Source organism: Hydrogenophaga sp., assembly GCF_018780385.1.
In the GTDB taxonomy this organism is placed as follows: Bacteria; Pseudomonadota; Gammaproteobacteria; order Burkholderiales; family Burkholderiaceae_C; genus Hydrogenophaga.
In genome coordinates, this window is the sequence record NZ_JADMJO010000007.1 from 1 (window position 1) to 57,671 (window position 57,671).

Here is a 57,671-nt window from a genome sequence, read left to right on the forward strand (position 1 = left end):
CGCAGGTTAGGTTCGTCCTTGTGGACTCGCCCTCCTGCTTCCCGTTGAACTGCGGAATGTGAACCACACCGCGAGCACCAACGGTCGCGAGTATAACGGGGAGGCCCAGTACTCACCATGCAGCGCCCGGTTCGTGCCCCCTCCCGTAGGTCTCGACCACACACAGCCTGGAAAGCCCACGGACAACGGGCTTATCGAGTCGTTCAACGGTCGCTTGACCGCTATCACGTCGGCCAAGTTGCACTTGGAGCAGCGCCGGAGGCAAGCCGATACCGCTCGCGGACACAGCTAGGAAAATCATCACAAATCCCGCGACAAGGACGCCAGACCCAAGGGGGGCGCTACTCCAAGGGTGTCCGAGGTTCACTTCATTGTGGGTTCCGCCTTGCTGCTCTGCTGGGCGTGGGTCAAGCAGCCGTTGGACTTGCTGCCGGTCTGCTGATCCAGAGGCTGTTCTTCGCCCCCGCCGACCTGCCGCAGTACGGCATGAACGTCACAACACTGCAGGTGCCGCTGTTCGCCACCGCCGCACTGGCCCACAAGGTGATCCCCGCTGACGTAGGCTACGCCGACATCCGCTCTGCGCATACACTGGAGCTGTATCTGGCCCACTAGGGCGGCATCGTTTTGTGGGTGGGCTTCTGGGCTCTCTACAGCCAGGGCTTTGACGCCGATAACCTTTCCAGCATCGGAAGCTTCGCCGCGGCCTACATGACAGTCGTGTTGCTTGACCCCTGATCGACCTCGCCATCCTGGCCATTGCCAAGACGCTGCGCCTTCTCGAAGGCACCTCGCTGGTGGAGCGCAGTCTTAACAACGTAGCCTGACCCACTATGAACATTGAAGCTCTACCAGTCCAACCGTATGTGGACGCGCAACAAGAGGAACGGCGCGGTTTGATAACAGTGCACACTGGTTCCGGCAAGGGTAAGAGCACGGCCGCATTAGGCTTGGCCCTGCTTGAGCACGGCCATGGCAAGGAGGTGAAGGTTTACCAGTTCATGAATATGCCGACGACGCGGTTCGGAGAACATCGCCTTCTCGAGCAGCTCGGCATACCTATTGAGGGTCTTGGCGACGGCTTTAGTTGGAAGAGCTGCGATATGCACCACTCGGCCGGACTCGTGTTGCAAGGCTGGGCCAAAGCCGAGGCTACGATCCGCGCTGGCAAACACTCCCTAGTGGTGCTGGACAAAATCATGTTTCCGCTGTGCCACGGTTGGATACCCCTGGATGCCGTTCTCGCCTGCCTGCTGGAGCTCCAGCAGCACGTGCACGTGGTGCTCACCGGGCGCGGTGCTCCTGCAAAGCTGATCGAGCTGGCCGATACGGTGACAGAAATGACGTTGATAAAGCATCATTTCAAAGCGGGCGTGCCAGCCCAGCGAGGCATCGATGACTGATGAAGGCTGGTGCGGGCTGTAGGCCATCGGGTTTGTCCAAAGAGACGGTGCTCATAGCGGGGGATCACCCGCCAAAGTTCCCGCCACGAAGGAATGGTGGGGGGGCTCAAACTCCAGATCGCGGTGTCACCATGCGCTCCATCGGCGACGGCGGAGAACAGGAACGCCAGCGTGCTCAGCAGTACCGGCTATGGCAGAACGCACTGTCGATACGCTGGCTGGTCACTTCAGGACTATTGGGCCGCATTGCCGCTGACTTCGATCGCGATGCAGTGCGGATGGACGTCGACGATCGGCAACGTCATTGAGCGGGCTGTAGGACGCAACACTTATGGTCGCTATTTGCTTTCTACATCAGCGCTTTGACAAAACTATTGCCGCTCAGGGTCGGGAGCACCAACTCGCCTTAAGCACATGCGGTAGTTCGCTTACGGACCGCTATCAATGATGGCCAAATACCCGGTCCTGAGCGTGAAGCGGCCATACTCATGGTCGACCGTCTAATGACCGTTGACGGCCGACGCTGCCAGCCATGAGCTCAATCCCTAATGACTCAGTTCAGTCTTGAACGATCTTCCGGGCATCGGCCGGCGGTGCGCAGCGTTTGCGGACGATAGGCTGGAGCTATGAGATTGCGTTCTTCCCCACGTCGCAGTCATCCCGTCTTTTGAAATGCAATCCAGCCCGACAGATTTTCAGTAACGCTACAGCTCGAGCCGGCCATGCGTAAATCGGGTAGGTGCGTTACGACAAATTTGAAGCTGGCATCTAGAAAATTTGACGCCTCCTTTCAAGGCCGCATGGCGCTGTCATTTGCGTTCACGTCGCCCACCGACTCCCACCGTTGCCAGTGCTTCACAACGTTCGGCGTCAAGCGGTTGCCCTGCCTCCCAAAACCGCAAAGCTGCTGCGCTAAAGCGCGAAGCCGTTTCATCACGATGGCGTCCTTCGGCGACACCGACATGTCCGCACACTTCCTGGTGGGCTGCGTACCAGGCGGGCTGGCGCATGACCACGTTGGCCAGGTAGGCGCATTGCTCTTCGTGTTGGTGCGCCAGGTCGATCTCGCCAGCGCGCGCGGCCGCAATGGCCGCCGGTACCGCGAAGGTGATTCGGCAACCTGGGCACGTCTCCAAAGGTCCACGAACCGATTCGCTGGCATCCTCCATCACGTGCAGCGCTGCAGCCGGATCATCGGCATGCAAGCTGATTCGGGTGCCGTAGATGCGGTCCAGCAGGTGGAATCCGATGTCGGTCTGCCTTGCAACGTCCAACGCTTCGTCAATCAAGGCACGGGCTTCATCGCGGTGCCCTTCGTGTAAAGACACTTCGGCCAGCCGCTGCAGCGACAGTGCCTCCCCCACCGGCCCGCTGATGGCACGGTGCAGGCGGGCCCCTTCACGCAGGTGGATCCGGGCAGCGCTCAGATCCCCGGCCAGCCACTCCGCTTCGCCTCGCAACGTCGTTCCAAACGCCAGGCCGCGCGCTGCACCGATCCGCCGCGCTTCGGTGCAGAGGGCTTCTGCAAACGCGATCACATCGGAATACGGGCGAGCGCCGTAGAGAAACCGTTGGGTGATGCACAGATGGCCGTCGAACACCCGCACCGCCAGGTGCGGAACATGGCTGGTCTCCTGCAAGTCGGCCCACACGCTGCGGTGCAGATCACCGCGTGCGTGCGCCGCAGCCGCCTGCGCCCAGGATGCGATCACCAGCGAACTGGTGTCCCCTGTTTGCAGCGCGAGCTTGCGTGCAATGGCCGCCTTCTCGGTGCCCATCGCCGGATCGGCCGCACCCAGCGCAGCCGCGCCACTCCAGGCCAGTGCTTCGCACAGGCGCCCCTCGACCGACGTGGGGTGAACGCCTTCCAGTGCGAGCAGTGCACCTTTGGGATCGCCCTGCTTGACCTGTGCAAGCGCGGCCTTGGCTCGCAGGTCGTGGCTGCCCGGCTCCCCCGCAGCGTTGGCTGCGAGGCGGTACGCGAACAAGGCGGCGGGGTCGCCTTGGGCATCCAGCGCCTCGGCGCGCAGCCGCAACGCCTCCGCATGCCCTCCGTCCACGGCCAGCAGCGGTTCGAGCTGACGCAACGCGTCACCGAAAGCGGCCAGGCGCATGGATTCACGCGCTGCTGCCAACCACCAGACCACGGCTTCACGGGGCAGACCACCGGCTTGCCAATGTGCGGCAATGCGCCCCGGCGAACCCTCGCACTCGACGAGTGCCTGCGCAATCAACCGGTGCATCTTGACGCGTCGATGCGGAGCAATCTGCGCCAACAAGGCCTCACGCACCAGCGCGTGCCGAAACAGATAGCGCCCGTTGGACACCACCAGAACACCCGCCTCAAGTGCGCCGTCCAGTGCCGGGAAGGCCTGAACCTGAGCCTGCGTGGCCAACGCGGTGACGGTGTCGACATCGAATTCATCGCCTGCCAGCGCCAGCCAGTTGAGCAGCGCCAGGGAAGCCGGCGGTGCATCGCACAAGCGCTCCGTGATCGCATCCGACGTGCTGGCGGGCAGCCGTTGCAGACCGCCCGACGCGACGCAGCGCGCAAGCTCGATGGCGACAAAGGGGTTGCCCTGCGCTTTGCCAGCAATGTGTTCAACCAGCTTCTGATCCGCAGGTGGCGCCATCACGCGCTGCACGAGTCGACACACCTCGTCATTGCCCAATGGGTGCAAGTCCAGCATCTGCAACACCCCGACGCGCTCCAGCCGAGCCAGCCCGCGTGCCAGTGCGGCATCTTGAGCCATGGGCCGGACCGTCATCAGCACACACAGCGGGGCACCGGCCATCGTCAGCTGGATGAGCACTTCGGCGTCGGAATCTTCAGCAAGGTGGGCGTCATCCACCTGCACCAGCAAATCGCTTCCAGCGTACCCACACATGAGCAGACGTCGCACGGCGCCCACCACCTGGTGCCGGCTCAGAGGACCCGGGAGTTTTTGAGCGGGAGCGGCCAAGGAGGTGAGCTGTGCGAGCACCGCATGTGCCGGTGCGCCAATCCGGTCGAGCACACTTCGGTCTTGCAGGATCAGGCGCTCGGCCATGGAGATGACCACACAGTAAGGACGACCGCTTTCGGTGGCGTCCACACGCAGCACCTGCCAGCCTCGCTGGCGCGCTTCTGTCTCGACCTCCCTGCTCAACGCACTCTTTCCGATGCCGGCAGGTCCCCTCAGTACGATGCCTCCGGGTCGCTGATTGGCCGGCACTTGTATCCACGCAACGATCCGGGCCAGTTCGGCAGTGCGGCCCACAAAGGCAGGCCCGTCAGCCTGCAGGCCCGCAATGCATCGGTCATACAGGACGCGCGTCCGGGCATCGGGCGTCACGCCCAGTTCATGCTGGAGCACCTCGCGCAGGTGGGCATACCAATGCAGGGCCGAGGCGCGGTTGCCTTTGTCCAGCGCCTGTTGCATCAGTTCACGGTGCGCAGCCTCGTCTGTGGGCTCCAGCGTGGCAAGCCGTTCCCACTGGGCGCTGGCGCGCAGCAGCGCGAGCAGCCGGGCACGAAGCCGCTCCCGGGTGGCTTCGGTCCACGGTTCGTAGCGCGACCCTGGCAGCACATCGCCCGTGTAGAGCTGCGCGGCGCTTGCGCACGCGGCTGGATCGGCCTGGCGAAGCGCTGCATCTGCCAGTGCTTCGAAGGCATCAACATCAACCTCGGCAACACCATGAGGCCACAACACCAGCTCGCCTCCCGCGATGGTGATGGCGTCATGCCGACCCAGCGCCTGGCGCGCGTGAAACACCGATTTGCGCAAGTTGGCCGCGCCCGCTTCAGGCTCCAGCTGAGGCCACAACGCGTCGATGATCAGATCCTTCGTGGCGCGCCGTCCAGGCTGCAGACTGAGCAGCTGGACAAGGTGCGAGGCGCGCAGGCTTGGCCAGCGCTCGGCCGGTAGATCGACGCCCTCTGCAACGACCGTGAAGCGGCCCAACAGACAGATCGAAAGTCGTCCGGCGGCGTGGGCTGGGTGCGGGTTGGCGGTGTTCATGACAGGCAGTGTGGGCCGTCTCGACGGGCTCGACAAGTGCCCCACGCGCCAGGAACGTTTCAGGAACGGGCGATGGAAATGATGGGCTCAAGTCGTGCAATCCCGCGCGGCTTGCCAACCCAGGAGCACCCCATGAACACCGAACGCATTCAGGTTCCCCTGTCCACCCATGGACAAGCCCGCCTCGACATCCCGGCCCCCTTGACACAAGAACTGCTGACCGTGCTTGAGCAGTCGTTTGCACAAACCCTCGCCCGTCTGCGTCGCGGACTGTCGGTGGATGCCCTCGATCCCGCGCTTGTCGAGTACGCCTCGTGGATGCCGGCCGGTCGGCAGTGAAAAGTGCGCCAGCACCCTCTCAGACAACCCCACCACCAGGAGAACCACCATGCAAACCGTTTCTGCCTCCACCCTGTACGAACGCCTGGGCAGCCACGACGGCATCGCCCGCATCACGCGCGAGCTGATCAAGAACCACCTGAGCAACCCGCTGGTGAAGACCCGCTACGAAAACATCAAGGATCTCGAACGCGTCGAGCAGCGCGTGGTGGAGTTCTTTTGTGCCGGCGCGGGCGGACCCGAGTCCTACAGCGGCCAGGACATGCTGGCCACACACCGGGGCATGAACGTGAGTGAACAGGAGTTCATCACGGTGATCGATGACGCGATGGACGCTTTGGAGAAGTGCGGTGTCGAGCCGTCCACGGCTGTCAAAAGCAGCCGCTCGACGCCGCTCTCGACCCTGAAGCGACGTTGGTCCGCTCGAAATCGTCGTCCGCAATGGGCGGGTAACCCAAATTCGACACCCCGGTGGCACGCGCACGCGCCAGCCGGAGCCAGGGGTGTCGACTCCTTGGCAACCTCTCGGGTTGCCACCAGCCACGATGGCCGGCACACCGGGCCCCGAGTCGGGGCGGCGCGGGCACGGCAATCAGAAGCTTGCCCACTCGTCGTTGGTACTGGTCTTCTGAGCTGTTGGCTCGGCCGTTCGGGCCGCTCTGGGTGCATGGGCTTGGTGTGCCGAATGGGCTGCGGACTTGGTGCCTGTGCCCTCTTGCCAAAGGCCGGGCGCGTCACGTTCTTCGCACGCGCCGGGCTGCAGCGCTCGGCAGCGCTCTAGTCCTGGGCTGTAGCCAGCGCCAGGGCCCCAGGCGCCAACTTGAACCTGCTGACTACCTGCACCAGCGTCTGGGCCTGGGTCTTCAGGCTTTCGGCGGCGGCAGCGCTTTCTTCCACCAGCGCGGCGTTCTGCTGGGTGGCTTGGTCCATCTGGGTCACTGCCTGGCCGACCTGACCAACGCCGTTGCTCTGCTCGACCGAGGCCGAGCTGATTTCGCCGACGATGTCGGTCACGCGGCGGATCGAGGTCACCACCTCGTCCATGGTCTGTCCAGCCTGACCCACCAACGCTGTTCCCTGCTCGACACGTTCCACGCTGGCACTAATCAGACTCTTGATTTCCTTGGCCGCGTCAGCGCTGCGCCAGGCTGCGCACCTCGCTGGCCACCACCGCGAATCCTCGACCCTGCTCGCCGGCACGCGCAGCCTCCACTGCGGCATTCAGCGCCAGGATATTGGTCTGGAGGGCAATGCCATCGACAGTGCCGATGATGTCGGCAATGCGGCGCGAGCTGTCGCTGATGAGCGCGGGTTCCAGTAGGGGTTGCTGACCCCAATGTCGGCCGCGCGGTCCACGTCCGCCGCCTGCATGCCGATGTCTTTCAGCGCCACCGGCGCTCCGTTGTCGCGAGCGAGGTCAAACAGTGCCGCTGCGGCGCTGACCTGGTCGGTGGTGCCGAGGGCGCGGGCCATGCGGGACATCGCATCGGGCACGGCCTCAGCCTTGAATGCCATGGCCTGCGGGAGCACCACGGTATGCACCTCGGCGTGTGGCAGGTTGAAGCTGCCGCCCAGGGTGTGGCAGCGCTTGTGGTGCAGTGCCATGCCCACGTTACCCAACACCGTGCCACACAGCCAAGCACCGTACAGCGCGTCGCCGCGCGCTTTCACGTCGTCTGCACTTTGGCGAATGGCAGGCAAGGCCTGCGCAAGGGCGCGGATGCCTTCTTCGGCCATCAGGTTCATCACTGGGTTGCTGTCTTGTGCGTACAGCCCCTCAGCTGCGTGGGCGATCGCATTCATGCCGCTGGTCACGCTCATTGCAACCGGCAGGCTCAGGGTCAGCTCAGGGTCTTAGATGACGGTGCGTGGCAAAACGCGCGCGTCTTTGCCTGTCTTTTCAGGCCGGCTTCGGTGATGCCATAGATGGGGGTCATTTCGCTGCCGGCGTAGGTCGTGGGGATCGCCAGAATGGGTAATCCTGAACCCAGCGCGATGGCTTTTCCCAGACCCGTGGTGGACCCACCGCCGATGGCGATGGCGCAATCGGCGCCCAGGCGGTGAGCGACTTCGCGCGCCTCCTTGGCGGTCTCGATGGTACATGCATCACTGCCCGGGAGAAGATGCCTGCGGCACGGCTGCCCAGGCGGTCCGCCACCATCTGTGCCTGCGGCGCCTGCTCGGGCGTTGACAGAACCAGTGCACGCCTCGCTCCAAGCAGGTCGATCTCGTGCTCCAGATGCACCAGAGAGCCCGCACCGAACACCACGCGCGACGGCTGTCCGTTGTAGACAAAGTCTTTCATCTCACCGACCGTGTTGAGCGTTGCTTTCGTCTGCGCGATCTTGCGCTCGATTGAGCACGAAGTCGTACGTCAGCTGGTAGCTACCATCGGGTTGCGGCGCCCAATCGCACACCAGGGACTGGCGCACACCGAACACGGCATCCGAGTCCAAGTAGTCGCTGTTCTTCCTGAATACGTGGGTGATCAGGGTCTCAAACCCGGGTGCCGTAATCATGAAGTGCAGGTGGGCCGGGCGCCAGGGGTGGCGACCGGTGGCTTCCAGCATCTGGCCGAATGGACCGTCGTGCGGAATCGCGTAGGGCACCGCAACAATGGATCGGAAGTGGTATTACCCATGAGCGTCTGCGGTCACGATGCCGCGTGACTGGGCGTGGTCGAGGTCTGGGTGCTGCACGTCGTAAAGACCATCGTCATCGGACTGCCACACGTCGATCACCGCTCCGGGCACAGGCTCACCGTCAAGCCCTTTCACCTTGCCGCGCACCAGGCAGGGCGTGCCATTGGCACCGTTGGCGATGTCTTCGCCCAGTTCGTAGCGTGGAGCGCCCTCCACATGAAAGGGGCCAAAAACGGTGGACTCGGTGCAACCCTCGGGCTTGTCATTGTTCATCGCCACGGTCAGCATTGACAGGCCCAACACATCGGACAACAGGATGAACTCCTGGCGCTTGTCATCGGTGATGTGTCCGCAACGGGTCAAAAAATCGATGCCCTGAAACCAATCTTGCTCGGTCAGTTTGACCTCGTGCGCGAAGGCATGCAGGTGCTGAACCAGGCTCGTCATGATCTCCTTCAAACGGGCGTCCGGCGTGTTGGAAAAGCTGGCGACGACGGCCTGGGTGATGTTGTTTTGGTTGAGGTTGCGCATAGTGGCTCTTGGTGGGGCGTGATGACGGGTTTCTCTGTCAATCGGTTGTGCGGCCGATCACTTGATCAAGCTCGTCGGGAAACCAGCCATGACACTGCTCTTGTCCGTACTGTGCGCCCGCACCGGTATCAATGATTCAACTCGGCGCCAGAACTCATCACTCACCGCCCACGATTCGACCCGCTTGCGTGACACCATGCATTCGCCCCTCGCCGCTTGAAGTATGGCTCAGGGCGATGGTTTACTCTTTACGTATAAGTTCTTAGTCGCCTGGCCTCAGCGCGCGAGCGAGGCCGCTTCGGTGGCGGCGAACTCGGCACGCAGCGCGCTGCCGTGGGCATCGAGCACCGGTGCCTCACGGTAGCTGTCGTCGTCCCACTCAGTGATCCAGGGAAGGGCGGGCACGTCGGCGGCGTGGCCGTTCACGTTCATGCGGCGCGTGCGCAGCTGCGGGTGCGAGATCAGGTCCTGCACAGAGTTGACGCTGCCGAAGGCGGTCTTCGCGGTAGTAAGACGATCGATCGCCTCAGCCGAGGTGAGGGTGGCGAACACTTCGGACACGGTGCCGTCCACCAACGGGCGGTTGGCCACGCGCGCCGCATTGTTGTGGAAGCGCGGATCGGCCGGCAGGTTGGGCCGGCGCAGCACCTCGCGGCAGAAGTCCACCCACTCGCGCTCGTTCTGGATAGACACCAAGATGTCGCGGCCATCGGCGCAGGTGAAGGCGCCGTAGGGTGCAATGGACGGGTGCTTGAGGCCCACGCGTTCTGGCGCCTTGCCGCCATGGCGTGTCTGCAGGAACGGCACACCCATGAGTTCAGTGGCCGAGTCGAACAGCGACACCTTGATGCCCGAGCCCTGGCCGGTGCGCTCGCGCAGAAACAGCGCCTGCTGAATACCGATAAGTGCATTCATGCCGGCGGTGATGTCGCACAGCGACACACCGATGCGGCCCCACTCCCCCGGCGCGCCGCTGATGGACACCAGCCCGCTTTCGGCCTGGATCAGCAGGTCGTAGGCCTTCATGAGCTGCAGGCTGCCGTGGTCGCCGTAGCCGGAGATGTCGCAGGTGATTAGGCGCGGGTGGCGCCGGCGCAGGGCCTCAGATCCGATGCCCAGCCGTGCCGTGGCGCCAGGCGCCAGGTTCTGGATGAACACATCGGCCCGGGTCAGCATGCGCTCCAGCAGCGCCATGTCGTCGGGCTGCTTGAGGTCTAGCGCGATCGATTCCTTGCCGCGGTTAATCCACACGAAGTAAGACGACTCCCCGTGCACCGCATGGTCGTAGCCGCGTGCAAAGTCGCCCTCGGGGCGCTCGATCTTGATGACCCGCGCGCCGGCATCGCCCAGGCGGCTGGTGCACCAGGGCGCGGCCACGGCCTGCTCCAGCGCCACCACGAGGATGCCGTCAAGCGGCTTGGCTTTTTGGTGTCCGCTCATGTGCGCTCCCCGGTGCACTTTAGCCGTGGTGGTGCACCACCGTCTTGACGGTGCTCATTTCTTCCAGGGCAATGAACCCCTTCTCGCGCCCGTGGCCACTGCGCTTGGTGCCCCCGAACGGAAGCTCGATGCCGCCACCGGCACCATAGCAGTTGATGAACATCTGCCCGGTCTTAATGCGCTTGGCGATACGCGCCTGGCGGTCACCGTCGCGCGTCCACACGCTGGCCACCAGCCCGTATTCGGTGCCATTGGCAATGCGCACCGCGTCTTCCTCGTCGTCAAACGGGATGGCTGCCAGCACCGGACCGAACACCTCTTCCTGCGCCAGGCGTGAGGCCGGGTCGACCGGGCCGAACACCGTCGGCGGCACGAAGTGGCCGCCTGCAGGCAGCGTGGCTGGCATCGGGGTCTGCACCATCACCGGCACGCCGGTGCCGGCGTTCTCCTCGATGTAGCGCAGCACACGCTCAGCCTGTCGCGCATTGATGACAGGGCCGAGGTCGGGGTCCTGCTCGGGGGTGCCGATGCGCAGGGCGCGGAACTTGTCGTTCACGCGCTGCATGAAGCTGTCGAAGATGCTGCGCTCGACCAGCACGCGACTGCCGGCCGAGCAGGTCTGGCCGGTGTTCTGGGTGATGGCCTTGACCACGGTCGTGGCGGCTTTCTCGAGGTCGGCATCCGCAAACACCACCTGTGGGGACTTGCCACCGAGCTCGAGTACTACCGGCACGTAGTTCTTTGCCGCAGCGGCCTGCACGAGTTCGCCGGCCTGGGGCGAACCGGTGAAGGTGATGAAATCGATACCGCGGTGGCCCGACAGTGCAGCACCCGCCTCGGGGCCTATGCCGGTGACGATATTGATGCTGCCAGGTGGGAAGCCCACCTCGTGCGCCAGTTGCGCCATCTCGAGGCAGCTGAGGCAGGCCTCCTCGGAGGGCTTGAGCACGGTGGCGTTGCCCATTGCCAGGGCCGGCGCGATGGTACGACCGAACATCTGGGCCGGGTAGTTCCACGGAATGATGTGGCCGGTAACGCCGTGCGGCTCGCGCACGAGCTTTACGTCATAGCCCGCCAAGAATGGGATGGTGTGACCGTGGATCTTGTCAGCAGCGCCACCGTAGAACTCGAAGTAGCGCACGAGGGCCTGCAGGTCGTTGCGCGCCACTGTGATGGGCTTGCCCGTGTCGTTCGCCTCGATCCAGGACAGACGCTCGGCCTCGTCAGACACACGCTGCGCCAGTTTCATGAGCAGCCGGCCGCGCTCGGTGGGTGTCATGCGGCCCCATGGGCCGTCGAGCGCGGCGCGGGCGGCGGTCACGGCACGGTCGATCTCGGCGCTGCCGCCGCGCGCCAGGTGGCCCAGCAGCTCACCGGTGGCCGGCGCCTGCGTGGGCACGGTGCGACCGTCTGCCGAGGCGACCCACTGGCCGTCAATGAAGTGGCGGTGCGTCTGCGCCACGATGGGGCTGCCGGTAGGCATGCTGAGGCGGCCGGGCACGGCGGGGATGGCGGCGATGGTGGTCATAGGTCTGTCTCCGGTGGTGCGTGGAATGGGTGGATTGTGGAAAGCCGAGCCCCCGGCTGGAATTGCTTTTGTGCGAAGCGTGCATTGCCGAGGCCGCAACACGTCCGTTGCGTCGGGCTTAACTCTGCTTTGCCCACTTCGAAATAGTCCAACCCGGCCATCGGCCCGACACTGCGTCGGCGCCGGCCCCTGACCTTCACGGTCATCACAACCAGGAGACAAACCATGCAACGTCCCACCGCCATCCTCTCGGCACTTGCCTGCGCTGCGGCGCTGGCTTCGTTCGCGCCGCCCGCACACGCACAAGAGCGCACCATCAAGATCTATGGCATGGGCGCCAAGAGCGGCGTCGTGCGCATCTTCGGCATCCAGAGCGAGGCCGCCATGCAGGCCGCGGCCGACCAGATCAACGCCGCCGGTGGCGTGACGCTGGGCGATGGAGCGAAGGCGAAGATCGTCATCGACTACCTCGACGACCGCTGCAGCGCTGAAGAAGGCATCAACGTGTTGCGCCGCATCGCTTCGCAGCCCGATGCCATCGTGGCCGTGGGCCCGACCTGCAGCAACGTGGCCGAGCCGGTATTCGGCATCCTGCAGAAGAAGGCCGGCGACGCGAGCGACTCGGGTATTCAGTTCCCGCTGTACACCGACGTGGCAGCCAAAGGTGGTCTGGCCTCGATTTCCGAATGGTCGTTCCGCAACGTGCCCAGCGAAGCCGCCATGTACAAGTCGGTGTTCGAGTGGGTGGGTGCAACCCGCAAGGAGCTCAAGACCTTCTGGGGCGGTGTCGAGAAGGACTTCGCACACAGCAATGCAACCTACAACGTGATGAAGGACAACGCTGGCAAGGTGGGCTTGGAGGTGCTGGGCCAGAGCGAGTGGTTGTTGGCCGACACCACCTTCAGCACCCAGGTGCGCGAGATGAAGCGCGCCAACCCCGACGTGGTGGCTATCTCGGCCCACCCGTTCACCACCTGCGGCGTGCTCAAGGAGATGCAGCGCCAGGGTGTCAAGCCCAAGCTCGTCATCGGCCTGACCAGCTCGTCGAGCATGGAGACGCTGCAGGGCTGTGCGCAGCAGGCCGAAGGCATCATCATCCCGACCAGCTTCGCCCCCGTGACAGCCGAGGCCAAGGCCGCAGCAGAAGCGGTAGCGGCGAAGAAATCCAACATGGACCTGCACAACGCGGCTGCCTGGGAGAACATCTTCACGCTCAAGAAGATCATCGAAGAGCAGAAGATCATGGGCAAACCCGATACTGTGGCGGCCGACCGCCAGAAGATGCGCCAGGGCCTGGCTGCGCTCAAGCAGACGCAGGGCCTGCTCGGTCCGATTGAGCGCGCGGCCGACCGGGAGGCGATCAAGCCCTTCCTGTTCGTGCAGGCCAAGGGCGGCGCCTGGACCGTGGCCCACAAGCCTTGACCGGCTTGTCCGGTTCTAAGCCGGAGGCGCCCCGCGCGGGGCGCCTTCTTTGCACACCCAACGCTCCCGCTCCATGACCTACCTCGACCTGCTGGACCTGACGCAGTCGGTGATCGATGGCGTGCTGTTCGGCACCATCTACGCACTGATCGGCATTGGCTTCACGCTCATATTCGGCGTGATGCACAAGATCAACCTGTCGTACGCGGCCGCGTCGGTGGGGGCTGCCTACCTCAGTCTGCTCATCGCGCAGACCGCACCGCCGGCGCTGGTGTTTTTGGCCGCGGCGCTGGTTGGCGGTGTGCTGGGCGCGTTGGTGTACGTGGTGTGCTTCCGCTTCCTGCCCCTCAACAAGCCGCTGGCTACGCTGATGTCTACCGTGGGCATGCTGCTGCTCATTGAGGAAGCCATCGTGCATGCCACCGCCGGTATGCCGCAGAACTACCCTGCTATGTGGGTGGGCTCCAACATCGACATCGGGCCGCTCTCGCTGCGCGGCGACCTGCTGTTCGTGTTCGTGCTGGGCTGCGCCGCCATGGTCGGCCTGACGCTGCTGCTCAAACGCACCCGCCTGGGGCTGGCCACTCGCGCCGTGTCGCAGCAGGCCACGGCCGCCCGCCTGTGCGGCATGAACATCACCACCACCAACCTCAGCACCTTCGTCATCGCGGGGCTGCTGGGCGGCATCGCCGGGGCCATGGCCGGAGCCGCCATCGGCGTGCTGTCCCCGCTGCTCACGCTGCCGCTTACCGTCAAGGGTTTGGTGGTCACCGTGATTGGCGGGCTGGGCAGCATCCCGGGCGCCATCGTGGCCGGCCTGCTGGTGGGAGGGTTCGAGAACCTGTTCCAGTACTGGCGCGGCGTCACCGAGCGCGACATCTACGTGATGCTGCTGCTGTTCGCCTTTCTGGTGTTCCGTCCGGGCGGGCTGTTCAAACCGCCGGCTGGCCGCGACTGAAAGAGACACTCCATGGACTTCTATCTCGGACTAGCACAGGTCATCGGCGTGCACACCTTGCTGGGCCTGTCGGCCTGGTGCGTGCTGCAAACCGGTCAGGTGTCGCTGGCGCAGGGCGGCTTCTTCGCGGTGGGCGCTTATGCCGCCGGCATGCTCACGTCGATGGCCGGCTGGCCGCTGTGGCTGGCGCTGCCGGCGGCCGCCTTCATAGCGGCCGTAGTTGCCATCGCGGTGGGTTTTCCCGCGCTGCGGGTCAAGGGCCTGATGCTGGTCGTGGCCACCACCGCGTTCGCCGAAATCGTTCGCCTGTTCTTCTTCAACCTCACCTGGCGCGTGCCGGGCCCCGAAGGAACGCCGATTGGCCCCGACGGCAGTCTGGGCTTCGGCGGCATTCGCTACTTCCCAAGCAACGGCTGGACCTCGACCGAGATCGTGCTGCTGATCTGGGGTCTGGTGCTGATGGTGATGGCGGTGCTCGCGTGGCTGGACCGCTCGCGTGTCGGCACCCTCTGGCGTGCCGTGGGCGAGGACGAGGTGGCCGCCCAGAGCGTGGGCGTCAACCTGACTGCCGCCAAGGTGTCTGCCTTCGGCATCGGCGGCGCCATCGCGGGCGTGGCCGGCAGCGTGTTCGCGCACTACACCACGCATATCGAGCACTCCAACTTCACCATCCTGCTGGCCACCTTCGCCATTGCCTACCCCATTCTGGGCGGGCTCTCCAGCCTGTTCGGCACCGTGCTGGCCGTGGTTTTCATCCAGGGCATCCTGATTGAGGGCCTGCGTTTCCTAGGTGACTGGCGCAGCCTGCTGTTCGGGGCGCTCATCCTGTTGATGATGCTGGTGCGTCCCAGCGGCATGATCACCTCGCCACTGGGTCGGTTGCTGCGCGGTGGCCGTGCGCCGGACGGCCAGAGCGATGCGGGCAACAAGGAGAAAGCCCATGCTTGAGTTGCAGCAGCTCAGCCGCCATTTCGGTGGCGTCAAGGCCCTGGACCAGCTCGACCTGACGGTGCGCAAGGGAGAGATCCTGGGTCTGATCGGACCGAACGGCTCGGGCAAGAGCACCACCGTCAACTTGATTGCAGGCCTGTATGCGCCTACCACCGGGGCGCTGCGCTTCAAGGGGCAGGACATCGGCCAGTTGCCGGTGCACACACGCGCGGAGCTCGGGATCGCGCGCACCTTCCAGAACATCCGACTGTTCGGCAATCTGACGGTTTGGCAGAACGTCTGGGCAGCGCGCGTGGTGCGCGAGGGCGGCTGGTCGGGCCTGAAGGCGCGCTGGCTGGCCTCCGGCCATCAGGCGCGCGAGGAGGTGCAGCGCCTGTTGGCCTTCAGCAACCTGGCCGACAAGGCCGATGTGCTTGCGGGCAATCTCGCTTTCGGCGAACAGCGCCGCCTCGAACTGGCGCGCGCCGCGGCATCGGGCGCCGAGCTGCTGCTGCTGGACGAGCCTGCCGCCGGCATGAACGCCGAAGAGATCGAAGAACTCGACCAGCGCATCCGGGAGCTGCGAGATCGCGGCCACACGATCCTGCTAATCGAGCACCACATGGAGCTGGTGATGGAGGTCTGCGACCGCGTGGCGGTGCTCAACTTCGGTCGCAAGATCGCCGAAGGCACACCCGCCCAGGTGCAGCAGGACCCGGCCGTGCGTGCGGCCTACCTGGGCGCCGACGACTCCGTGGCCCAGGCCGCCTGACCGAGGAAACAACCATGCTGATCATTGAAGGACTGGCCACGGCCTACGGCAAGATCGAAGCGCTCAAGGGGGTGGACCTGACGGCGCAGAGCGGGCAGGTGACCTGTCTGCTGGGCCCTAACGGCGCGGGAAAGACCACGCTCATGATGACCGTGGCGGGCATCCTCAGGCCAAAGACGGGCTCGATCCGTTTCGAGGGTGAAGAGCTGGTGGGCAAGTCCAGCGCCGACATCGTGGCGCGCGGTCTGGCCCTGGTGCCCGAGAACCGGCTGGTGTTCCCTGTGCTCAGCGTGCGCGAGAACCTCATGGCTGGAGCCTTCCGCCGGCGCGACCGCAACGCCATCCGCGACGACATCGACCGCATGTTCGTTCGCTTCCCGCGTCTGAAGGAACGGGTGGACCAGATGGCGGGCACCTTGTCGGGTGGCGAACAGCAGATGTTGGCGGTGGCACGGGCGCTGATGTCGCGGCCACGCCTGCTGTTGATGGATGAGCCGTCGGTGGGTCTGGCCCCGCTGGTGGTGGCCGAGATATTCCAGATCATCCGGCAGCTGCACGCAGAAGGGGTGAGCATCTTCCTGGTCGAGCAGAACGCCCACATGGCGCTTAAGGTGGCGCAGCACTTCTACCTGATGGAGCAGGGTCGCGTGACCTTCTCGGGCAATCCGGGCGAGATGAGCAGCGATGACGTGATCCAGCGCGCCTACCTCGGGCAGCGTCGGGCTGCCTGAGTCGCAGGTGCGTGTGGTGCAAGACCTGCTGCAACGCACGCTCGATGGCTGGCTTGAAGGATCGGCTTACGCACTCGTCGGCCTGGGCCTGACCCTGACGTTCGGCACGCTGCGCCGCCTCAATCTTGCCTACGGAGCCACCGCCATGCTGGCCGCTTACGTGGGCGCTTGGTTGTTCACCCGCCATGCCGTGCCGGCCTGGGGCGTGGCGCTGTGCGTGATCGGCGGAGCTGCGCTGATCGGTCTGTATGTCGAGCGCCTTTGCTTCGGCGCGCTGGGTCGGGCCGATGGTCACGAAGGGCGTGGCAGCGCGATGCGCTTGGGCAGCGGCTTCGACGGGCGCGAGGTGGTTGCGCTGGCGTCGAGCTTTGCGCTCTGGATGCAGCTTGAACAGCTCGCGGTCAACCTGTTACCGCGGCACCTCAATGCCTTTCCGCATCTGTCCTCGTCCACCGAGTGGGCCTGGCTCGGTCTGTACCTGAGGCCGGATCGGCTGGTGGTGGCCTTGCTCGCCATTGGGCTGACCCTGGCCCTGGGCATATGGCTGCAACGTACGCGCGGTGGTCTGGCCTGGCGGGCCACCGCCACCCAGCGCACGGCGGCCGGGCTAGTGGGCATCGCCGTCGGCCGCGTGCAGGCCACGGCCTTTCTGGTGGCCTGCGCGTTGTCCGGCGTGGCAGCTTTTGCAGTGCTGGCCATCGAAGGCCAGGTCACGCCCATGCTGGGCATGTGGATGCTCACCAAGGGCCTGGTGGCGGCCATGCTGGGAGGTCTGGGCAGCGTGCGCGGCGTGCTCTGGGGTGGCTGGCTGCTGGGCATCGTGGAAGCGCATGCGCAAGCGGCATTCGGCCCGGTGGGGCGGGAGTTCGCCAGCTGGGCCTTGTTGTTCGCCGTGCTGGTGCTGGGGCCGGCCGGGCTCCGTGGGCTGCAGGGGAGAGTGGTTCATGCCGGTTGATCAGGCCATCGGACTCGCGACCGACATCGCGATCTTCTCGCTGCTGGCGCTGTCGGCCTACCTCGTGCTGCTGGTGGGGCGCATCTCGTTCGGGCAGCAGGCCTATTTCGGAGTCGGTGCCTATGCGTCGGGGCTGGCGTCCACACTGGCCCAATGGCCCCTGAGCCTGGCGCTGCTGCTCGGCATGGTTGTGGGGGCTGTGCTGTCGGTGATGCTGGCGTTCCCGACGCTGCGTCTGTCCGGTCTGAACTATGCGGTGGCCACGCTGGCGCTGGCCGAGATGATGCGTATCGGCCTCCTGAGTTGGCACTTCACGCACGAGATCGACGGCCAACCGGTGGGGCCGCAGGGTGCGGACGGTTTCCGTGACATCCGCTGGCTGCTGGAGAACGATGTTTCCCCCGGCTTCTTTCTATTGATCTGCGCGGGCACGCTGCTGGGGGTGTTGCTGGCGCTAGCTTGGCTGCGCCCTCGCCGTCTTGGACTGGCGTTGCGGCAGGTGGGCCACGACGAAGCACTGGCCGCCAGCCAGGGCCTGCCGGTGCTGCGGCTACAGCTGTTTGCGGTGGGCCTGGCGGGCGCGCTGGCCGCACTGGGGGGTGGGCTGTACGCGCACCGCGCCACCTACATCGAGCCCGCGCTGTTCGATTCCATGTTGGGCGTACACGCGGTGGGGTACGCGCTGATCGGCGGGCTGGGCACGGCGCTGGGGCCGCTGATCGGCGTGGCCTTCGACATCGGACTGCTCGAAGCCACCAAGGTCTTTGCCGGCTGGCGCATGGTCGTCTTCGGCGGGCTGGTCGCGCTGTTCCTGCGATACCGGCCCCGGGGCCTGCTCGACGAAGTCACCGTGCACCGATTGTCCCGATTCCTACGGAGGAAAACATGATGAAACGCCTGTGCATAGCTGCAGCCTTGCTGTCGTTGCTCCAGCCAGTGGCCGCACAGACCCGCCGACCGCAGGTGGACCTGCAGTGCGACGCCCATGGCCTGGGCCCGATTCTGGATTGCCGCGTAGGACTGCGCACCGCGCAGGGCGAGCCCATGAGCGGCGCCAGCGTCACGCTGGGCGCCACGATGCCGTCGATGCCCATGGCCCATTCGGTGCGGCCGGTGAAGGCGGTGCCGGGCGTGGCGCCGGGAGAATACCGTGGCGAACTCGCGCTCGAGATGGGTGGCTCCTGGGCGATCGAGATCGACATCGCCGGCCCGGTGCGCGAGCGCGTGGTGCGCGTGCTGCTCGCCGAGGAATGCGCCGACAACGGCCGTTGCCTGGCCCGGCCGGCGCGCCCGGGGACCGCACCCCACAAACATTGAACATCCACTCCCATTCACCAACCCAGGAGACCGCACTGTGTCATCAACCCCTTTGCTCGACGGCCGGACCGTCATCGTCACCGGTGCGGCCACCGGCATTGGCCAGGCATTTTCGCTGGCTTGCAGCGCCCAGGGCGCGCGCATCGTGGTGGCCGACATGGGCCCGGCCGACGAGACCATGGACCTCATCGCCCGGGCCGGCGGACAGGCGCTGTACGTGCGCGCCGATGTGGCCGACGACGCGTCCACGCAGGCCATGGCCGCGGCCGCCCTGCAGCGATTCGGCCGCATAGACGGCCTGATCAACAACGCAGCCTACTTTCGCGAGGTCAAGCTGACCGATTTCGAGGACATCGACCCGGCCCAGTGGGACCGCATCTTCGCAGTCAACGTGAAGGGCGTGTGGAACTGCTGCAAGGCCGTGATGCCCTCCATGCGTGCTCAAGGCAGCGGTGCCATCGTGAATATCGCGTCGGTGGTGGCGGTGGCGGGCCAACCCGGCTATCTGCACTACGTGGCCACCAAAGGCGCGGTGCTGTCCATGACCAAGGGTCTGGCCAAGGAGGTCGGCAAGCACGGCGTACGGGTGAACTGCATCGCGCCGGGCTTCGTCATCACCGACGCTACGAAGAACCGCCCCATCGAGTGGCAGCAGTCGTTCCTGAAGGCTCGCGCCATCGGGCGCGAGCAGCGGCCGGACGATCTCGTCGGCACCGCCGTGTACATGCTGTCCGACCTGTCGGGCTTCGTGTCGGGACAAACGCTGGTGGTCGACGGTGGCCACATCATGTACTGAAGACCGCCGGACAACCTCACAAGAACACACCTCACCGGAGACATTCCTTGACCGACATCGTTCTTCACAACTACGCGCTCTCGCCCTTCTCGGAAAAGATCCGCACTACCCTGGGCCTCAAGCGCATCGCCTGGCGATCGGTGGATGTGGCGCCGCTGCCACCGCGTCCCCTGCTGGCCGCGCTCACCGGTGGCTATCGCCGAATCCCGGTGCTGCAGATCGGGGCCGACATCTACTGCGACACCAATGCCATCCTGCCCGCGCTGGAGCGCCTGCAACCCGAACCGTCGCTGTACCCGAATGATTGCGAGGGCCTGGCGCGCGGCATGGCATTTGCATGGGAGCGGGCGGTCTGGATCCCCACCATCGGCGTGCTGGTGCACTACATTGGTGACGCATTGCCGCCGGAGTTCATCAAGGACCGCAAGGAGGGCTATCTGGGCATCGACATCAGCAAGCCGGCGATGGCGCCCGGACTGCCGCACCACCTGCAGGTGCTGCATGCCCAGTACAGCTGGCTCAAATCGGCGCTGGCGGCGGCGCGTGTCCGCGGCTACGATTTCCTGTTCGGTCCCACCCCCAGCGTGCTCGACCTAGCCTGCTGGCAGACGACCTTCCTGCTGCGTAAGAACTCGCCGCCCGAGGTGGATGTGCTGGCCGGCCTGCAAGGACTGGAGGCCTGGTACGACCGCCTGGCAGCCGTCGGTCACGGATATGTTACGCCGATGATGCCCGAAGAAGCGCTGGCGGCCGCAGCGGCCGCGCGCCCCGCGCCCGTCACCCACCTGCGCCCCGACGGCGACCCGGCCGGTCTCAAGCCAGGCGCCGCCGTCGTGGTGACCCCCGACGACAACGCGCGCGTGCCGGTGCACGGCACGCTGGTGGCCGCCAGCGACGCCCAGGTGGTGATCCACCGCCACGACTCGCAGGCCGGCGACCTGCACTTGCACTTTCCCCGCCTGGGGTTCGACGTGCTGCCCGCCTGATTCCGCCGACCAAGGAGACCAGATCATGACAACGGAAGCCAACAAACAGCTCTGCCGCGACTACTTCACCGCCTTCCTCAAGAGAGACGTAGCCTGGATGCAGAAGCACATCGCACCGACCTTCGTGCGCCACGATCCGGGACTGCCCTTCGAGGTGCGTGGGCCGGCAGGTGTGGCACAGCTCCACGACGCCCTGATGCCGGCCTTTCCCGACATGAGGTTGCCGTTGGAGGATTTCGTGGCCGAAGGCGAGAAGGTGTTGGTGCGCCTGCGCGTCCAAGCCACGCACACCGGGCCGTTTGGCGACATGCCCGCGACCGGGCGCAAGATCGACATCGGTGTGCTCGATCTGTTCCAGATCCGCGATGGCGTGCTTATCGAACACTGGGCGCTGCTCGACAACCTGGGCATGCTCAAGCAACTCGGCGCGCTGCCGGCCTGACCCTCGCCCACAGGAGACACATATGCACTTGCTGGCCAACACCACCTCGCCCTACGTCCGACTCGCGCGTATGGCGCTGATCGAAAAAGGCGTCGAGGTCGAACCCACCATCGTCGATCCCTGGGCGGACGATCCCCGCCTGCGCGCAGCCAACGCGGCCACCCGCGTGCCCACGCTGGTGCTGGACGACGGAACGCCCATGACTGAAAGCCTGCTCATCGTGCAGTGGCTGGAAGCCACCCGACCCGGTACGCCCAGCCTGCTGGGCAGCGATCCTGCCGGTGTCCTGTCGCGAACCGGCATCGCGCTCGGTGTGATCGATGCAGCCGTGCACACCATCATCATCCGCAAGGTGACGGCGCCAGCCCTGTTCGACGAGACGCCGGTGGGGCTGCGGAGGCGCCGCTCGATGCTCGAGGGCATGCAGCGACTGGAGGCGATGGCTGCGGAGGGCCGCTTGCGTACCGACGATGCGCCCACGCTGGACGCGCTGGCCGCGATTGACGCACTCGACTACCTTGATTTCCGCTTCACCGATGCGCCGTGGTTGCCCGCGATGCCGGCGCTGCGTGACCTGGGCGCGGCGCTGGCGCAACGGCCGTCGGTGCAGCGCACCCGCCCGCACTGAGCGGCGTGCTGGCAGGTCAGCGCGCGGCGGCCAGCACGCGCTGCGCGCGCTGCAGCACCGGGCGATCGATCATCGCGCCGTCAAGCTGTGTGGCCGCGCCATCGCCCGCTGCCGCCACCACGCGCCGGGCCCACTCAATGTCGGCCGCGCTTGGGGCAAACATGGCGTTCACTGTGGCCACCTGTCTGGGGTGGATGCACAGCTTGGCACCGAACCCCAGCCGGCGCGCCTCGCCCGCATCTGCCAGAAGTGCCGCATCGTCGTCTAGCCGCGCAGTCACGCCGTCCACAGGCGCTGGCAGGCCGGCCACACGCGCGGCCCACACCAGGGTGGAGCGTGCGTGGCGCAATGCCTCGCGGTCGTCGGGATCGATGCCACCCAGGTCCAGTGCGTAGTCGATGCTGCCGAAGGCCAGGCCGACGACCGCCGGCACCTCGCCCAGCCGGGGCGCCATCGCCAGGCCCTGCGCGCTCTCGATCAGTGCCAGAACGGGGCAGCCAGGGGGCAGGGCGCGCAGTTCGTCCAGCCCTTGTGTCTTGGGCAGGACGATGCCTGGTGCCGGCAAGGCTTGCCATAGGTCTAGGTCGGCGGAGGCTTCGCGTGTGCCCATGGCGTTGATGCGCAGCCAAAGGGTGCCAGGCGCTGCGCTGGCCATCGGCGCTGCGGCGTTGGCCAGTGCAGCGCGCGCGGCGGCCTTGTCCGCCGGTGCCACCGCGTCCTCCAGATCGATGATGACCGCATCCGCGCCACTAGTCAGCGCTTTGTCCAGCCGCTCCAGACGGGTGGCGGGCAAGAACAGGAAGCTGCGCGGCGGGCGGGTGGCGATGTTCATGGCCGCGATGATGGCCAGGGTATCCGCTCAAGGCAATTGCCCGCTGGCGAAGCCAGCCTTGCAGCGGTTTAAACCCCGGCTTCCTCGCGGGCGGCGCAGCCTTGCAAATGCATCAGCAAGGCGCCCAGCGCAGAGGTCGGGTCTGCCACGGTGCGTGTACACAGCAACATGCGGCGGGATGCCCAAGGATCGGCGAGCGGCAGCACCTGGAGGTTCATCGACTGGGCGGTGCCTCGCGCGGCCTGCATGGGCAACACGCCGATGCCCAGGCCGGCCTCGACCGCGCGGCACACAGCCTCGAAGCTGCGCACCTGCACACGCAGCGCCATGGGCTTCATCAGACCGGTGGCGTGGGCTTCCAGCAGGCGAGTGAGGGAGCTCCCGCCCTCCAGACCGACCAGGTCGTGGTCCAGCAGGTCGCTGAAGGTGACGCGCTCGGGCAAGGCCAACTTTGGCGGCGCAACCGCCGCGAGCTGATCGTGGCGATACGGCAGCGTGGCCAGACCCACGGTGTCCACACCCTCGACGACCACTCCCAGGTCGATGTCGCCACTGCGTAGCTTGCGGATGGCATCGGCGCTCCAGCATTCCTCCAGCACCAGCCGAATGTCCGGACGCGTGGGATGGAAACTGGCAATGTCGGCCGGCAGGAATTGCGCCATCGCCGAGGTGTTGCCGTGGATTCGCAGCACCGCGGTGTGACCGGAGCCGTAGTTGGTCATCTCGGCGCGCATGTGGTGCACGGTGGCGATCACCTCGCGCGCAAGCACCAGCAGGCGCTCGCCCGCAGCCGTGAGATCCAGCCCGCGCGAATGCCGCTCGAACAGCTGCGCCTTGAACTGATGTTCCAGAAGCGACAGGCGCCGGCTGGCCGCTGGCACGGTGATGAAGCTTGCTTCGGCCGCGCGCGTGAGGTTGCGGGTCTCGGCCGCGCGGATGAAAAGCACCAGGGAGTCGAGGTCGGGCAGCATAGGTGGTCACGCAGGAAGGACTCAAGTATCCCCCTGCCACCGGGCAATGGACCCGACCATGCCTCGGTGAAAACCCGGATCTGCAAGGCGTGCAAGCCTGCGTTTGCAGATCGGCAATGGCCTTGACCCCGGTCGCGCCGCACACTGCACGCGTACCTTGGAACACCACGACGGAGGAGACCATGCGACTCAAGGAAAAGACCATCATCGTTACCGGCGCGGCCAGCGGCTTCGGCGCCGGCATAGCGCTGGCCTGCGCGCGCGAGGGCGCGCACGTGGTGCTGGCCGACATCAACGAAGCCGGCGCGCGTGAGGTAGCCACACGCTGTGGCGGTCGCAGCGTTGGCGTTCGCTGCGACGTGACCTCGCGCCGCGACGTGGCCGACCTGGTGGCGGGTGCGCGCGAGCGTTTCGGCCGTATCGACGTGGTGGTGAACAACGCGGGTTGGACGCACCGCAACCAGCCGCTGCTTGACGTGGACGAGGCTACCTTCGACCGCGTGTTCGCGATCAACGTGAAGTCGATTTACCACATGACGCACGAGGTGGTGCCAGTGATGCGCGCTCAGGGCGGTGGAGTGATCCTCAACGTGGGCTCCACTGCCGGCATCCGACCGCGGCCGGGTCTCACCTGGTACAACGCCAGCAAGGGCGCGGTCAACCTGCTGTCCAAGTCAATGGCCGTGGAACTCGGCCCCGACCGCATTCGCGTCAACTCCATCTGTCCCGTCATCGGCGAGACTGCGCTGCTCGAGGCCTTCATGGGCATGCCCGACACGCCCGAGAACCGCGCGCGCTTCATAGCTACCATCCCGCTCGGGAGGCTGTCGCGGCCCGACGACGTGGCCAACGCTGCGGTGTTCCTCGCCAGCGATGAAGCAGCCTTCATCTCGGGCGTCGAGTTCCCGGTGGACGGCGGCCGCACCGTCTGAGCCGCGAGTGATATTTATCCTCACATCTCGTATCTGCTGAGGTCAGCTCTCGCAGGGCGCTTGACTTCGGCCTTGCCATGGGTGCGTTTACCAAGAGCGGTGTCCTGCACGCCAGGGGCTGCTGGCTGTCTTAGCGCGGGTATGGGCGATGAAAAGATGAAAGAAACACGGGAGCATGTCCATGCCTAATTTGTTTTCCCCCTACACGCTCAAGGGTGTCACGCTTCGCAATCGCATCGCGATGTCGCCGATGACGATGTATCGGTGCACACCGGACGCGAAGATGAATGATTTCCACGTGATGCTGATGGGCTCGCGTGCGGCCGGTGGATTCGGCTTGGTCTTCACCGAACAGATCGCCATCACACCCGACGGCCGTACCAGCACCGCGTGCGCCGGGCTCTGGGAGGACGAGCAGATCGAAAGCCTGGCTCGCGTGGTCAGGATAATCAAGGGCATGGGCGCGGTACCAGCGATTCAGCTTGGCCATACCGGCCGCAAGGGAAGCGAGCAACTGCCTTGGGAGGGTAAGCGGCAGATTGCTCCAGACCACCCTGATGGCTGGCAAGTGCGCGGCCCCTCGCCCATTCCCTTTGGCGGGCGCTTCCCATACCCCGTGAATGAGCTCAGCGTAGCGGAGATCCATGATTTACATCGGGCCTATGCGGCCGCCGCAAAACGGGCGATCGCGGCTGGGTTCGAGTGGCTGGAGATGCATTTCGCGCATGGTTACCTCGGTGCGAGTTTTTTCTCTCCCTTGGCCAATCAACGCACGGATGCGTACGGCGGAACACTTGACAAGCGCCTGCGCTTTCATCGAGAGGCACTAGACGCGGTACGCGCCGTTTGGCCCGAGCGGCTGCCCTTGACGATGCGTCTGGGTACTGATGATTTCCATGAAGACGGCGTGAAGTTCGACGACGCGGTCTGGGCGATCGCTCAATTGAAGGTTCACGGGCTGGATCTTGCAGACCTGAGCATCGGCATGAACACCGACGAGATGCGCGAGCCACCGTTCTCCCGTGCTGCTTTCATGGTGGAGCGGGGAAGCCGCGTACGCAGAGAGGTTGGTATTCCGGTGGCGGCTAGCTGGAACCTGGGCCAGCCAGCAGTGGCGGACCAGGTCATACGTGACGAACTCGTTGATCTGGTGTTCCTCGGACGGCCGGCACTGGCCAACCCGCACTGGCCGATCTGGGCGGCGCGGGAGCTTGCACACGCTGACCCCTTCTCGCTGCTCCCGCAGGACTGGTCGTGGTGGCTGAAGAATCGGCCGGGCTCAGAGAATTCGCATGGTTGGCCACCAATGGCAATCGCCAACTGAGTAAGATTAGACGCCATGGCGCGAGAATCGCTCAGAGTCTTGGTAACGCTCGGCCCATCCACAAGTACAGCAGCGCACCGGTCACCAGTGACCGCGTGAAACCGAGCTCGGCGTCGCCACTGCGGTAAAGGAGCATCGCCGCCAGCGGCGGGCCCACGACCCGGCTGAGTCCGTAAAAGGCGATTGCCGCCTATGGCAGACGAACCTTGACATCATGGTCGTCTCGAGTCAGTAGCGGTCATCTGAGAGAACGCGATCCTCGCGGACCCAACGGCCGGCTTCAGCGGAAAGAACACGCAAGAGCCGGTGTTGCTGACCCTGTCGACGTGCGCCCACACATGCGCCAGCTGAGCTAATGACTCTTCCTTGGGCACGACCACCCCGGCCAGGCCCTGGACGGCGAGCTGATTCACCAGCGCCAGATCATCTTCATGTCAAGGTGTGCCCGCTGCATTGATGCGCACCAGCAGGCGCGAGTGCTCGGCCTCGTCCAGGGTCACAAGCGCCTGCGCCAGATAGAAGCGCGCGATCGACTTTTCGACCAGCGCCACAGTGTCTTCCAAGTCCACGATCACCGCGCCTGCACCACTGCCGAGGGCCTTGGCTAGGCGCTCCGGACGGTTGGTTGGCACGAACAAAAAGGTGAAGACCGAGGCCAGCGTGGACAGGGTGGATGTGTTCATGGATTCAGCAAAACTCCGACACGGTCAGCGCTAGCGATTTGCCACAGGCCATCGATGGCGGTCTGCATTTGCGCGGGTGTGGCGCCGCCGCTGTAGGCCGCCAGCCGCAAAGCCTTGTCGGTGATTTCCGAGCGGGTCAGCGTATTGCCCGGGTCGCCCTTGGGTTCGTCCACCCGTCCGTTTAGCGCGCGGCCATCGGTGGTGTACACCGTGACCTTGCCGATCCAGCGCTGCGGGTAGGCGGTATCGACTTCGTCGTCTAGTTGCATCTCGACCTTGTCGCAAAACGACACGGTATCGGCGCTCTTAAAGTGCTGATCAAAGGCGTTGAGATCGGCGTGCTCGAAGCGTGCCACCAGTGCCAATACAGTGCCCATGGAAAACTTGCTCTGGTGCACCGTGCTCGGGTTGACCACCGGGCCCAGCACGTCGATCGCGCCCTGGTGCACATGCGCGACCACGCGCGCTACATCGCCGGGACGCAGACTGTTGGCCTTTATCACCTGCAGCAGCGCGTCGGCGGCGGGGTGGGTGTGGCGGCACGACGCATGGAACTTGAACGAGGTTTCGACCGTGGCCCAGCGCTGGCCTAGCCCGTCCACCAGTTTAGCGGGGTCGGCGTCGCTGGACATGCCAGCGGCCATGCCTTGCGGTCCTTCAAAAATTTGTGCCGCACCGGTGAAACCATCCAGCGCCAGGTAGGCCGACATCAAGCCGACAGCGGCAGCGTGCGCGGTGTGCAACTGTTTGCTGTCGGACGCGGTGCGCAAAAATTCCCACAACCCAGCTGACTGCATTCCTGCTGAGCCTAAGGCATGCAGCATCTGCGCGCTGTTGAGACCGAGCAGATTGCCGACGGCTGCCGCTGCGGCCAAAGTGCCTGCGGTGCCGGTGGTGTGGAACACCTTGTAGTGCGAGCGCCCGAGGAATTCACCGACCCGAATACCCACTTCGTAACCCGCCACCGAGGCGGACAAGAAGCGCGCGCCGCTGGCCCCGATGGCCTGCGCTACCGCCAACGCAGCAGGGAAGACAACAGCAGCCGGGTGGAACACCGAGCCGTTGTGCACATCGTCCTGCTCGGCCACGTGGGAAGCGGCGGCGTTTACCATCGCTGCGAGATAGGGGCTGGTGCGAAGCCGGTTCACGATGACTTCCGATGGGCCACCAGGCTCGCTTGCGCCACCCATGGCCAATGCAAAGCGCGCGATGCTGTCCACCGGGCGCGAGCCATGCCCAGCCACGGCCGAGCCGAACCAGTCAACCAGCAGGTCTTCTGTTTTTCGAACCACGGTCTCGGGAATCTGCTCGAACCGCAGTTCGGCAGAAAAAGTGGCGAGTTGGGCGCTCGGGGGCGTCATATGGGTTCTTTCGAGCGGCATGTGGGTTGCAGTGCAGGAGGTTCAGATAGCGCCCAAAGCGCGCACCGTAGCAATCGCGGTGGCGGTCAGGCCGGTTTCGGCCAGGATAGCTTCGCTGTGCTGGCCGACGGCAGGCACCGGGTCCATGCGGTAGTCGAAGGCGTTGCTGCGGCCCGGTGGCAACAGGGCAGGTATGTCGCCCTCGGGCGATCCCACGCTGCGCCAACGCTCACGCGCCTGGAGCTGGGGGTGGGCCCAGAGACCGGCCATGTCGTTCATGCGAGCGTTGGCGATCTGCGCCTGTTCCAGCAACGCGCAGACTTGGTCGGCGTTCAGCGCGCCAAACGCGGCCAGCAGAATGGCCTTGAGCGCATCGCGGTTCTGGTTACGGCGCTCGTTTTTGTTAAAGCGCGGGTCGTTGGCCAACGCGGGGTTCTTCAACACCGTGGCGCAAAACGCTTTCCACTCGCGCTCGTTCAGCAGGCCCAGCATCACGGTGCTGCCGTAGCCAGCGGCAAAAGCGCCGTAGGGGTAGACGTTAGCGTGGGCGGCGCCACTCCGCGGTGGCGGAGACGCGCCCTCGAAGGCGTAGTAAATCGGAAAGGACATCCATTCGCCTAGCGCTTCGAGCATGGACACGTTGATGTGGCTGCCCACCCCGGTGGTCCCGCGCAGCAGCAGAGCCGACAGCACGCTGGTGTAAGCGTACATGCCGGCGGCAATGTCGGCTACCGACTTGCTGGGCACCTCGGGCGTGCCAGTGACAGAGAGGAACCCGGCCTCGCTCTGGATCAGCAAGTCGTAAACCTTTTTGCCGCGGTAGGGGCCGTCTTCGCCGTAACCCGAGATGTCGCACGCGACGGTGCAGGAATGGCGTGCTCGAGCGAGACCACTGTGATGCCGTCGAGCGACCGACGTTTCTGTGCGCGCTTCTCTGCTGTGAGAACTGACGTTCTCGTCATGCCCAGTACTCAGAACGAACGCGGCAAGTCGAGCAAGTGCTCTGCCACGTAGGAATAGATCAGGTTGGTTGAGATCGGGGCCACCTGATAGAGCCGCGTCTCGCGGAACTTGCGCTCCACGTCGTATTCGGTGGCGAAACCAAAACCACCGTGGAACTGGATGCAGGCGTTGGCCGCCTCCCAGCTCGCCTTGGCCGCCAGGTACTTGGCCATATTGGCCTGAGCGCCGCAGGGCAGGTCGGCGTCGAACAGTTCGCAAGCCTTGTAGCGCATCAAGTTGGCGGCTTCGACTTCGATGTAGGCGTCGGCGATGGGGAACTGCACGCCCTGGTTCTGCCCGATCGGGCGGCCGAACACCACGCGTTCGCGCACGTATTTCGTTACCCGGTCGAGAAACCAGTAGCCATCGCCAATGCATTCCGCCGCGATCAGCGTGCGCTCGGCGTTCAGGCCGTCGAGGATGTACTTGAACCCTTCGCCTTCTTTGCCGATGAGGTTGTCTTCGGGGATTTCGAGGTTCTCAAAGAATAGCTCGTTGGTCTCGTGGTTGACCATGTTCGCAATGGGTCGCACTGTCATACCGCTTTTTTCTGCCTCGCGCAAATCGACCATGAAGATGCTCATACCCTGGGTCTTTTTCTTGACCTCGGCGAGCGGCGTAGTTCGCGCCAGCAGAATCATCCAGTCGGAATGCTGCACCCGGGAGATCCAGACCTTCTGGCCGTTCACCACGTATTTGTCGCCCTTTTTTACCGCCGTGGTCTTGAGCTGGGTGGTGTCGGTGCCGGTAGTGGGCTCGGTCACGCCCATGGACTGCAGCCGCCATTCGCCGGTGGCGATCTTGGGCAGGTACAAGGATTTTTGCTCAGCAGATCCGTGACGCAGCAAAGTGCTCATGTTGTACATCTGACCGTGGCAGGCGCCAGAATTGCCACCGCTACGGTTGATCTCTTCCATGATCACCGAAGCCTCTGCTAGGCCCAGGCCGGAGCCGCCAAAGTCAGCCGGAATCATGGCGGCCAACCAGCCGGCCTTGGTCAGCGCGTTGACGAAGGCCTCGGGGTAGCCGCGCTGTTCGTCGATCTCTCGGTGGTAGGCATCTGGAAACTCTGCGCACAGCGCGCGCACGGCGTCGCGAATGTCCTGGTACTGGTCGGAGGTGGTCTTGATCATGAAATTTGGGTTGTTGATGTGATTCGAGGTCCAGCGCTCAGGCCAGCGTGGCGCTGCCCTGCATAGTTAGCCAGCCTTCGTTATCCTGGGCCCAGAGGCGAACGGTCTTGCCGTCGGCCGACAGCTGGCCATTGAGTCGGAAGGCGTACAGGTCAAACGTGGGTCGCACCGCTCGAAATTCAAACGACTGGATGCTCGCCTCAGGCCGTTGTCGGCGCACCAGGTCTACCAGCAAAGTCGCGATCAGTGGCCCGTGCACGATCAGGCCCGGATAGCCCTCGACCTCGGTAGCGTAGCTTCGGTCGTAGTGGATGCGGTGACCATTGAAGGTGAGCGCTGAATAGCGGAACAGCAGCACGGGGTCGGGCACCACTTCCCGCTGCCATGCGGCGGTGGCCTCGGCGGCAATGGGCCTGGGCACCGCGTCGTCTCGCCGGGCCGCTGCTCGGTAAACAATGTCGTGCTCCTCGGTGAGTGTCAGTCCCCGCTGGTTGTACATCTCGTGCTCAACCAGCACAAATAGCAGGTCCCCACTGCGTCCTGCCTTGTGCTCGACGGACGCGATCCTGGAGATCCGGCTAACTGCATCGCCGACCAAAAGCGGGTTCTCCGCCTGCCACCGCAGTCGCCCACCTGCCCACATTCGCCGGGGCAGCGGCACGGGTGGCAGAAAGCCGCCTCGCTTGGCATGCCCATCGACGCCAAGCTCGCTTTGGCGTGGGTGCTGCAGAAAGTAGAGCCAGTGCCACAGGGGCGGCACCACGGCACCCAACGCCGGGTCGGGATCGCCGCGGTCGAGCGCAGCTGACAAGGCACGCAGCGGCGCCGGGGTGATGTCGTCTTTGGAGGCTTCCGTGCAACCGACCCAGCTGCGCAAGTCCGCCAGCGTAATGGCATCTAGGGCACGGATGTCTTCGCTCATGATCTGCAGGAAGGAGGTACAAGATTGGGCACAGCCCCTATGGTCACTATAGTGGACTACCTGAGCAATCTTTGATTTCGAAAGCGGTGCTTTGGCATTTCCGAAGGGCATGCTTGAACTCTTCCCGGCGTTAGCGCTGCGTCCCCATCGCTTGCCCCGGCTGGGAAGCCAGTCCGGCGCAACCAAATCGCTTCTGCCCATGCACTTTGATCTGGTCGACTTGCGTCTAATTGTTCGGGTAGCCGAACTCAATAGCCTCACCCGTGGCGCTGAAAGCTCGTACATCTCCCTGGCGGCAGCCAGCACTCGCATCAAGAACCTGGAGGAAAGCGTCGGGGCCAAACTGCTGTACCGCAGCAGTCAAGGCATGACGCTGACCCAGCCTGGCAAGACCTTTTTGCAGCACGCCATTGCAGTGCTGGGCCAAATCGAAAACATGCGCGGCGACATGCAGGAGTACGCAAATGGCATCAAAGGCCAGCTTCGCATCTTCTCCAACGCAACCGCCCTGTGCGAGTTTTTGCCACCGGTTCTAGGTAGTTACCTGAAGAACCATCCGGACATCAACATTCATCTGCGCGAGATGCTCAGCCACGACATCGTGCGTGCGGTGCTCGATGGTTCCGCCGATATTGGGGTCGTAGCGGGTTCCGTGTGAGTGTCGCTCAACGGGTCCAATTTGTACGACTGCTTCTGGCCGCGCGCGTGCTTAGCTGGCAGCTCTCGCTGCAAGGTCCTGACCAATCATGAGGCGATGCCCGTCCGGCGTTGCCACCAGGAACTCACGCATGCCATGCGGCTTGTCCGCCGGTGGCTGTTGTATCAACGCGCCCCGGCTGACGAGTTCTTCATGGAGTGCATCAACGTCATCGACATGCAAGTATCCGAAGTAGCTGTGGTCGCCCGTCGCAGACGGCGGGACGGCATCTGGACAATGCCCAACCATGATGCGTACGTCCCTGCGCGAAAGAAGCTGCCACCCAGTCCCCTCGGGCCATTCAACTCTGAAATCAAGGGCATCTCTGAAGTAGGCAGCATTCCGAGCGAGGTCCGGCACAGCGAGGACGAACGAAAACGGACGTAACCTGTTTGGCTTCGGCATCGGATTTCCTCTTCGAGGTATGACTGATGCAGTGGATTCTGCCCTTGCTGTGAATGACGGCTCTTGGCCGATTCCTGAAGTCTAGCTTTGGAGCTGGGGAACAGCTACCCATCAAGATGGGATCGCCGGCCGCTTGCGGTGGACGGGAGATATTTGACGGTTGGTCGGCATTGTGAGAAACGCATCCACCTCCGCAGCGCTCATGTCGCGCGGGTGCCGCATCCTTTCACGGCCATGCCAGCGAATGAAAAGCGGGCCCTGAGAAGCATGCAACCGATACATCAATACGCTGTACAGCGTATTGAGCATTCTGGGCGTATGAACGGGCGGGGCAGGGTGAGCATCCCACTTCAACCTGTCTTGTCCCAGCAGGGGCACGCTAAATCTGCGGTTATATGTAGACGCCGTGCTCCTTGCACACCAGTTTACTCCGGACGAGTTGAGTGCCTTGCCGTGTTGCAAGGAGTTCGATCGGCCGTTGCCCGCGGAAATCCTCGTGCCCTTCGAATTACCTTCGAGCGATTGCTCGGCTTCATTAAAAGGGGTGAAGTTGACCTGACGTAGAGAAATCGAAGGCAAGCCATTCCGCGACTTTTCAGTGGCAAACCTGTTCCGGTGATGAACTACTTGATATAAAAACTAGACCGATGTCGGATGAAACGAGGCGGCTGCGCCGTGTCGGTGTACCAATGCATCCGCAAAGAGGGTCTCAGTTTCTGCCGTCGTTCAGATCGGGCGGAGCAGATCTCCCGTCACCCCGGCACTTCCGAGAATAATAAAAGTCATATAACTAGCGGTCACTTCATGCCCAGCAGACACGCGATCCTGAAAAATCTGGGGTGGCGGGGGGCCCTTTGGTTGACCTTTCTGTTTTTTCTATTTTCCATCTCGCATCTTTGGCGCCGCTTTGCCTCGACTTCTATTGTGTTTTTTGGTTCTGCAGAAGAGGTTTATCAGGATAGAGGGGGAGCAAGACTTGATATAAATAGCTATTCATATATCTTTATTTCCACGAAGACCCACCTCCCCAGCAACCCATGCTTGCATCACCGCCATGAACCCACCGAACCGCCAACCCTTTGTCCTGGGCAGTGGGCTGCACGATGTGCCCCTCGATGTGGGGTGCATCTGCCCGGTCTTCGGCCGCGAGGAGGTCGCCAACCCGCGCGTCGGGCGCTGCGTCGATGACCTGATGTACCTCTCGAACTCCGCCGAGCACTTCCTCGCGCCCATCCCCGATCTGTGGGCCATCTTTCTGCTGTCCCTGACGCCGCCCGCGCCACCGGTGGACATCGGAGAGGGCAAGTTCGCGCGCCGGCACGACCCCGGCGCCTTCAAAGGCCTGCTGATGGAACAGCTGCACGAGATGAACAACCTGCACCAGCTCCACGCGCTCGATATGCCCACGCGACAGCGCATCTTCCAGAGCGCCATGTCTGCGGTCGACGCCACGACCATGGGCCACCCGGAAGGGCCACAATCATGAAAACCCGCCAGCCCCCCCGCGCGCCATCACCCGCTGACGTGGACGGCGGCGCACCGCGCAAACGCGGCAGGCCGCGCATCCACCCCCTGACAACCCCGCTGCCGCCCGAGTTGCCCCCTCCGGTGCCACCCGCGCGGGGCCGTACCCATCCCAATGCTCCCAGCCACGAGGAGGTCATCCACGGGTATTCACAGGTGTGCCGGACCCGGGTGGAGCCGAAACCGTTGAAACAGAGCAGCGTGCGCGCCAATGCCGTGCTGTGGGGCGCCTGGTGCCGCTGGCTCGCTGCCCAAGCCCTGCACTGGAGCGACACAACGCCGCAGACCGTCAGCACGTTTCTCAGTGGCCCGGCGCCCAGCCTGCGCCGCCAGCACCGCCCCGCGCGCAACCCCTCCAGGATGTCCAGCCTCACCCAGGTGCGCTATTTCAGCGTCCTCAAAGGGGCCTACGAATACGCCAAACACAAGAAATGGATCGATGAGGCGCCCACCGTCGGTGAGCTGCAGCCCGAGTACGTGGCCAAGGATGCACAGGGCGGGGTGTTGCCCCCCGGGGTGCTTGCGCGCCTGCAGAACACGCGCCAGCTGCAGGAGATCTTCTCCCCCACCTCCGACACCAAAAGCCACTGGCGACTGCTGCGCGACCGCGCCGCCGTGGCGCTGGTGGCCGAGTGCGGCATCACCACGGCCGAACTCATCGAGCTCCAGCTGCGCGACCTCGGCGCCGGCCCCCACACCATCCTCCAGGCCATGGCCCAGGCCGCGCAGCGCACGCTGCCGGGCAGCGAGCGCGAAGGCACGCCACCCACCCCCACCCTCAACCTGATCAACCCGGCCATCGACAACCCGGCAGGTGCCCGCATGCCCGCCGCCCCGGTGGTGCTGACCGTGCGCCCCTCCCAGCCCCACAGCGAACGCGCCCTCAACGGCCGCAGCTTCGTGCTGCCCGCCCGGGTGTGCGAGGTCTTGCTCCCGTGGGTGGCGCAGCGCGAGGCGATGCTCACCGACATGGCCGCCAGGCACGTCCCGCTCGCGCGCCGGGAGTCCCACTTGAAGAAACACAGTCTGAACGGGCCGCTGTTCCCGTCGCGCCAGTCCCGCAAAGACGAGGAGGGACAACCGATCAAGGACCGGTTTTTCCCGATGGAGCCGGCAGCGGTGTACCTGATCTTCAAGCGCGCGTTTGCGGGGCTTGACCCCGCCACAGGCGAAGGCGTTCGGGGCACTCCGCGCACCGCGCAAGGGACCTCGGTGATCCGCAACACCCTGATCCACCACTGGCTGCGCACCATGCCCGAAGAGGAGGCAAAGACCCGCGCAGGCTTCAAGACACTGGAGGGCATGCGCGTGATCGCGCGCGCCGCCGGCATCACCACGCAAAGCACGACCAGCCCCGATTCCAAAGCCCAAGGCGAGATCGCGGGGGCAGACAACCGCATTGACAAGAACGGGCAACCCGGCCAGAAAACGGTACGCCGCGAAAAAGGAAATGGCGCGTGAAACACGACGAGTTCGAAGACATCAGCCAGCCCCCGCCGCCCGGTGGCGGCCTGTTCGACCCGACCCCGCGTTCCAACGGCGCAGAGCCGCAGGCCGAATTCGCTTCTGCGCGAGCCCAAGCCCATGGGAACACGCCCCGGCATCAGCAACGCACCGTCCACGCTGCCCCCGCGCCCATCGAACCGCCTTCCAGTTTTGACGCGCCCGATTCCTTCAGCGCGGCTCCCGGCGATGCCGGCACCGCCCTGCTGCGCGTGCCCCCGCACTCCGTGGAGGCCGAGTCGAGCGTGCTGGGCGGCTTGCTCTTGGACAACAGCGCCTGGGACCGGGTGGGCGACCTCCTGCGCCCCGACGATTTCTACCGATACGAGCACCGGCTGGTGTTCGAGACGGTGGAGCACCTGGTCAACGCGTCTCAAGCCGCCGATGTGGTCACGGTTTTTGAGCGCCTGCGCAGCCTGGGCAAGGACGAGAGCGCCGGCGGGCTGCAGTACCTCAACTCGCTGGCCCAGTACGTCCCTTCGGCCGCCAACATCCGCCGCTACGCCGAGCTCGTTCGCGAGCGCGCCATCCTGCGCCGCCTCATCTCCGCCAGCGACGAGATCGCCACCTCCGCCATGAACCCGCAGGGGCGCGACGTGGCCACCATCCTCGACGAGGCCGAGCAGAAGGTGTTTCACATCGGGGAGCAGGGCTCCCGGATGAAGGACGGCTTCCAGTCCATGCACAACCTCGTGGCCCAGCTGATCGACGATGTCTCGGCTCGGGCAGACAACCCCAGCGATGTCACCGGCGTGCCCACCGGCTACATCGACCTGGACCGCATGACCTCGGGGCTGCAGGCGGGCGACCTGGTGGTGCTGGCCGCGCGTCCCAGCATGGGCAAAACCGCCTTCGCCATCAACATCGCCGAGCACGTGGCGCTGCACGAGGACAAGGCGGTGGCGGTGTTTTCGATGGAGATGGGGGCGTCCCAACTGGCGCTGCGCATCGTGGGCTCCATCGGGCGCATCCACCAGAGCCACCTGCGCAGCGGCAAACTCACCGACGATGAGTGGCCGCGGCTCACCGAAGCCATCGAGAAACTGCGCAACGTGCGCCTGCACATCGATGACAGTCCGGGCCTCAAACCTTCCGAGCTTCGCGCCAACGCGCGGCGGCTGGCTCGACAGACAGGCGGGCTGGGGCTGATCGTGGTCGACTACCTGCAGCTCATGAGCGGCAACAACGATGGGGACAACCGCGCCTCCGAGATTGGGGAGATTTCGCGCGGCCTGAAGATGCTGGCCAAGGAACTGCAGTGCCCGGTGATTGCGCTCTCGCAGCTCAACCGCAGTGTGGAAGCGCGAGCCGACAAGCGTCCGATGATGAGCGACTTGCGCGAGTCCGGCGCCATCGAGCAGGACGCCGACATCATCATGTTCATCTACCGCGATGAGTACTACACCAAGGATGCTTGCAAGGAGCCAGGCGTTGCCGAAATCATCATCGGAAAACAGCGAAACGGCCCGACCGGAATTGTCAAGCTCGCCTTTTTAAGCTCGCTGACTCGCTTCGAAGACATGTCGAACATGGACTACTGATTCACAGTCGTCAACACTCAAACTGAACCCAACCTGGAGAGCTTTCGGCAATGGCCGCGGTGATGATCATGGCGTACGACGCGCTCGGCGAGATCCGTTTCGTCGGTGATGTGACCAAGGGGGCAGGGTGCGGCTGCTTCTGCCCGACCTGCAAAAGTCCGCTGGTGGCCAAGCAGGGCAACGAGTACGAATGGCACTTCGCGCACGAGGCCTCACAGGAGCGTCCCGAGTGCGCGGTCGGCGCGGAAAACCTCGCACGAAGCCTCGGCATCGAACACCTGCGCCAACTGCACGCGCGCGGCGCGCTGGTGCTGCCGCTCTACACGACCAACGCCAGCATGAGCACGCTGTGGCTCTCCCGATCGCAGCCGGTGACATGGGGTGCGCAGCTGGTGGGACCCCTCACATGGCGCGATGCGCCGACCAAGGACCAGCCGGTGGCCACCGGAATGCTCGAGACGGGCGCGCCGATGACGTTCTTCGTCCAGGTGGGCGGCATGTCCAGCCCTTCTCTGGACGATCTGCCCGAGGACTGCGCCTACGCCACGTTGGTGGTGGTCCCTTCGTGGCCACGCGGAACCAGAACGCGCCAGGAGGCGATGGCCGCACTCACGCAAACCGCGCAGATCCACTGGGGCTACCAGCCCGACTCGTACGGCATGCGCGCGTCGGCTCAACGTGAGATCGATGCGATGGAGCGGCGGGCGCACGAGATCGCCGCCGAAAACGAACGCCAGCGCTCGCTGGCGGCGGGCATGCGTTGGGCGGCCATCGCCAAGGCCAGAAGCCACAACTTGGCGGCTGCGCTCCAAGCCAGTCCGCACGGTGCGATCACGCCCCCACAAAACACCGCAGCGGCGCCGCCGCCGATGAGCCGGGTTCCGGCCAAGGCCGATCCCGAAGCCCGCTTCCCCCAGTACCCGGGCCATGCACCAGGCTGCAACTTCCAGTACTTTCGCCTCGGCCCCCAAGAGGCCTGGGTGTTTTACGAACTGGACAAAGAGTTCGTCACGCAGCGCGGCATGGCGCCTGCCGCCGACAAGCCACAGAAGGTCTGGGGCATTGCGCCGGCGCATGGACACACCGAGGGATGGGATGAATGCCTGCCGCCCAGCGTGGGCAGGGGCGACATCGATGCGGGCATCTACTGGGTGCGTGACCTCATGTCCGCAGTCGGTTTCCTGAGCCCGCGCTCAAAGGGCTCCAGCTCGGGCCACGATCCCGCAGAGTTCGATGGCCTGTGAGGCGCGCTCGTATCGGCGGGGCCCGCTCGGCTGGTCGCCATCGCTGGCGCTGATCGCAGCCAGCACCTAAACTTTCTCCACCTTTCGCAATTGCGACTGCCGCATGCCCTGTGCATGCAATCAACGTCCTGACGGGAACATCCCGTTGGGGGTGCTCCTTGTCAGGTTTCAACAACCTCAAGGAGTACAAAAAATCGGATACCTAGAAATCCTTGTGGCACTCGCGCCGGGAATGCTCACTGCAGTTCTGGGTCTGGTGGTGACGCTGTGGGAGCCGATGAAAATGCGGCTCAAGGAGTAACGTGAAATCCCCGAGATGGTGGATCGTGGGAGAGAAATCGCCCACGACCTGTCGCTGCTGGGCTCTGGTGCTGCCGCCTACATCGGTTGCCGCGACGAGGACATCGTTCTCATCGCTTTCACCTTTGCATGGTTTGTCGCCTTTTCGACAATCGCAAACAGAGCTGCCCTTTGGGCCACAGAGCTACGTGACCGCGATGAGAAAAAGGCACATCGAAAGATGGCTGGAACCATGCGCAGCATTGCTCGTGACGTCGTCCGCGCTGAGCTTGAGCGAAGCAAGAAGGACCTTTAGAAATGAATGGCCTCACGCGAAGCACAAGCCGTTGCGTTTCGTGGGGCACGCCCTACAATCATCACATCAACATGCAGCACATACTGAACACGATCATGTCAACCGCCGATCTGCTCAAAATCATCATGCTCGTAGGCATCATCTTCGCGCTCTTGGCCAGCCGTTGGATCAGCAAGCAAACCGCAATCCTGGCCGAAGAAAATCGCCGCGCGGATCAGAAGATCGACTATCTGGAAGATCGTTCGACGCCCTCTGGGCGCCGCGCTAGAGCAGACGCTTAAGTACCCGCAACAGAGCCGCAATAGCTCAACCCCAAAACGCCCTCAGCTACCAGCTGGGGGCGTTTTGCTTTGTGGTGAGTGCACAGAGGAAGTGCTTGCATCCTTTGGACCGCCACGGGTGGTCGTGATAGCTTGCACTACAGCCCCGGTAGCAAGAAACTTCAGGCACCTCTCGCTCCATGAGAAAGCTGCGTGCCCTGTGCACGCCACATCACTTCCTGCCACCGGGCCCAGTCCAGGTGGGATTGAGGCCCTCACACGAGACCTCACATGGAAATCCACAAGATGCTGTGCCTGAGCAGGGCGCACCTGACCTTTTCGACGCGCACGCTGCTCGAACAGGACGAACTGCCGGGCTAGATCTTCTTCCCGAAAGACAGTCACGGCTGGTTCACGCATGTGCCCGAGCAGCGGCTGCTGCAGGCCACGCTGATCAATGCACCGACGGAACTGAGCGACTGCCTGACGCTGGCTTGTGCCCGCGGCTTCCAGTGGCTCATGTTCGACTCCCACGGCCCTACGCTGGACAGCGTTGCCGTTGTAGGTCGTGCTGAAAATGGCAGACATCAAAGTCGATGCAGGTGTATCGCTGCCGACGAAGCCCAGGCTTATGTCGCTACATCGAGCAAGAATTCGACCGGAAGAGTCAGCGCCCGGCGCTGGTTGTTGCCTATACTCTTCACGCCTTTCTGGTCAAGGAGTAGGCCTTCGCCGAAAAGAAACACGCCGGCCTCAAGAGTGGAAAAAATGAGCAGCGTTCTGAAAATACACACCGCACACTCAACCCAAAGTGCCAACGGCGGCACTATCAAGGCCGAACTGGACACGCTGATTTCGACCGAGTCGTGGCGCAAGCGCTTGGACAAGCGCCGCATGTACTGGTTGCGCGAGCTCGATCACCTCAAGGCGGCCGTCAACGGACTGACGGTCGCTCCCAGTCCCATGCTGCGTAGAGAGTTGATCTTGGCCTGCGAATTCTTCGGTCTGAAGGCGAGAGACGCCGAACAAGTGCCACACGGAGATCTCGGGGAGTGGTTGGCCGTTGAGATCGCCCAGCGATGCTCACTGGAGGGCTACAAAATCTATATCGAGAGGCGCTTGGTCGAGCAAAAGAGCCATCATGAATCGACCTTGGTTGGCAGCATGGCGTACTACCTCCAGGAGTTTGAGATGCACCGCTTTGCCTATGCAGCTGGCGCAAAGGACATGCTGATGTCCTTCGATGACACGATGCGACTGATGAGGCCCCGAGCACTGGAGGTGATGGCCACAAAGCTGTCATGGGATGAGAGGGCAGACGGAACGCCTGAGGCTCTGGTAAGGCATTTTCCGATGGATTTGCTGGACACCCTGAGCAACTTCGGCAGGGATGCGTTCACCGAGGACCAATCGCCCGAGCACGTCACCGACTATTTGCTGCGCGACCATCCCCGCGCGATGGTGCAAGCTGGTCTTTGCGTTGCAAGATGGGCGCTTGAAGAACGGGAAGCGTCGCACGTACGATCACCACGCACTCGCTTTGCTGGAACGGGAATCCCCAACCCCAACGGCGATCCCTGGCACGGCCACATGCCATCGCCTGTTGAAATCGTCGACTCCATTGCTCGCAAGATATCGATGATCCGCGAGGGTTTCGCTGGCTTTGAGATCCAGCAGAGCGCAGGATTGATGGATGGAAATGGCCGAAACTCCGTGATCGTGCGGGTTCAAGACAACGATTTCCTAATCGACATACGCGGTTTGTACACGACCCTTACACGCGCGATGGTGCTTGAGATCGAGGCTGAGCGCGCGCAGCACCAAGCGCAGCATGCGTTCGCAGTGGTGGGGGACGCCTTGACGATGGCTGCTCGCAAAGCCGTGAGCGGCACAGCTGTGCAGCTGGTCGACGAAGTGGCGCTGTATGAGAGCGTGGCTGCGTTGCTGCCCTGACCTCGACCAGTTTCGGAGCCGGAGCCTTTTCGTGCATAGTCTGCTCGACCTGTGCTTTTTTTGGTTTTCTGGGCGCGAGGCAAGTCTTCGGTGCGTCCGATACTGGGGCTTGCAATCCTGACGTCGGTTGTTGCCTAACCGGTGCTTGGCGTCTACACCCCGTGGAGACGCATCCATTGAAGTAGCGGTTGAAGGTTCCGCTTCGCACGTCGAGGCAATTAAGTTTTTTGCCTGCACTGTGCTTCTCCGTAATGACGTTCAGAAAGTCGCCACATTAGATTTGGGTTGACCCGCCGCGGCTACCATGATGTTCATCGGTCACGACCGGACATTCGCTCACTTCGTTCAATCGATTTTTTATGCCGTACCTTCAGTTAGACGTGACCTGCAGCTATTCCGTAGGCGACAAGAAACGGTTGGCCGCGGCGATGAGTAAAACCTACGCACGCATGATGTCCGTGGACATTCGGCGAATCAGCGTCGCCATCCGTGAGCTGGGCGAGGGCGGGGTGTGGCGCATTCCAGAGATGGGGGACGAGCCGACTCCCGTCTCAATGCTTATGTTGGACATCCGCAGAGGCCGGCCCGCCGAGCTGCGAATGCAAGTAGCAAAGGCCCTCTGCGAGCACTGCGTTGACATTCTCGGTCTGCAAGAGAACCGACTCAACGTCGAGTTCACTCAGCACGACGGGGACGAGATGTACCACCCGGCGCTTGGCGGTTACAGCCCAGACTGGAAGCCCGGCGAGGCGTGAGACAGCGCTGAGAGCCTGAGACCGAGACCGTCTACATTCGGCCGAGGCTGTGTGAAAACTCCGTTGAGCCACGTTTTCAGGGGTCCTTCATCCGCGGAGTTGGCGCACAGAGAGGCGTATTTACCGTTGGGCACGTAGGTGGTGGATGTGGCGCCGCGCTTGACATGTTGCATCCGTCCGGCCATGAGAATTTGTTCCTCCGGTGCACAAAGCCCGAAGGTGAGGGCGCCCATGCCGCGCTTGCCCATGAGGCCAGGCGGTCCAAAGAGGTGATGGCGTCCTTGGCGATGCCCTTGTCTGTTATCCAGGCGTCGATCAGCGCATTGCCGAAGTCGTCGGGGAGGGCGTCGGCCAGGAGCGCGGGCAGGCGCTTGAACGTCGGCTCGGGCAGATCCGTGAAGATGAAGGGCTCGCGGGCTTGCGCCAAGGGCATCTGCAGCGGTGCCAGTTCAATGCCGCTCCTCACCCACGCCGGGGCGTATTGGAAGGCGTAGTAGTTCTTCGTGGGCTCGCGCGCGACGGCGCCCACCAGTTTTCCCCACGCTCTGACCTCTACGGCGTCGACGCTCTGGTGGGGGTTGAGTCCCACGTGTCCTCGTGGCGAGCGTTGACCAGACGCCAGAACTGCGGCCCCGGCGCATCAGGCGATGCTTGACGCGAGATGAGAGCGACAGGCTCGCGCCCTGGACCAGCCCGCGGCCGAGCCGGCCAAGCGCGCCAGCAAGTACGGCAACCAGAAAACCGTGGTCGACGGCATCACTTTCGACAGCAAGGCCGAGGTCGCGCGCTGGGTGGAGCTCAAGACCATGGAACGCGCCGGCCTCATCACCCATCCGCGGGCGCCTGACGCAAGCTCTTGCGCCAAAGCCATTGCTGATGAGCTCACAGAAAACGCTTCAGTCATCGTGATTCCCAAATCGGTCGATGCTGCCGTGGTTGTGGGTAACGGCGCGACCCCCACCGCTGGGGCCTTCCTCGTCGTCATCACCGCCACCAGCCCCACTTGCCATCCCTTTGATTGCAAGGAAGATGACAAAACCCACCACACCCAAAATAAGGAGAGATTCCATTTCGTTCCCCTTTCATTTGTTCAAGCGCCGCTCAGGCAGCGCCATGTTCTTTTTCATGGAGAACGCCATCGTGGCCACCGTTTTCACATACGCCAGCCGCTGACCGAACGTCTTGGGCTCAGGCATATCCCGCAGTCCCAGTTCGTCAACCATTTCCTCCAGAAGCGGGTCCAAGTGCGCGGCGTGCCTCCACTCCAGCACCACCACCTCGGGGCGGCTGATGCGCAGCTTGATCTTCAGGAGATCGCGGCCGTAAACGCTCCCCAGCAGCCAGTGAGGCTCTTTGACGGCAGCCTCGATAGGAGCGTAGTGATCGCGGAAGTCTGCAACGGTCATATCGATTTCGGCCAGATAAGACAATTTCGCCCTCTCTTTCGGTTTGCTTGCTATTAGGTTCACACGTATCAAGCTCGTGTCAAGGGCGCTTGGAGCGAAAAAAAAGGGGGCGACCTAGTCGCCCCTTCTTTCCACTCCTTCCCGCAATCAAGCCACCGCTTTTCTGTTCCGTGTGTGTTCGAACGCTTGGCCGAACATGCTCTTGAAGCTTGCATCGAAAGGGCTTGCAACCGAGGCCCCTTCCTCCAGTGGCCCCGCGACATCGACCTGTGCGGTCTCTGAATCGGCAGAGGGAGTTGACGAAAGCTGCGGCGTTGGGACCTGGACTGGTGCTGAAGTGGGCATATGGCCGAGGTGCTTCAAACCAATCCGACTCATAGTCATTCGGATCTGGTAGCCCAGCTGGATCAAATGCAGGACCTCCATATTGAGCCCGGCAGGGTTGATGCCTTTGAGGTAATCCTGGGACCCACTGCCATCGGGGGATATGGAGATCCGGATCAGCAAAACGCCCCCGGCTTCTCCGTCCGTTTTCGCTGAGCCATGATTTGCTCCTTTCGATCGGCGGTTTCCCCTCGTCGACCAACATGTAGTGCATAGCTCCGCGCATGAGCGCCAGATAGGAGCCCACGTCGATGGCTCGCGCGGGTACAGTGATTATGTGTGCGTCGCGTTTCATTGGACTCTCCGAGAAAAATGGCTGCATAAAGGTGTGCTGCCGGGAATTTTTTGGAGCCTGCGTATTTCGGACCACCTGGACACCAAGTTCGACACCGTTGACATAAAGTTCGGCACCGCAGTCAACGAACTTCACCGGCCACACTGAAGAGAACCCCACGAGGCCCACTGATCGCTTGAAAAGGCTGGCGATACATAGGCGGCCGTCGATCCCATCTTGATGGGTAGCTGACCCCCAGCTCCAAGGCTAGACTTCGGCACTCGGCCATCAGCGGCCATTCACCTCGTCGTGTCTATCGTCAACACTGACTTCGGACGTTCGTCGTCAAAGTTGATTCGCAAGCGCAAGCGAAGCGCCTAAGTGTCCTTGTCATTAAACGGGGCCTTTTTAGCCGACGATCTTCGCTACCGCTCCCAAGATGGTCGCCCATGGAGTTGATGGGTCATCCAACATGTGCATGGTCTCGATGGTCGATGGAAGTTTTCTCCTCCCCCATTTGGGGTAGACACGTCTTTGAGCCAGAACGTACCCTGCAATCCGCAGCGCTGAACCGGTGTTACAAAGCAACATGGAAATTCGCGGTCAAGCGAATAGAACCCGTCGAAACACAGACCTCAGTCCCAGTACACGTTATCTATGCGCCCGGCGATGAATTCAGATGACGCGTCCACTTTTGGGTCAGAGCAGTCAAGCTTCATTCGTTCGCTGTCGGCGCGACGTGTTTTTTTCTCAGCCTTGTTAGCAGCATCGTTCACCTCTGACTCGAGGGAGCAAGTGCCACTGGTTCTGATCGCGTCGATTAGCACGCTTGAGCCTGTATCTAAGCGCAGCGAATGCGTAACTCAGGCGGAATAGATATCAACACCACTGAACGGCACGGGTCTTGTAAGCGGCCGGCGATCCCATGTTGATGGGTAGCTGTTCCCCAGCGCCAAGGCTAGACTGCAGGAATCGGCCATGAGAGGGCATTCAACCAACCCCGACTTGATTGCGCAGCAATGGACCCAGGATGGCTATTTCTTGTGCTTAGGGTAAGCCTTGGTAGGCTGAAATAAGCCAACCTGCGAAGCTGGTTCGGCTTGATTGAATTGCTAGGCCAAGCGCCCCAAGTTCTCACGGCAGCGGCCCTATGCGTGAAAGGATTGAAGGGGTATTGCGGTACGCACTCAGCATCGCATTGATGCCTAAGAGTCCGAGGCCAAGAGCTGCAAGTAGGGGGCCGATTGTGCGGTCGGAAACGACCAACACTACGATTGCGATGATGGTGAAGAACGCACCAAACCCGCCTGTGACCAGCCGATGCGTCATTGATTTTGTTGCGGGGGCCAGATCAGTGTTCTTCATTCGAGCCTCACTTTGATTTGAACCGCAAATCGCTTGATCAGGTGCGCGAAAAGGTTCGCTACTCACATTAGAGCCTACAAATCGAGAAGGTTTACCTCTGTGGGGCAAGGCATTAGTGTTGTGAAGTGGCAAAAGGCGACCGAACCCGGTGCTCTTGGAGGGTTGAAAGTCCGCTTTGCAGACAATGCGTGAAAGCCCGCTCTGGGCCCATCGGCGACAGCGACAACGCCGATCACACCGCCAAGAAGCGGTCGCTCGACAATCCCACATAACCGAACACCGAGCGTGTGAGGACGTTGTCGAGGTGCTAGCGGATGTGCGCGATGCGACCGCTGCCAGCGCAGGGTGACCGAGAGTGCCACTGCGCGAAATCATTCCCGCAGAAACGCGTCGATCTCGGCGAGGAAGATCGGCCAGGCCGGCTCGCCAGGCACGGGCACATGATTTTCTGATTCGAGAGCGACGAAGCGCGCGTTCGGCAGGGCTGCGGCCAGGCGCTGCCCCTCCTCAAACGGCACGGCGTTGTCGTAGCGGCTGTGCAGCACGAGGGTCGGCGCCGACACCTGCTTGAGTAGATCGACGACATCGATGTCGTCACTGGCCATGCGCGTGCGGATGGCCGCGTCGGCCGACATCGCCATGCGTTGCAGATCCGCCAGAGCGCGGACTTGCGCGTTTGACATGCCGGGGAAGTAGAGCGTGCCGAAACTGCGCAGAAAGGATGAGTGCTCGTCGCCCCAGCCATGGCGCATCAGTGTCAAGTAGGCCTGCCCCGTTTCGCGATCCTTTTGCGAGCCGCGCTTGTTTCGGCCCAGCGCAAAAGCACCATTGAGGATGATCTTCGACACCCGGTCGGGGTGACGCGCCGCATGCGCGATCGCGACCGGCGCGCCCTGCGAGATACCGAGCAGCGCGTAACGCGGGAGATCCAGCGTGTCCACCACGGCCTGCAGATCACGCTCGAAGGTGTCGAACGAGAGCTCGGGCACGTAGCGCTCCGACAGGCCGCTGCCGCGGCCGTCGTAGCGGATAAGCCGCAGGCGCTCGGCGAGAAACTGGTACAGCCCACCTCGAAACGACACCTGCCACTCATGCTCAAGGTGATTGAACCAGGTCGGGGTCCGCACCAGCGGCAGCCCGCGTCCGACTTCGGCGATCGCCAGCCTGACCCCGTCAGCAGTGCGGCAATCGTCAATCCCCTGAACGGCCAGAGTCGGTGTCAGTGTCGCCTCAGATTCCACCGTGCGCAGCGCGGCCTCGGCCGCGAAGAGGTAGCCGCGCCTCGGCAAGGTACGGATGATTCGGTGTTCGCTGTCCGACAGGGCCTGCCGCACGTCACTGACGCATTGAACCAGCGCGTCATCGGTGACCACGACGCCAGGCCATAGCGTGTCCAGGAGTTCCTGCTTTGAAACCACGCGCCCGGCGTTGACCATCAGATGGCGCAGTACATCGAAGGCCTTGGGGCGTAACTCGATGGCGTTGCCGTCACGCCGTAACACGCACTGCTGGAGGTCCAGCCGGAAGCGTTCGAAATCTACGAATTGGGGCATGGCGGAAAGGGTGACAGCCGCGAAGGTGAGTTCTGAGCGCAAGTTTCGGCGAAATTTCGCCTCGGGTTCGTTACGCGGTGATGGTGCGCCGCCAACATCACGAACGTCAACTGCATGTTGTACAGCCCTCCAGCTGCGCAGCGCCACCCACCAATGGGGAGATTACTGTGGCTCACCAAACCTTGATTGGCCGTCCATTGCTGACCGGAATGCTGTGGTCCTTGCTGTTCTCGTTATGCCTGGCCGGCTCGATTGCCGGCGCACAAGCACCTGCCAAAGAGCGATCAGTGACCTGGACTGTGAGCGATCCGCAGCTCGAATGGGCCCCCTGCCCGCCCTTCTTGCCGAAAGGGTGCGGTATCGCCGTCCTTCGCGGCGACCCCGCAAAAGACAACGTTGACGTGTTCTTCAAAGTACCTGCCAAGTCGACGATTCCGCTTCATCTGCACACATCGCCAGAGCGCATGGTGCTGGTAGCGGGTGAGCTTCATGTCACCTATGACGGTCACGAGAAGGCGGTTCTCAAGGTGGGTACGTATGCCTACGGCCCGGCCGGACTACCCCACAAGGGCTACTGCGCCAGCGACGTTCCCTGTGTCCTCTTCATAGCATTTGAGTCGCCTTTGGATGCGGTGCCGGTTGCCAGCACGACAAAGTAGCCGCAATGATGTCCAACTCGACAAACGGAGACCCCGCATGACTGACTTCCGACCTTCTCTGAGCGAGCTGCGCGCCGCGCTACCCGATCTGGCTGCCGAGGCCAAGGCGCGCGCGGAGGAATTCGAAACCCTGCGCCGGCTGGCGCCGGACTTCATCGCCAAGCTCAAGCAGGCGGGGGTGATGAGAATGTTGGTGCCAGCCGAGGTCGGCGGCTACGGCGTCTCGCTGACGGAAGGGCTCGAGATGCTGATGACCCTCGCCGAGGCCGATGCGTCCACCGGCTGGGTCTGTGCCCACGGTAACATTTGCGCGGCCTTGATCCATGCCTCCGCCGAACCGCGGCTGTGCGACGAATTCTTCGCCGATCCGGCCGCGTACGCCTCCTGGAGCAACCTGCCCCGAGTGCAGGCCGTGGAAGAGGCCGAGGGCCTCCGTATCACGGGTTCCTGGGGTTTCGAGTCAGGCTGCACGGGCGCGACCTTCGTCGGCGGCATGGTGATGCTGCCGCCGGTCGCCGCTGGCGCCGCGCCGCGCATGGTGGCTGCGCTCGCACCCATCCACGAGGCCCGAATCGAAGATACCTGGGACCCGATTGGCCTGGCCGGTACCGGAAGCCATGACGTTCACTTCGATGAAGTTTTCGTGCCCTGGCGCCGTACCTTTCCCTGGCCGTTCGGGATCGCCGTGGCACCGTATCCGGCTGCGGTGGTCGTCGGCGGTGCATGGTTCATCACGATCGCAGCAGCGGCGACACACCTTGGTCTTGCGCGCCGGGCGCTCGACGAGGCCCGTAACGAGCTGCACGGCAAAATCAACCGCATCACCCAGAGACCGCTGCTCGAAAACCCGGCCACCCAGCGCAGGCTGGAAGCGGCGGAGGGGCTGTGGTGGGCTTGCCGCGCCGGCTTGCGCGAAGCGCTCACCGAGGTCTGGGACAGCGCCTTGCGCGGAGAGCCTGCCACCACTGCCCAACGCATCCAAGCCCGCGTGGCCGGCGTTACGGCTGTCCAACGTGGAGCCGAGATCGTGCGCGAGGCCTACGACGCGTCCGGGGCGAGTGCCTTGCGCCGTAGCGGCCCCATGCAGCGGCTGCTGCGCGACGCCAGTTGCCTGACCCATCACATTTCGTCGAATCTTGCGTCGTACGAGATGACAGGCCGCGTACGTTGCCAAATCGACGAACTGAACGCCCGGATCTAGGCGGAGTCGTCTCGCTGCCCCCCCCGGCCGCCGGAGCTACGCACAGCCCGCGTGCCTGCGATACGCTCGTAGCGCCCAGAATCGAGTTTGCGGTCTCGACAGCATGGCGTGGCATCGGGTGAGGGCCTGTCGACGAGGCTGGCTGCCATCAAGCAGTCGGTGATTAGCGACACCTAATGGCCGATCTGGGTCATGCTACCGGGGCGCGTTTGCTTGAGGAAGAACATCTAGAGGAGGCGCCGCAAAACGCCGTGTCAGCGCCACACATTGGCTTGCAATGTCTGCAGCACCTCCGGCAGCTGACTCTCGATCCCTGCGATCTGGAGGAACTGAGTGACCGCGATGTGGCAATCGCTGAGGGCTCAGCTCTTCATCGCGACTGTCCGCTGCCGCTGCAGACCAGTTATTGGTGTCAAGTTGCCATTCGACTGCAGTGGGCCCGAAGAAGACCCTCGCCGGTCGATGGACCCAACGCGCGGACGGCTTCCGATCAACTCCCGTGAGATCTACCCCGCCGGACGGGCCGTTTGGTCGAAAGCCGACACTCACCCGCGCGCCGGATGTCGAACGGCCCGACTTCACAGCCGATCAGCGGCGAGACCGCGATGATCCCGGTTGCCTCCTCGAGCGGTGCGGCCTTGTGCCTCTTATCGGGCGCGAGGCTTTGCGTGCTGATAGGTTGCCTTTTCCATCTCAAGGAAGCCCGCTACCGAGGTCGGATCGGCGAACGGGAAGATCTGGGTCGCCCAATACCCGCCGATGCCGTTCGCGCGATCGATCCAGTAGTACAGGTTAGCGAGGCCGGCCCATGCGAGCGCACCAGCCGGCCGACCCGTGGGTGCTTCTTCCTCGTTGATCATGAACGTGAGTGCCCAGGTCTTGGGCATGCCGGGGAAGAACTCGGCGTCATTGGACAGCCGTGGCCTCGATACGGGCAGGATGGACGCCGCCGTCTTGGTCGCATCGACGCCGGGCAGCATCTTCACGTGCATGCCCTTGGGCAAATGATTGCGGGATGCCATCTCGACTGTTTCCGGTCGCAGGATCTGCTCTCCGCTGTCGCTGCGTCCGTCGTTGAGCCACATGCGGATGAACTTCACATAGTCCGACGCGGTCCCGTAGAGGCCGTGCCCTCCCATGTGGACCTCCGGATCCTGCGGCAAAGTCACCCCGTTGAGCGGAACAAGCGAACCATCGCGATCCTCGCGCGCGTGAATCGTTGCTTGCCGGGACTGCATGGAGGGGGTCATCGTGAAGGCGGTGTCGGCCATCCCGAGTGGACCGAGAACCCTCGATTGCATGACCTCGCCGAGCCGCTTGCCCGTAATGCCCTCGAGCACCATGCCGGCCCAATCGATGTTGCTCCCGTAGGACCACTGCTCGCCCGGATCAAACAGAAGTGGCGTCTTGATCGACTTCCACGACGCGTCGACCACCCAGGGCTGACCCTGCTCGTTGGCGAGGCGGGTGTACGTCTCGTTGAAGAAGTCGTAGCTGAAGCCGGCTGTGTGCGTGAGCAGGTGACGTGTCGTGATGTCGCGCTTCGGTGGGCGCAGCCTGGGTTGCCCGTCCTTGCCAAAGCCCTCGATGACCATGATGTCGGCAAGTTGGGTCGCGTACTCCTTCGCAGGCGCGTCGAGGTCGAGAAGACCCTCTTCCACCAGTTGCAAGCAAGCCGTTCCTGCGATGGCCTTGGTGGTCGAAAATATCGCGCACACGGTGTCGGGTTCAAACGACTCGCCGGTTCCGGTGTTGCGGACACCGCGCGCGCCTTCGTAGATCGTGCCGCGGCGGTCAGTCACCGCCGCCGATACCCCGGGCACGCGGGGTGTGCCTGTCGTCACGCCATCGAGAACGGCGTCGATTGCCTTAGTCAGTTCGGTCATTGTTGTCTCCGTGTTGTTGAACTACCGCCACATGCCAAGTGCCGGAGCGCGGAACGTCGGCGTGAGGTCGGAACGATGACCCCGCCCAACCCGTCTCCGGCGGCGACGTGTGGCAACGAGAAGATAGCAACACGCTGGGTGGCCAGTAACCGCCGACCGGCGCGCCTGGAGGGACCGAATCCCGCCATTTGGCGGTTGAGACTAGCGACTGGTGGGCGGTGGCAGGTCCAGCGCCGACGAATGCCGAACGCGCCAGGCGAGGAAGGCGAGGCCGACGCGGGTTCGGCCGATGCCGTCGAGTGGGTCGAACGACAGCAAGTCGCGAATGGTCTCCAGTCTCGCCTGCATCGTGCTGTGGTGGACACCGGCAATGCGAGATGCGTCACGGATAGACGCGGAGCGAAGCAGCGCATCCAGAGTTCGCACGGCCCACGGATGCTGCATGACGCCTTCGAGTTCCTCGACATCGAGCAACGGTCTATCGACCGAGCACTGGGCGAGCAGATCGATGAGACCGCCATAGTCGTCTGCGACGACAACGGGCACATCGGGCACAGCGCACAGACGCAAGCTCACGAGTGCTGTCGCCAGCGATCGGTGGAGGTCGTCGATCCCCGCCGCCACCCCGATCCCGCAGGGGCTGGCGTCGATGTGTTTCACCTCGGCGCGCAGTAAGCACACGTGCAGCGGACCGTAGCGGGTGTTGACGACGTCTTCCAGCAGGTCGCGGTGTTGCTTCCATGTCGCGAAGAGCGGCAAGGTGGCAACGCGGTACTTCAAGTGCGGCGCCAATCCGAGTTTGGCAGCCGTAGCGTGGCGATGCTCCACGTCAACGTTGACGTCGAGCAGATCGCCGAGTCGACGCAATGGATCTTCCGCCTGGTGCCCGCTGCGGATGGCCAGCGCAAGTGCGAGGCGCTCGAGGACCATCGCATCGTTCACATGGGCTGGCCCCTGCCGCTCCAGCCACACGGTCATGCCGTTTGCTTCCAGGGAGCCTTCTCTCGGCGCTGCGGCGCTGCCCTTCAGGGTCTGCCCGTCCGGTGCGACGCGGAGCGTGCGCTCTGATTGATGCCCGGCGAACCCCGCTACACAGCCCGAGAGCGAGGCTGCTGCCCCGAGCAGCCCCTGGATGTTGACGCCACCTCGAACCAATTCGTCGAAGCACGCGATGATCCTCAACGCCAGGCTGGCGTTGGGGTCAAGGGCCTTCAGTCGAGCCAGCAGTTCCTGCATACAGTCCTCAATCGCCCAACACGCGTGACATCCATCCACTGCGCGTGGCGATCATTCCACGTGACAGTGCGGTATGCGGCGCGAAGATGTCGAACGCATGGAACCCACCCGGCCACACGTGAAGCTCGGCCTGCCCGCCGGCATTCCACAGGGCGTCCGCATAGGCCACGGTTTCGTCGCGAAATATCTCGGCGCTACCGACGTCGAGAAACGCGGGTGGTAGGTCGCAAAGCTCAGTTGCACGAGCCGGCGCGGCATACGGCGACACATCCGGACCACCGCGCGCTTCGCCAAGCAGCGCGCCCCAGCCGGTCTCGTTGCTCACGCGATCCCAGACGCCGATGCCATCGAACTGAAGCGTGGACTTCGTGATGCCGCGGTCGTCCAGCATGGGGTAGTCGAGCAGCTGACCGCACAGGCGGGGACCGCCCCTATCGCGCGCCGCGAGGGCTGCACCGGCCGCCAAACCTCCCCCTGCGCTGGCGCCCGCGATCAGCAGGCGATCGAGGCGCACGCCGAGCGACTCCGCATGCAATGCCATCCATTCCAGTGCCGCGTAAACATCTTCCCGCGGATAAGGATCGCGATACTCTGGCGCCAGGCGGTACTCGATCGACACGAGCACGACGCCCAGCTGTTCGACGAAATCGATCATCCGGTCCAACCCACTGAACCGATCGCCGAACATCAGACCCCCGGAATGCACGAAAAGCACACCGGGGCGCTGCCCGGAGGCACGCTCGTGACGGAAGACGGACGCCTTGAGAGGGTGACCCTCGTAACCCTCGAAGACGCGTTCCTCGCAGCGGATGTTTCGCCCGCCGATCAGCGTTTCGAGAGGCGGCCCTGCGTAGGACACCCGCATGAAGTCGATCAGGTCGCTGGTCACAGTCGGCGGGAACATTCCGCCCACGATCGCCAAGCCTGCGCGCAGTTCAGGATCAAAGGTCGGTCGGTCGAGCCGCGCTTGTCGGCCCACCCCCTCGACCACCCCCTGGGTGAGCTCCTTCATCTCGAGTTCCTTCACGAACGTCTGCTTGTGGCTAAGTCACGCTGAAGATTGAGCGCGCCTCTTTGAGTGAAAACCTAAATTACCCGTTTAGGAGAGAGGATTCTCCGGCACTTCCCGAAGGACCGGTTGTGGCCGATTCCCGAAGTTTGGCCTTGGAGCTGGCGAACGGCTACCCATCAAGATGGGATCGCAGGCCGCTTTCCATTGACCGTCAAGATGAACGAGAGAGGCCGAACGCCAGAAATCCAGTCACGCCAATTACGACCCAATCCGGACCCTCGGTGTGGCACAAGGCCATGTGAGTCGCTAATTTCTCGCGTACGCCAAAGCAGCTACTCTGGCGCCCAGCGACAAATCAGCCCGATACTTGATCCGTCGTTACAGCAGGGAGGTTGATCAGCGAAAACGTGAGTGTGAACTCCGCTCCCTCGCCAGGGGACCCCTTGGCACGAACAGCGCCTCCATGACGCTCGACGATCCGGCGTACATTGGCCAAACCCATTCCCTCGCCAATGAACTCGTCATTGGAATGCAAGCGCCGGAACGGCTTGAACAGTTGATCGGCCAATTTCGAATCAAAGCCTGCTCCGTTGTCTGAAAAGCGGATTTCAGCAGCGCTTGAGGGTGAAGCCACGGCCCGAATGGCGATGTGAGCGACCTCTTTTCCCGAGGTGTATTTGATCGCGTTGCTGAGCAAGTTGACGAAGGCCTGCAAAAGCAAGCCCTCCTGACCCAATATGCATGGCAGTGGACCAACGTCCCAGATGATATTGCGGCCCTGGGTAAGGAGGTTGACCGCGTTCAGTGCGTCCCGCAGTACTTTATCGAGCTCGACAGGAGCCATCGCCATCGGTTGGTCCCCCAGGCGTGCGAAATCCAGCAGGTCTTTCACCATGCGAAGCGCCAAATTTCCCGACTCGACGCCCAGTCCGAGCATCTTCGGGTCGGGTAACTCTTGATTGATCGCATCTTCCCGAGCGATTTCCAGAATCCCGCGCATATTGACAAGGGGGCCGCGAAGATCGTGCGAAATGCGGGCAGCGAAGGCATCCAGCTCACCGTTCACCGCCACAAGCTGTTCAAATTGCCGCTGGACCTCCGCCTCCAGGCGGCGATTGCTTGCGCGCAGCCGCTGAACTTCCAGTGCGCGCTCGATCACCGGGAGTAGCGTGGTCGCGCGAAAAGGTTTCTGTATGCAGTCGATCGCGCCACTTCGCATTGCCTCCACCACCGAGGGAACGCTTGCCTTGCCGGTCATCAGCACTACGACCACATCGGGGACTGCGTTCTGGAGAAGTCGGGTGAGTTCTATGCCGTCCATCTCCGGCATCTGAAGGTCCGTCAGGACGAGATGGAAAGTGGTGGCTCGTGCCCGTTCAAGCGCGGTTGCCGGACTGTCGCACACTTCGACCTCATATCCCTCATCACTCAGCGTATCCAGCAATGCGTCGCGCTGCGCAGGATCATCATCGACGACCAGCAGCCGGTAGCCTGATGGGGTCGACGGTGCGTTTTTGTGGAGCATGACGGAGCTTTGACCTTCGGTACTGGCGCTGAGTTGGTGGTGAAAAAGCGATGCGAAACAAAAACACGTCAGTGAAAGGTATCACTCAATTGCAATTCGGGGCAAACATGGTGCCTTGTTTTTTCGTCTTTGCGTGAACTGTGCCCACCCCACTCGCACAAGGGTCGTTTTTCGCACAATGCCGGTGATGGAATCACGCAGGGCGTGCCCTGAAACATCTGTAAATTTGATTCGTTCGTCGGACGGTCGATACAAACTCAACACTCGCCGTCCATGTACAAACCCCACCCCAACACCAACATGTCCATGCGCTCGAATTCAATGGAGAAACCTGGGATCCGCAGCCTGATCACAGGGCTGTTGATGATCGCGGCGCTGCCCGGCTTGGCGATGGTCACCTATGGCTACATGGGCGTTCGAGACGACGCGGTTGCCCGAGCACGCGAAGAGGTCCGAGCGGCAGCCGAGATGGCGGCAGCCACCGAGGAGCAGATGGTCGAAGGTGTGCGACAGACCCTGGCCACCGTGGCAAGCGGCCCCTCGGTCAGACGCAACGACCTCCTCGACCTGTGCAACGAATACGTAACCAACATCTCTCGGACTTTTCCGAACTATGGGTCGATCAGCGTCTTTAACTTGCAAGGGCGCCCCAGATGCCTGAGCGATGCCAGCACAAAAGCGATCACGGTGAGCGAGCGCTCCGCGTTTGAACGTGCTGTTGCAAGCCGGCAGTTCGCCATGGACGACTATTCCATGGAGGCGTCCACGGATGGTGATGAGATCGGCTTTGCCTTGCCCGTCTTCGACTACGCGGAAACGGTTACAGGCGTGGCCTATGCAACATTGAATCTTTCCCACGTCTCCGCCCGGCTGGATTCGCTCTCGGTGTCCGAATCGGTCACCGTCATGATTACTGACGGGAAAGGGACCGTTCTCGCCACGAACAAGCGGGACGTTCAAGACATTGGTACTTCCATTTCGAATCCTGCGCTGCTGCAGCGCATCGCGAGGTCGGCGCCAGAAGGTCGAGTGATTCCAGCCGACACCGAAGAGGACTGGTTGCACGAGGTGGTGCGGGTCGGTGAAATGAACTCCGAGCCGATCTACGCCATTGCCAGTGCCAAACGCAGTGACATCCTTGCTGAGCCCCTTGAGCGCCTGCAGCTTCAACTGATCATCCTCGCGCTGAGTTGTGCAGTGGGTATCGTTTTGGCCATGCGACTGGCCGAACGGCAATTCATCAGCCCAATCAGCGCACTGCTAAAGCGAATGGAGGCGGCAGCCCAACAAAAAACAGCTCCACCATCTACTGGACACGTGGCAAATGCGCCCAGCCGTGAGTTCGCTGCTTTGGAGAAGACCTTCACGAGCATGCTGCAGGAGTTGAACAAAAAGGATGCCCAACTGAACAAAGCGCAGGAAATCACCCGCGTTGGGTTCTTCCAACTCGACCTTGAAAAGCAGGTCTATACCGGTTCCGCTTCACTTCGCGATATTTTCGGACTGGAAAAAGCTTTTCTAGAGTCGTCCACTGAAAAGTCATTAACGCCGGCCCAATATCTATCGATGATCCACCCAGAAGACAGGGAAAGAGTGCGCCAGCACAGAACGATGGTGCTTGAAGGCAAGAAACCTGAGCACATCCAATACCGGATCATTCGTCCCGATGGAGAAACCCGTTGGATCGACGCCTTCGGCTTTGTAGAGCATGACTCACAGGGAAAGCCGATCCTCTACGCTGGTGCGTTGCAGGATGTCTCAGAGCAACACCGCCTACGCAGGCTCTACCAGGTCCAGAGCAAGATCAATGAGGCGATTTTGTCGGCACGCTCGGTTCAAGACTTGTTCGAAAGGGTTTGTAGCATCTGTGTAGCCCACGCAGAAATGCGGATGGCGTGTGTTGCTGCTGTTGACCCACAGAAAGGTACCGTCACGGTAGTAGCGAGCGCAGGACACGATGAGGGCTACACGGACATCCTAAGTACTGAATTGCTTGATGTGGCAACGCTCGACCTCCCAATTCCAACCGCTTTGCGCACAGCCAAATTGGCAGTGTCCAACAACCTTGCCACTGCGCTCCAAAAACACCGCTGGGCAGTGGAGGCTGCTCGGCGTCGGTACCGTTCTGTTGCCGCAGTGCCGTTCAAGACCGCAGGTCAAGCTACCAAAGCCCTTGTGCTCATGGCATCCGAGACCGAATATTTCCAGGCGGCCGAATGTCGTCAGCTCGAAGCCATCGGGGAGAGCCTGGCCGCTGCGGTGAATCATCTGAACGAAGAGGCGCGCAGGCGCGATCGAGAGGAGCGGCTGAAGCTGCTGGAAACCTGCATCGCGCGGCTCAACGACATTGTCTTGATCACCGAAGCGGAGCCTTTTGGCGAACCTGGCCCCAGGATCTTGTTTGTCAATGACGCTTTCGAACGACTGACGGGCTACGCCAAGGAAGAAGTGATAGGGAAGACTCCGCGCATCTTGCAAGGGCCCAAAACCGACCGCCAAGTGCTGGACCGTATTCGTCATCATCTCGAACGTTGGGAGCCTGTGCGCGAGGAGATCATCAATTACACCAAGGATGGTCGAGAAATCTGGCTGGAGTTGGACATTGTCCCTGTGGCCGATGAAACCGGTTGGTACACCCACTGGGTGGCCATTGAGCGTGACATCACTCAGCGCATCGAGCTGAAGCAGCAAAGAGAGCGGGCGCTCATTGAGCTCAAGACGGCACAAGACAGGCTGCTGCGAGCGCAGACGTTGTCACGGACAGGTCATTGGGAACGCTTTGCAAATGATGGCCCTGCCGTCTGGTCTGCCAGTCTGTTTGAAATCACTGGCAACGACCCCGAGAAGGGCGTACCAAGTCTTGAGGCCTGCATGTCAAAAGTGCATCCGGAAGACTTTGAGACTTACCTAGCCATCATGAACGATGGTTTCACGCAGGGAAAGATGCGGCGTTGGACCTATCGGTGCGTGTTTCCAGATGGCCGGGTGAGCTGGTTGGAAGAGACCATCGACGAGCCCAAACGGGATGAATCCGGCGCAGTCGTGTCAATCAGTGGCACGGTTCAGGACGTGACCGAACGCCTTGAAGGTGAGCAAAATCTCAAGATGCAGCTCGCCCGCACAGTGCTGCTCAACAAGATCGCACGTGCCACCGACGAACGCCTGAATCTGGGCCGGATCTTCGAGGTGGTGTGTGAGAACCTAGAAGCAGAGTTCGCCGTGGGGATGAGCGCTGCCCTGATTTACGACAGCGATGCGGACGCTTTCGAGGTTGTCCGGATGGGTACTCGCGGAGCCCCGCAATGCCAGTCTTGCGGCTTGAGTGAGGGAATTTTGCTGGCTGTGGGAAGCGATGCGCTCGACAGGTCTCATGTCGGTGAATTTGTCTACGAACCAGACACCAGGGGGATGCCCTGTGACTTCCCCAAGAAGCTCGCGCAGGCCGGGCTCGGCTCGGTGGTCTTTGCGCCGATGCGTGCGCAGGGTCGCGTCTTCGGTGTGTTGGTGGCGGCCAGGTCTCTGCCCAATGCATTCAACAGCGAGGAATGCAACTTTTTAATGCAACTCGCAGAACATGTTGCATTGGCTGCGAGCCACGCACGCCTGTACCAAGACCTTCAACTCGCCTACGAAGAGTTGCAGGGCGCGCAGCAGGTATCGCTGCAGCAGGAGCGTTTGCGCGTGCTCGGCCAGATGGCCAGCGGTATTGCAC

The 57,671-nt window shown here is 63.1% G+C and carries 50 protein-coding genes and 5 pseudogenes (1 of these 55 running past the window's edge); 33 read left to right on the forward strand and 22 right to left on the reverse strand.

The window, feature by feature from the left end; genetic code table 11:
- The first annotated feature begins 133 nt into the window (after positions 1-133).
- From IV113_RS26205 to IV113_RS05690, 4 genes are all read left to right on the forward strand, one after another.
- Positions 134-292 carry an integrase core domain-containing protein gene (locus tag IV113_RS26205; protein WP_353056817.1) on the forward strand — a complete coding sequence of 53 codons (159 nt, stop codon included), beginning with the start codon at positions 134-136 and terminating at the stop codon, positions 290-292.
- Between the two features lie 110 nt (positions 293-402).
- Positions 403-615, forward strand: a complete 213-nt coding sequence (locus IV113_RS05680) for an energy-coupling factor ABC transporter permease (RefSeq protein WP_291081672.1) — start codon at positions 403-405, stop codon at positions 613-615.
- Positions 616-833: 218 nt separating this feature from the next.
- Entirely contained in the window at positions 834-1,403 is a 570-nt protein-coding gene (locus IV113_RS05685) for a cob(I)yrinic acid a,c-diamide adenosyltransferase (protein WP_291081673.1), read from the forward strand.
- 131 nt (positions 1,404-1,534) lie between these two features.
- Entirely contained in the window at positions 1,535-1,711 is a 177-nt protein-coding gene (locus tag IV113_RS05690; RefSeq protein ID WP_291081674.1) for a hypothetical protein, read from the forward strand.
- A gap of 501 nt (positions 1,712-2,212) precedes the next feature.
- Here IV113_RS05690 and IV113_RS05695 read toward each other — a convergent pair.
- The gene (locus IV113_RS05695; protein WP_291081675.1) at positions 2,213-5,404 is read right to left on the reverse strand and encodes an AAA family ATPase; all 3,192 of its coding nucleotides are present in this window, start codon (positions 5,402-5,404) and stop codon (positions 2,213-2,215) included.
- 132 nt (positions 5,405-5,536) lie between these two features.
- Between IV113_RS05695 and IV113_RS05700 the strand changes: the two genes are divergently transcribed.
- Both IV113_RS05700 and IV113_RS05705 read left to right on the forward strand, forming a co-directional pair.
- Positions 5,537-5,743 carry a hypothetical protein gene (locus tag IV113_RS05700; protein ID WP_291081676.1) on the forward strand — a complete coding sequence of 69 codons (207 nt, stop codon included), beginning with the start codon at positions 5,537-5,539 and terminating at the stop codon, positions 5,741-5,743.
- Positions 5,744-5,792: 49 nt separating this feature from the next.
- The gene (locus IV113_RS05705; RefSeq protein WP_291081677.1) at positions 5,793-6,524 is read left to right on the forward strand and encodes a group 1 truncated hemoglobin; all 732 of its coding nucleotides are present in this window, start codon (positions 5,793-5,795) and stop codon (positions 6,522-6,524) included.
- Here the strand turns inward: IV113_RS05705 and IV113_RS05710 are convergent.
- From IV113_RS05710 to IV113_RS05730, 5 genes and pseudogenes are all read right to left on the reverse strand, one after another.
- Positions 6,521-7,046: pseudogene (locus tag IV113_RS05710) on the reverse strand (methyl-accepting chemotaxis protein); the annotation flags it as partial. The gene IV113_RS05705 and the pseudogene IV113_RS05710 overlap by 4 nt on opposite strands.
- Positions 6,965-8,048: pseudogene (locus IV113_RS05715) on the reverse strand (maleylacetate reductase). The pseudogenes IV113_RS05710 and IV113_RS05715, both read right to left, overlap by 82 nt.
- Before the next feature lies 1 nt (position 8,049).
- Positions 8,050-8,916: pseudogene (locus IV113_RS05720) on the reverse strand (intradiol ring-cleavage dioxygenase).
- 276 nt (positions 8,917-9,192) lie between these two features.
- Positions 9,193-10,356, reverse strand: coding sequence for a CaiB/BaiF CoA-transferase family protein (locus IV113_RS05725; RefSeq protein WP_291081678.1), 1,164 nt, complete (start codon positions 10,354-10,356; stop codon positions 9,193-9,195).
- A 19-nt stretch (positions 10,357-10,375) separates the two neighbouring features.
- On the reverse strand, positions 10,376-11,839 hold the full coding sequence (locus IV113_RS05730; protein WP_291081811.1) for an aldehyde dehydrogenase family protein: 1,464 nt from the start codon (positions 11,837-11,839) through the stop codon (positions 10,376-10,378).
- Positions 11,840-12,109: 270 nt separating this feature from the next.
- On the opposite strand from IV113_RS05730, the gene IV113_RS05735 reads away from it, so the two are divergent.
- The 12 genes from IV113_RS05735 to IV113_RS05790 all read left to right on the forward strand — a co-directional run bounded on the left by IV113_RS05735 (position 12,110) and on the right by IV113_RS05790 (position 21,821).
- Positions 12,110-13,306 (forward strand): ABC transporter substrate-binding protein, encoded by a 1,197-nt coding sequence (locus tag IV113_RS05735; protein WP_291081679.1) that lies wholly within the window; start codon positions 12,110-12,112, stop codon positions 13,304-13,306.
- 73 nt (positions 13,307-13,379) lie between these two features.
- The gene (locus IV113_RS05740) at positions 13,380-14,264 is read left to right on the forward strand and encodes a branched-chain amino acid ABC transporter permease (protein WP_291081680.1); all 885 of its coding nucleotides are present in this window, start codon (positions 13,380-13,382) and stop codon (positions 14,262-14,264) included.
- Between the two features lie 12 nt (positions 14,265-14,276).
- Positions 14,277-15,212, forward strand: coding sequence for a branched-chain amino acid ABC transporter permease (locus tag IV113_RS05745; protein ID WP_291081681.1), 936 nt, complete (start codon positions 14,277-14,279; stop codon positions 15,210-15,212).
- A complete protein-coding gene (locus tag IV113_RS05750) occupies positions 15,205-15,966 on the forward strand; it encodes an ABC transporter ATP-binding protein (protein WP_291081682.1) in 762 nt (253 codons plus the stop codon). Before IV113_RS05745 ends, IV113_RS05750 begins: the two co-directional genes overlap by 8 nt.
- A complete protein-coding gene (locus tag IV113_RS05755; protein WP_291081813.1) occupies positions 15,963-16,697 on the forward strand; it encodes an ABC transporter ATP-binding protein in 735 nt (244 codons plus the stop codon). The genes IV113_RS05750 and IV113_RS05755 overlap by 4 nt, the downstream gene beginning before the upstream one ends.
- Before the next feature lie 16 nt (positions 16,698-16,713).
- Positions 16,714-17,652 (forward strand): branched-chain amino acid ABC transporter permease, encoded by a 939-nt coding sequence (locus tag IV113_RS05760; RefSeq protein ID WP_291081683.1) that lies wholly within the window; start codon positions 16,714-16,716, stop codon positions 17,650-17,652.
- Positions 17,642-18,541, forward strand: coding sequence for a branched-chain amino acid ABC transporter permease (locus tag IV113_RS05765; protein WP_291081684.1), 900 nt, complete (start codon positions 17,642-17,644; stop codon positions 18,539-18,541). The genes IV113_RS05760 and IV113_RS05765 overlap by 11 nt, the downstream gene beginning before the upstream one ends.
- Positions 18,538-18,969: a FixH family protein gene (locus IV113_RS05770; RefSeq protein ID WP_291081685.1), complete on the forward strand. Its 432-nt coding sequence runs from the start codon at positions 18,538-18,540 to the stop codon at positions 18,967-18,969. The genes IV113_RS05765 and IV113_RS05770 overlap by 4 nt, the downstream gene beginning before the upstream one ends.
- Before the next feature lie 37 nt (positions 18,970-19,006).
- Complete coding sequence (locus IV113_RS05775; RefSeq protein ID WP_291081686.1) at positions 19,007-19,765, forward strand: 3-oxoacyl-ACP reductase family protein; 759 nt, start codon at positions 19,007-19,009, stop codon at positions 19,763-19,765.
- Between the two features lie 47 nt (positions 19,766-19,812).
- The gene (locus IV113_RS05780) at positions 19,813-20,751 is read left to right on the forward strand and encodes a glutathione S-transferase family protein (protein WP_291081687.1); all 939 of its coding nucleotides are present in this window, start codon (positions 19,813-19,815) and stop codon (positions 20,749-20,751) included.
- A gap of 25 nt (positions 20,752-20,776) precedes the next feature.
- Positions 20,777-21,193 (forward strand): ester cyclase, encoded by a 417-nt coding sequence (locus IV113_RS05785; RefSeq protein WP_291081688.1) that lies wholly within the window; start codon positions 20,777-20,779, stop codon positions 21,191-21,193.
- A gap of 22 nt (positions 21,194-21,215) precedes the next feature.
- The gene (locus IV113_RS05790) at positions 21,216-21,821 is read left to right on the forward strand and encodes a glutathione S-transferase N-terminal domain-containing protein (RefSeq protein WP_291081689.1); all 606 of its coding nucleotides are present in this window, start codon (positions 21,216-21,218) and stop codon (positions 21,819-21,821) included.
- Between the two features lie 16 nt (positions 21,822-21,837).
- Here IV113_RS05790 and IV113_RS05795 read toward each other — a convergent pair whose 3' ends face one another.
- Both IV113_RS05795 and IV113_RS05800 read right to left on the reverse strand, forming a co-directional pair.
- Positions 21,838-22,653, reverse strand: coding sequence for a CoA ester lyase (locus tag IV113_RS05795; protein ID WP_291081690.1), 816 nt, complete (start codon positions 22,651-22,653; stop codon positions 21,838-21,840).
- Between the two features lie 68 nt (positions 22,654-22,721).
- Complete coding sequence (locus IV113_RS05800; protein ID WP_291081691.1) at positions 22,722-23,624, reverse strand: LysR family transcriptional regulator; 903 nt, start codon at positions 23,622-23,624, stop codon at positions 22,722-22,724.
- Between the two features lie 182 nt (positions 23,625-23,806).
- Here IV113_RS05800 and IV113_RS05805 point away from each other — a divergent pair, with 182 nt between their 5' ends.
- On the forward strand, positions 23,807-24,556 hold the full coding sequence (locus IV113_RS05805) for an SDR family oxidoreductase (RefSeq protein WP_291081692.1): 750 nt from the start codon (positions 23,807-23,809) through the stop codon (positions 24,554-24,556).
- A 181-nt stretch (positions 24,557-24,737) separates the two neighbouring features.
- Complete coding sequence (locus IV113_RS05810; protein WP_291081693.1) at positions 24,738-25,880, forward strand: NADH:flavin oxidoreductase/NADH oxidase; 1,143 nt, start codon at positions 24,738-24,740, stop codon at positions 25,878-25,880.
- Positions 25,881-26,314: 434 nt separating this feature from the next.
- On the opposite strand, the gene IV113_RS05815 is transcribed toward IV113_RS05810, so the two are convergent.
- From IV113_RS05815 to IV113_RS05835, 5 genes and pseudogenes are all read right to left on the reverse strand, one after another.
- The gene (locus tag IV113_RS05815) at positions 26,315-26,563 is read right to left on the reverse strand and encodes an aldolase/citrate lyase family protein (RefSeq protein ID WP_291081694.1); all 249 of its coding nucleotides are present in this window, start codon (positions 26,561-26,563) and stop codon (positions 26,315-26,317) included.
- Complete coding sequence (locus IV113_RS05820) at positions 26,560-27,924, reverse strand: MmgE/PrpD family protein (protein ID WP_291081695.1); 1,365 nt, start codon at positions 27,922-27,924, stop codon at positions 26,560-26,562. The genes IV113_RS05815 and IV113_RS05820 overlap by 4 nt, the downstream gene beginning before the upstream one ends.
- 42 nt (positions 27,925-27,966) lie before the next feature.
- Positions 27,967-28,806: pseudogene (locus IV113_RS05825) on the reverse strand (CaiB/BaiF CoA-transferase family protein); the annotation flags it as partial.
- Between the two features lie 89 nt (positions 28,807-28,895).
- Positions 28,896-30,059 (reverse strand): acyl-CoA dehydrogenase family protein, encoded by a 1,164-nt coding sequence (locus IV113_RS05830; protein ID WP_291081696.1) that lies wholly within the window; start codon positions 30,057-30,059, stop codon positions 28,896-28,898.
- Between the two features lie 37 nt (positions 30,060-30,096).
- A complete protein-coding gene (locus IV113_RS05835; RefSeq protein ID WP_291081697.1) occupies positions 30,097-30,981 on the reverse strand; it encodes a MaoC family dehydratase N-terminal domain-containing protein in 885 nt (294 codons plus the stop codon).
- Positions 30,982-31,180: 199 nt separating this feature from the next.
- On the opposite strand from IV113_RS05835, the pseudogene IV113_RS05840 reads away from it, so the two are divergent.
- Positions 31,181-31,636: pseudogene (locus tag IV113_RS05840) on the forward strand (LysR family transcriptional regulator); the annotation flags it as partial.
- A gap of 54 nt (positions 31,637-31,690) precedes the next feature.
- On the opposite strand, the gene IV113_RS05845 reads toward IV113_RS05840, so the two are convergent.
- Positions 31,691-32,083 carry a VOC family protein gene (locus IV113_RS05845; RefSeq protein ID WP_291081698.1) on the reverse strand — a complete coding sequence of 131 codons (393 nt, stop codon included), beginning with the start codon at positions 32,081-32,083 and terminating at the stop codon, positions 31,691-31,693.
- Between the two features lie 1,054 nt (positions 32,084-33,137).
- Here IV113_RS05845 and IV113_RS05850 point away from each other — a divergent pair.
- The 8 genes from IV113_RS05850 to IV113_RS05885 all read left to right on the forward strand — a co-directional run bounded on the left by IV113_RS05850 (position 33,138) and on the right by IV113_RS05885 (position 41,458).
- On the forward strand, positions 33,138-33,569 hold the full coding sequence (locus IV113_RS05850) for a hypothetical protein (RefSeq protein ID WP_291081699.1): 432 nt from the start codon (positions 33,138-33,140) through the stop codon (positions 33,567-33,569).
- Positions 33,570-33,793: 224 nt separating this feature from the next.
- A complete protein-coding gene (locus tag IV113_RS05855) occupies positions 33,794-35,068 on the forward strand; it encodes a hypothetical protein (RefSeq protein ID WP_291081700.1) in 1,275 nt (424 codons plus the stop codon).
- A gap of 245 nt (positions 35,069-35,313) precedes the next feature.
- Positions 35,314-36,651, forward strand: a complete 1,338-nt coding sequence (gene dnaB / locus IV113_RS05860; RefSeq protein WP_291081815.1) for a replicative DNA helicase — start codon at positions 35,314-35,316, stop codon at positions 36,649-36,651.
- A gap of 50 nt (positions 36,652-36,701) precedes the next feature.
- The gene (locus IV113_RS05865) at positions 36,702-37,895 is read left to right on the forward strand and encodes a competence protein CoiA family protein (protein WP_291081701.1); all 1,194 of its coding nucleotides are present in this window, start codon (positions 36,702-36,704) and stop codon (positions 37,893-37,895) included.
- A 316-nt stretch (positions 37,896-38,211) separates the two neighbouring features.
- The gene (locus IV113_RS05870; protein WP_291081702.1) at positions 38,212-38,490 is read left to right on the forward strand and encodes a hypothetical protein; all 279 of its coding nucleotides are present in this window, start codon (positions 38,212-38,214) and stop codon (positions 38,488-38,490) included.
- A 71-nt stretch (positions 38,491-38,561) separates the two neighbouring features.
- Positions 38,562-38,771: a hypothetical protein gene (locus tag IV113_RS05875; RefSeq protein ID WP_291081703.1), complete on the forward strand. Its 210-nt coding sequence runs from the start codon at positions 38,562-38,564 to the stop codon at positions 38,769-38,771.
- 399 nt (positions 38,772-39,170) lie between these two features.
- The gene (locus IV113_RS05880; RefSeq protein ID WP_291081705.1) at positions 39,171-40,703 is read left to right on the forward strand and encodes a hypothetical protein; all 1,533 of its coding nucleotides are present in this window, start codon (positions 39,171-39,173) and stop codon (positions 40,701-40,703) included.
- 359 nt (positions 40,704-41,062) lie between these two features.
- On the forward strand, positions 41,063-41,458 hold the full coding sequence (locus tag IV113_RS05885) for a tautomerase (protein ID WP_291081707.1): 396 nt from the start codon (positions 41,063-41,065) through the stop codon (positions 41,456-41,458).
- 76 nt (positions 41,459-41,534) lie between these two features.
- Here IV113_RS05885 and IV113_RS05890 read toward each other — a convergent pair whose 3' ends face one another.
- Positions 41,535-42,047 (reverse strand): HipA N-terminal domain-containing protein, encoded by a 513-nt coding sequence (locus IV113_RS05890; protein ID WP_291081709.1) that lies wholly within the window; start codon positions 42,045-42,047, stop codon positions 41,535-41,537.
- A 94-nt stretch (positions 42,048-42,141) separates the two neighbouring features.
- Here IV113_RS05890 and IV113_RS05895 point away from each other — a divergent pair, with 94 nt between their 5' ends.
- Positions 42,142-42,921, forward strand: a complete 780-nt coding sequence (locus IV113_RS05895) for a DUF1064 domain-containing protein (RefSeq protein ID WP_291081817.1) — start codon at positions 42,142-42,144, stop codon at positions 42,919-42,921.
- Positions 42,922-43,011: 90 nt separating this feature from the next.
- On the opposite strand, the gene IV113_RS05900 is transcribed toward IV113_RS05895, so the two are convergent.
- From IV113_RS05900 to IV113_RS05910, 3 genes are all read right to left on the reverse strand, one after another.
- The gene (locus IV113_RS05900; protein ID WP_291081711.1) at positions 43,012-43,371 is read right to left on the reverse strand and encodes a hypothetical protein; all 360 of its coding nucleotides are present in this window, start codon (positions 43,369-43,371) and stop codon (positions 43,012-43,014) included.
- Positions 43,372-44,656: 1,285 nt separating this feature from the next.
- On the reverse strand, positions 44,657-44,887 hold the full coding sequence (locus tag IV113_RS05905; RefSeq protein WP_291081712.1) for a hypothetical protein: 231 nt from the start codon (positions 44,885-44,887) through the stop codon (positions 44,657-44,659).
- 371 nt (positions 44,888-45,258) lie between these two features.
- Entirely contained in the window at positions 45,259-46,440 is a 1,182-nt protein-coding gene (locus IV113_RS05910; protein WP_291081714.1) for an alpha/beta fold hydrolase, read from the reverse strand.
- Between the two features lie 167 nt (positions 46,441-46,607).
- Here IV113_RS05910 and IV113_RS05915 point away from each other — a divergent pair, with 167 nt between their 5' ends.
- Entirely contained in the window at positions 46,608-47,099 is a 492-nt protein-coding gene (locus tag IV113_RS05915) for a cupin domain-containing protein (RefSeq protein WP_291081716.1), read from the forward strand.
- 37 nt (positions 47,100-47,136) lie between these two features.
- Positions 47,137-48,300 (forward strand): acyl-CoA dehydrogenase family protein, encoded by a 1,164-nt coding sequence (locus IV113_RS05920; protein WP_291081718.1) that lies wholly within the window; start codon positions 47,137-47,139, stop codon positions 48,298-48,300.
- Between the two features lie 647 nt (positions 48,301-48,947).
- Here IV113_RS05920 and IV113_RS05925 read toward each other — a convergent pair.
- The 4 genes from IV113_RS05925 to IV113_RS05940 form a co-directional block, all read right to left on the reverse strand.
- On the reverse strand, positions 48,948-50,186 hold the full coding sequence (locus tag IV113_RS05925; protein ID WP_291081720.1) for a serine hydrolase domain-containing protein: 1,239 nt from the start codon (positions 50,184-50,186) through the stop codon (positions 48,948-48,950).
- 201 nt (positions 50,187-50,387) lie between these two features.
- Entirely contained in the window at positions 50,388-51,422 is a 1,035-nt protein-coding gene (locus IV113_RS05930) for a helix-turn-helix domain-containing protein (protein WP_291081722.1), read from the reverse strand.
- A gap of 7 nt (positions 51,423-51,429) precedes the next feature.
- On the reverse strand, positions 51,430-52,449 hold the full coding sequence (locus IV113_RS05935) for an alpha/beta hydrolase (protein WP_291081724.1): 1,020 nt from the start codon (positions 52,447-52,449) through the stop codon (positions 51,430-51,432).
- A gap of 340 nt (positions 52,450-52,789) precedes the next feature.
- Positions 52,790-53,959: a response regulator gene (locus IV113_RS05940; RefSeq protein ID WP_291081726.1), complete on the reverse strand. Its 1,170-nt coding sequence runs from the start codon at positions 53,957-53,959 to the stop codon at positions 52,790-52,792.
- Between the two features lie 273 nt (positions 53,960-54,232).
- Between IV113_RS05940 and IV113_RS05945 the strand changes: the two genes are divergently transcribed.
- Positions 54,233-57,671: the 5' portion of a PAS domain-containing protein gene (locus IV113_RS05945; RefSeq protein ID WP_291081728.1), read on the forward strand. It continues 1,088 nt past the right edge of the window; the window shows 3,439 of its 4,527 coding nt (coding positions 1-3,439); the start codon lies at positions 54,233-54,235; its stop codon lies beyond the right edge, outside the window.

Coding starts and splice junctions, on each gene's coding strand:
- IV113_RS05685 (WP_291081673.1), top strand. CDS start 834: ATGAACATTGAAGCTCTACCAGTCCAACCGTATGTGGACGCGCAACAA.
- IV113_RS05690 (WP_291081674.1), top strand. CDS start 1,535: ATGCGCTCCATCGGCGACGGCGGAGAACAGGAACGCCAGCGTGCTCAG.
- IV113_RS05695 (WP_291081675.1), bottom strand. CDS start 5,404: ATGAACACCGCCAACCCGCACCCAGCCCACGCCGCCGGACGACTTTCG.
- IV113_RS05700 (WP_291081676.1), top strand. CDS start 5,537: ATGAACACCGAACGCATTCAGGTTCCCCTGTCCACCCATGGACAAGCC.
- IV113_RS05705 (WP_291081677.1), top strand. CDS start 5,793: ATGCAAACCGTTTCTGCCTCCACCCTGTACGAACGCCTGGGCAGCCAC.
- IV113_RS05725 (WP_291081678.1), bottom strand. CDS start 10,356: ATGAGCGGACACCAAAAAGCCAAGCCGCTTGACGGCATCCTCGTGGTG.
- IV113_RS05730 (WP_291081811.1), bottom strand. CDS start 11,839: ATGCCTACCGGCAGCCCCATCGTGGCGCAGACGCACCGCCACTTCATT.
- IV113_RS05735 (WP_291081679.1), top strand. CDS start 12,110: ATGCAACGTCCCACCGCCATCCTCTCGGCACTTGCCTGCGCTGCGGCG.
- IV113_RS05740 (WP_291081680.1), top strand. CDS start 13,380: ATGACCTACCTCGACCTGCTGGACCTGACGCAGTCGGTGATCGATGGC.
- IV113_RS05745 (WP_291081681.1), top strand. CDS start 14,277: ATGGACTTCTATCTCGGACTAGCACAGGTCATCGGCGTGCACACCTTG.
- IV113_RS05750 (WP_291081682.1), top strand. CDS start 15,205: ATGCTTGAGTTGCAGCAGCTCAGCCGCCATTTCGGTGGCGTCAAGGCC.
- IV113_RS05765 (WP_291081684.1), top strand. CDS start 17,642: ATGCCGGTTGATCAGGCCATCGGACTCGCGACCGACATCGCGATCTTC.
- IV113_RS05770 (WP_291081685.1), top strand. CDS start 18,538: ATGATGAAACGCCTGTGCATAGCTGCAGCCTTGCTGTCGTTGCTCCAG.
- IV113_RS05785 (WP_291081688.1), top strand. CDS start 20,777: ATGACAACGGAAGCCAACAAACAGCTCTGCCGCGACTACTTCACCGCC.
- IV113_RS05790 (WP_291081689.1), top strand. CDS start 21,216: ATGCACTTGCTGGCCAACACCACCTCGCCCTACGTCCGACTCGCGCGT.
- IV113_RS05795 (WP_291081690.1), bottom strand. CDS start 22,653: ATGAACATCGCCACCCGCCCGCCGCGCAGCTTCCTGTTCTTGCCCGCC.
- IV113_RS05800 (WP_291081691.1), bottom strand. CDS start 23,624: ATGCTGCCCGACCTCGACTCCCTGGTGCTTTTCATCCGCGCGGCCGAG.
- IV113_RS05805 (WP_291081692.1), top strand. CDS start 23,807: ATGCGACTCAAGGAAAAGACCATCATCGTTACCGGCGCGGCCAGCGGC.
- IV113_RS05810 (WP_291081693.1), top strand. CDS start 24,738: ATGCCTAATTTGTTTTCCCCCTACACGCTCAAGGGTGTCACGCTTCGC.
- IV113_RS05815 (WP_291081694.1), bottom strand. CDS start 26,563: ATGAACACATCCACCCTGTCCACGCTGGCCTCGGTCTTCACCTTTTTG.
- IV113_RS05820 (WP_291081695.1), bottom strand. CDS start 27,924: ATGACGCCCCCGAGCGCCCAACTCGCCACTTTTTCTGCCGAACTGCGG.
- IV113_RS05830 (WP_291081696.1), bottom strand. CDS start 30,059: ATGATCAAGACCACCTCCGACCAGTACCAGGACATTCGCGACGCCGTG.
- IV113_RS05835 (WP_291081697.1), bottom strand. CDS start 30,981: ATGAGCGAAGACATCCGTGCCCTAGATGCCATTACGCTGGCGGACTTG.
- IV113_RS05845 (WP_291081698.1), bottom strand. CDS start 32,083: ATGCCGAAGCCAAACAGGTTACGTCCGTTTTCGTTCGTCCTCGCTGTG.
- IV113_RS05850 (WP_291081699.1), top strand. CDS start 33,138: ATGAACCCACCGAACCGCCAACCCTTTGTCCTGGGCAGTGGGCTGCAC.
- IV113_RS05865 (WP_291081701.1), top strand. CDS start 36,702: ATGGCCGCGGTGATGATCATGGCGTACGACGCGCTCGGCGAGATCCGT.
- IV113_RS05870 (WP_291081702.1), top strand. CDS start 38,212: ATGGTGGATCGTGGGAGAGAAATCGCCCACGACCTGTCGCTGCTGGGC.
- IV113_RS05875 (WP_291081703.1), top strand. CDS start 38,562: ATGCAGCACATACTGAACACGATCATGTCAACCGCCGATCTGCTCAAA.
- IV113_RS05885 (WP_291081707.1), top strand. CDS start 41,063: ATGCCGTACCTTCAGTTAGACGTGACCTGCAGCTATTCCGTAGGCGAC.
- IV113_RS05905 (WP_291081712.1), bottom strand. CDS start 44,887: ATGAAGAACACTGATCTGGCCCCCGCAACAAAATCAATGACGCATCGG.
- IV113_RS05910 (WP_291081714.1), bottom strand. CDS start 46,440: ATGCCCCAATTCGTAGATTTCGAACGCTTCCGGCTGGACCTCCAGCAG.
- IV113_RS05920 (WP_291081718.1), top strand. CDS start 47,137: ATGACTGACTTCCGACCTTCTCTGAGCGAGCTGCGCGCCGCGCTACCC.
- IV113_RS05925 (WP_291081720.1), bottom strand. CDS start 50,186: ATGACCGAACTGACTAAGGCAATCGACGCCGTTCTCGATGGCGTGACG.
- IV113_RS05930 (WP_291081722.1), bottom strand. CDS start 51,422: ATGCAGGAACTGCTGGCTCGACTGAAGGCCCTTGACCCCAACGCCAGC.
- IV113_RS05940 (WP_291081726.1), bottom strand. CDS start 53,959: ATGCTCCACAAAAACGCACCGTCGACCCCATCAGGCTACCGGCTGCTG.